Raw genomic sequence first — 57,268 nt, forward strand, 5'->3', positions numbered from 1 at the left:
ATGAAAGGAAAACGATGTATCTGGGGAGGACGAAGTGCGGTGCGTGCAGCGCTGTACATGGCGGCAATGTCAGCGGTGCGTTATAACCCAACCATACAGGCTTTTTTTGAGAAACTGAGAAGCAAGGGAAAAGCCTTTAAAGTGGCGATGACAGCCTGCGTCAGAAAGCTGGTAACAATCCTGAATGCGATGGTGCGGGACAATAAAAAATGGGCGGCAGCTTAGTCGTCAGCTGTTGACTTTAAACACAGCTGCTCACCCCGGCCCTCTCCCACGGGGAGAGGGAGAAAACATTAAAAACGGCAACCCTCGGGTTGCCGTTTTGCTTTGACCTAACTATGTTTGTTCTTCAACTCAAACCGCGGTGACACCAGACCGTACAGCGTCCAGCCCATAAAGGTCACCATCGCGCCGTAGAGCATCGCTTCCTCGCCGGACGAGTAGAGCGCGTAGAAGCTGTAGATTGCCCCAACCAGCGCCACGATATTCGCCACTCTCGCTTTGCCCGGATCCACCTTCGCGACCTTCTGAATAATCACCAGCGCGGCCATCGACAGAATGTACGGAATGATGTTCGTCACCACCGCCAGGTTGACCAGCACGTTGAACTGGCTGTTCAGCGACGGGCTGATGGTCATCAGCGACAATCCGCTCTGGAAAATCACGATCGCCAGCATGCCCTGCACCGGCGCATCCGCTTTGGTCACGCGGGAGAAGATTTTCGGGAAGTAGCCTTCGTCAGCCGAGGATTTAAACACATGCGCGATGGTGAACTGCCAGCCGAGAAGCGAACCGCAGCAGGACATCACCATCAGACCCATGATCACTTTCCCCACTTCCGGGGTGAACATCTGGGCGAAGGCCAGCCCGAACGGCGCCGTGGAGTTAGCCAGATCCATATTCGGCACGATGCCCGCAATCACGTTCGTCGAGACGATATAGATCGCCGCCGCGCCGAGCGTCCCGCCGAGGACCGCAATCGGCACGTTCTTCTCAGGGTTTTCTACCACTTCCGCGTTCGCGCAGGCCGATTCCAGACCCAGGAAGGCCCAGAGCGTCATGGCAATAGAAGAGCCGACCGCGGTAAAGAACGGCACATGGTGCGGGTTCCAGGAGTTGGCGTACAGGGTCGGGCTGAACCAGAACCAGCCGATGATGCACAGGCCGACAACCGGAATAATCACGCCCCAGACGGTGATGCTGCTGAGCTGTCCGGTGATACGCGCGCCGCCAAAGTTAGCCACGGTGCAGATCCACAGCACCCCGATGGTTGCCAGCCCAATCTGAACCGGGCTGAGCGTCGCGCCAAACAGCTCCGTCCCGTAGCCCACGGCGGAGATGGCAATCGCCACGTTGGCGATCAGCAGCGACACGCCGTAGGTATAGTTGGCCATAAAGTTGCCCGACTTGCCAAAGGCGTATTCGGCATAGCCACCCATCCCGCCGGACTTGCGGCTGAACATGCCGCACTTGGCAAACGCCCACGCCAGCGCCATTGACCCCACAGCCGTCACCAGCCAGGAGATAATCGAAATGGTGCCCACTTCGGCCAGCTTGGTGGGCAGCATGATGATCCCGGACCCCATCATGTTGACCATGGTGAGGATGGTCAGCTGCACCACGCCCATCTTGTTGGACTTACTCATACTGTCTCTCCTTTCAGCAGCGCGGGCCGAGCGGCGGGTTGTTTAATGACGTTGCAGCGAACCTGTTTGCGCCCCTCACACTCTTCGACGTACACGCCCTGCAGCTCTGGCGCAAAGCCCGGCAGCAGGTTGATGCCTTCTTCCAGCGCGGTAAAGTAGCGCAGCACGGAGCCGCCCCAGACTTCGCCCGGGACCACGCACAGCACCCCCGGCGGATAAGGCAGGGCGCCTTCGGCGGCAATGCGGCCTTCCGCGTCGCGCAGGGAGACGAGCTCAACCTCACCGCGCAGGTAGGCGTAGTTCGCGTCCTGCGGGTTCATCATCACGCGCGGGAAGTGAGACTTGCGGAACATCTCTTTCTGCAGCTGCTTCACGTTGTGGCGGGCGTACAGGTCATGCATCTCCTGGCAGATCTGGCGCAGGGTATAGTCCGCGTAACGGTCCGGATGCTGTTTGTAGAGAGAGGGCAGGACCTCTTTCAGCGGTGCGTCGCTCTCAAGCAGTTTTTCGAAGCGCACCAGCTGCGCCACCAGCTGCTGCAGTTTGCCCATATCTTCGGCAGGGGTGAGCAGGAACAGGATCGAGTTGAGATCGCATTTTTCCGGCACGATGCCGTTTTCACGCAGGAAGTTGGCGAGGATGGTGGCGGGCACGCCGAAGTCGTCATACTCCCCGGTGCGAGCGTTAATGCCCGGCGTGGTCAGCAGGAGCTTGCACGGGTCGATAAAGTACTGATGCTCGGCGTAGCCTTCGAAAGCGTGCCAGTTTTCACCCGGCACGAAGTGGAAGAAGCGCAGATCGGTCGCAATTTCCGCCGTGTCCCAGCTTTCCCACGGACGGCCATCTACCGTTTCCGGCACGAAGGGGCGCAGATACCGGCAGTTCTCCAGGATAAGCTTGCGCGCTTCGATACCGTTAACCACGCAGTCCATCCACATGTTGCGGCCGCTCTGGCCTTCGTGCATGCGGGCGTTGATGTCCAGCGCGGCGAACAGCGGATAAAACGGGCTGGTGGAGGCGTGCATCATAAAGGCGTTGTTCAGCCGCTTGTGCGGGACATAGCGCGGCTGCCCTTTGATGTGGCTGTCTTTCTTATGGATTTGCGAGGTCTGCGAGAAGCCGGCCTGCTGTTTGTGAACGGACTGGGTCACCAGGATCCCCGGGTCGTTTTCGTTCAGCTCCAGCAGCAGCGGCGAGCAGTCGGCCATCATCGGAATAAACTGCTCGTAACCCACCCAGGCGGAGTCGAACAGGATGTAATCGCACAGATGCCCAATCTTATCCACCACCTGACGGGCGTTATAGATGGTGCCATCGTAGGTGCCCAGCTGGATCACCGCCAGGCGGAACGGGCGCGCGTCGCGTGCACGACCAGGCGCCACCTCTGCCACCCGCTCGCGCAGATAATTTTCTTCAAAGCAGTGGGCATCAATGCCGCCAATAAAGCCGTACGGGTTGCGCGCGGTTTCCAGATAGACCGGCGTTGCGCCTGCCTGGAGGAGGGCACCGTGATGGTTAGATTTGTGGTTGTTACGGTCGAACAGCACCAGGTCGCCCGGTGTGAGCAGGGCGTTTAATACCACTTTGTTGGACGACGAGGTGCCGTTCAGCACGAAGTAGGTCTTATCGGCGTTAAAAACCTTAGCCGCATGCTGCTGCGCAATGCACGGCGCGCCCTCGTGGATCAGCAGATCCCCCATCGCCACGTCGGCGTTGCACAGATCGGAGCGGAAAAGCGTCTCCCCAAAGAAATCGACAAACTGATTGCCGGCAGGATGACGGCGGAAGAACTGGCCGCCCTGATGCCCCGGGCAGTCAAACGCGCTGTTGCCCTGTTTAACGTAGTCGACCAGGGCGCGGAAAAACGGCGGGCGCAGCTGGGTTTCATACTTCTGGGCTGCCGCTTCCAGCTGGCGTCCATAAAAGTCGCTGCCGGTGTCTGAATACTCAAATACGCCATGAATGCGCGATAAATAGTCTGCCGGGATGAACTCTTCTTTATGCGTCGCGACAAAAACAGGAATGCCAAAACCGGTGGCTTCTATTTCGTCCAGGATACCGCTGGTAATATCCGTGACCGCCAGAACAATGGCGGCAACATCGATATAATCTGAAGCGCGGACATCGACCAGTTCACGCTGGGTTGTGAAGCAGTCCGGACACGCGCGGCTGGCTGCGATTTTTAAATTTTTCATCTTTCTCTCTTTATTTTAGGTAATAAGCGTCCCTCGATTTCTTACGAGAAAGAAATCGATAATTTTCCGGAAAAAAAGCAAAGGGTGGCCGCTGATTAAAATCAGTGAATTGCTTTTTTGATGATTGAAATTCAGTCCGCCCGGTGCGGATAAGTCTGAATCAAAGTGAATGAGCGCACGAGCTCACAGGCAATGGCCTGTAAAATAAGGTGTTTCTGGATAACCTGTAAGCGAGTGCGCCAGAAGTCGAAGGACTACCGGGCATTAAAGAGATGAAAGTCAAAGCAGTTACGGTGGGCAAACATCATGATATGCGTTGTCCGCCTTATATGGGGCATTAAGCGATTGTTGTTTTCCATGTTTCATTTTCCTTTCAGTAATTGAAAGCACGGTCATTTTATCCAGGAAAACGCGATTAACTGTGAAGGAGATCACCGTTAATCGATCATTCCAGAAATAATTAGTCGTTTTTGATGAATAACGCAGATCAAAATGCTGATTTGTTGAGATTGGGTTAACAGGATGTGTTGCCAATGTTTTATGTGGGCATAAATAACCCGAAAAATAACGAGAGAGATATTTATGAGATATTCCCCGGGATAATTTGGTGTTATTTAAAAATAAATTGAATAGTTATTCAAAGCATAAACCGATAACCGATACCGGTTTCAGTTAATAAATGGCGAGGGCGCGCGGGGTCGATTTCGAGCTTCTGGCGGAGATGCCCCATATATATGCGTAAATAATGACTATGTTCCACTGCGTTTGGCCCCCACACCTGACTTAACAGCTGGCGTTGGGTGAGAACCTTGCCGTGGTTATTGAGCAGCACGGCGAGCAGGCGAAACTCGATTGGCGTGAGATGAATCTCCTCATCGCCGCGCACAATGCGTCGCGCGGCCAGGTCAACCCGGATATCCCCAAACGTGTAGGTTGGGTCGGCTGGCGTGGTGGCGCTGTGGCGACGCAGCGCCACGCGAAGGCGAGCCTGCAATTCGCCGATACCAAAAGGCTTGATCAGATAATCATCCGCACCGGCATCCAGCGCGGCGATTTTATCCGTCTCTTCCGTACGGGCGGAGAGCACCAGAATTGGCATCTGGCTCCACTGACGAACCTCCCGAATAAAATCGATGCCGTCCCCGTCAGGCAGACCCAGATCGAGGATCACCAGGTCCGGCTTGCGGGTGGCGGCTTCAATTAAACCCCGTTGAAGCGTACCCGCATCGTGGACGCGCAGACCGTCCCCTTCCAGCGCAGCGCGCAGAAAGCGGCTAATGGCAATCTCATCTTCAACAATCAGAACGTTGATCACAAATCCTCTGGTAATTCATTAAGTTCTGGCGGGGTTTCCAGAGGAAGTGTAACACAAAAACGCGCCCCGCCTTCCGGACGATTCTCTGCGGAAATGGTGCCTCCGTGAACGTCAACGATCGCCTGGCAAATGGCCAGCCCGAGGCCCACGCCCGGAATGGCGGACTCCTTATTGCCGCGCGCGAATTTTTCGAAAATAGCCAGTTCCTGTCCGGCAGGAATGCCCGGGCCGGTATCCCAGACGTCAAGATGAAGCGTGCTATCGTCCACCGTCGCATCCACGCCAATTTGGGCACGGGCGCCCGCATATTTGCCGGCATTTTCCAGCAGGTTGATCAGTACCCGTTCAAAAAGGGGACCATCGACGTGAATTAACGTCAGGGGCTCGGGCATGTTCAGGGCGATATGTCGCCCACCGAGGCCAGGCTCCAGCATTTTCAGGGCGCTGCCTACCACCTCTTCCAGCGTGAGCCACTCTTTTTTGAGGTTAAAACCGCCCGACTGGATACGCGCCATATCGAGCAGGTTATTTACCAGACGGGTGGTATTCAGCACGTGCTGGCGGATCTCGCTGGCCTGAAGGGCGTGTTTAGAGCCTTCCGCCGCCAGGTCCAGCGTCAGGATTTCTGACTGACCAAACAGGACGGTGAGCGGGGTTCGCAGGTCGTGCGACAGCGCCGCCAGCAGCGAGTTACGGATGCTTTCACGTTCGCTTGCCAGCCGGGCCTGTTCTTCGCTGGCGGTGAGGGCCAGCCGCTCCAGCGCGCTGGCAACCAGCAGCGTAAAGGTCTCCAGCAGCCGCTGCTGTTCGGGGATCATCAGCTGGCGCAGGTTGGAAGGCTCAACAATCACCAGCCCCTGATTTTTATCGGCGCTGCGCAGCGGCAGAATTTGATAGGGCACGCCGGGCAGGGTGTCGGTCCCTGCGCCCGCCGGTAGCCCTTTATCAAAGCTCCAGCGCGCGATGGCTTCGTCCCAGGGCGTCATGCCCGAGGCTGAGGTCAGCGGGCGCAGCTTGCCGTGTTCGTCCGGGAGTAAAATCAGGTTGCTGGCATGAAACGTTGAGCGAATAAACTGCTCGCTGGTCTGCACAATATCCAGCGGCGTGCGGCCCACCGCCAGCGATTTTGACATCTCATAGAGATGGCGCGTGCGCTGTTCGCGATAGCGGGCGATGCGGGCCTGATAGCGTACGCCCGCTGTCAGGTTCCCGATCACCAGGCCGACGGTAAGCATCACCGCAAAGGTGAGAATGTACTGCACGTCCGAGACGGCGAGCGTCCCGCGGGGGGCAATAAAGAAGAGATCGAAGCTGATGACGTTAATCACCGTCGCCAGCACCGACGGCCAGCGCCCGTAAAAGAGCGCCACCACCACCACGCCCAGGAGGTAGATCATCACCAGGTTGGCGGCATCAAAGGCAATTAGCCACTGGCTGGCAATCACGGTTATCAGGGCGCAGAGCACGACGGCGACAAGACAGCCGCGAAGCTGAATGCGCCACCTGTCACCAAAAGTACGGCTGTCCGGGGCGCGGCTGGGAAGGGGCGTGGGTTTATCATCCAGCGCCACGATCACCAGGTCCAGATCCGGCGCGCGGCGGGCCAGCTTGTCGGCAAAGGATTCGCGGCTAAACCAGCGGCGATGCTGGCGGCGGCCAATCACGATTTTCCCCAGATTGTGCTCGCGGGCGTAGCGCAGAATGGCTTTATCTTCCTGCGGATCGGAAAGGGTGGCGGTTTCGGCACCCAGCTCCTGCGCCAGGCGCAGCGAACTCAGGATCGCACGACGCTGGTTTTCGGGCAGGGCGTGGAGCTGCGGCGTTTCGACATACACCGCATGCCAGACGCTGCCAAATTTTGCCGCCAGGCGCGCGGCGGTGCGAACAAGCTTTTCGTTGCCGCTGCCGTGACCCACGCACAGCAGGATGGCATCTCGCGTATGCCAGACGCGTTCCTGGCCCTGCAGGTCACGCCAGGCGCGCATCTGATCGTCAACGCGATCGGCAGTACGGCGCAGGGCCAGTTCGCGCAGGGCAATCAGGTTGCCTTTGCGGAAAAAATGTTCGATGGCGCGTTCGGCCTGGCCTGCGATGTAGACTTTGCCTTCGTGCAGGCGCTGGCGTAAATCATCCGGGGGCAGGTCGACCAGCACCACCTCGTCTGCGGAATCAAAGAAGGGATCGGGCACCGTCTCGCGCACCTGAATGCCGGTCACGCCGCTCACCACGTCGTTCAGGCTCTCAAGATGCTGAACGTTCACCGTGGTGAACACATCAATACCGGCTTCGAGTAACTCTTCAACATCCTGCCAGCGCTTGGGATGGCGCGACCCTGGCGCATTGCTGTGCGCCAGCTCGTCCATCAGGATAAGCGCGGGACGGCGGGCGAGGGCGGCATCGAGATCGAATTCAGTGACTAACCGACCGCGATGGCTGATGCGGCGGGGCGGCTGGGTCGCCAGCCCCTTCAGCAGCGATGCCGTCTCTTTGCGGCCGTGGGTTTCAACCACGCCAATCAGAATATCGAGCCCCTGCGCCCGAAGCCGCTGGGCTTCCGTCAGCATGGCGAAGGTTTTCCCGACGCCCGCGCAGGCGCCGAAGAAAATTTTCAGTTTGCCGCGATGGGCTTCAGCCGTTTGTTCAAGCAGCCTGTCCGGATCCGGGCGCATGGGCTCGTCGGTCATTTAGTTTTTCCTTAGCGCGTCCAGCGCCAGATTCAGCTCAACAATATTTACCACGGGCATGCCGATGAAGCTGACCAGCGGCTTTTGCGTGTGCTCTGCCACAAGCCTGCTCACCTGCTCGACGGTCAGCTGACGGGCGGCAGCGACGCGCGGGATCTGCCAGGCCACGGCTGCAGGCGTCAGGCTGTAGTCCAGCCCGCTGGCCGAGGCGGTCACCAGCTCTACGGGAACCTCACGGCTGGCCTGCGGATTGGCGGCGCGCAGGGCCGCTACGCGCTCGGCGACGGCTTTATCCAGCTCAGGGTTGCTGCCCGCCAGGTTGCTGCCGCCGGATGCCATCGGATTATACGGGCTTTCGGCAGTGGCGGAAGGGCGTCCCTGGAAGTAGCGGGCATCCGTAAAGTTCTGACCAATCAGGCGAGAGCCGCGGTTTTCACCGTTTTGCAGTATCAGCGAGCCGTTGGCCCGATCCTTAAACCACCACTGGCCCAGGGCGGTGGTGACCAGCGGGTACAGCCCGCCGGTAATGAGGGACAGCAGAATAAACAGAAGTATAGCGGGACGTAACATCGTCATTTGAATCACCTTTTAAACCAGGCCAAACAGCGTCAGCAGCAGGTCGATAACCTTGATACCGATGAACGGCACCACCAGCCCGCCCAGACCGTAAATCCACAGGTTACGGCGCAGCATGGCGGCGGCGGTGAGCGGTTTATAGCTCACGCCCTTCAGCGCCAGCGGGATCAGGAAGACAATAATCAGGGCGTTAAAAATCACCGCGCTGAGAATGGCCGAGGCCGGGGAGTGCAGGTGCATCACGTTCAGCGCATTCAACTGCGGATAGGTCGCAGCAAACGCGGCCGGGATAATGGCGAAATACTTCGCCACGTCGTTGGCGATGCTGAACGTGGTCAGCGAGCCGCGCGTCATCAGCATCTGCTTGCCGATGTGCACTACCTCAATCAGCTTGGTTGGGTTCGAGTCGAGGTCGACCATGTTGCCCGCCTCTTTTGCCGCCTGGGTACCGGAGTTCATCGCCACCGCCACGTCGGCCTGTGCAAGGGCAGGGGCATCGTTGGTCCCGTCACCGGTCATCGCCACCAGGCGGCCTTCCGCCTGATACTGACGAATCAATGCCAGCTTCGCTTCCGGCGTGGCTTCGGAAAGAAAATCATCCACGCCCGCCTCGGCGGCAATCGCGGCGGCGGTCAGACGGTTATCCCCGGTGATCATCACCGTTTTGATCCCCATCTTACGCAGCTGGGCAAAGCGCTCCTTAATGCCGCCTTTGACGATGTCCTTCAGGGCAATCACCCCGAGGACGCGCGCGCCTTCGGCCACCACCAGCGGCGTCGCCCCCTGACGGGCCACGCTTTCGACCAGGCTGTCCACTTCCGCTGGGAAGTGGCCGTTGTTGGCCTCAATGTGGCGGCGGATCGCGTCAACCGAGCCTTTGCGGATCATGCGATCCTGAATGTTAATGCCGCTCATGCGGGTTTGCGCCGTGAAGGGCACGAACGTAGCGTGCAGGCTCTGAACGTCGCGCTGGCGCAGGTTAAAGCGCTGCTTGGCGAGGATCACGATACTGCGGCCTTCCGGGGTTTCATCGGCAAGGGATGAGAGCTGGGCGGCATCCGCCAGCGTTTTTTCATCCACGCCCGGGGCGGGTAAGAAATCCGACGCCTGGCGGTTACCGAGGGTAATGGTGCCGGTTTTATCCAGCAGCAACACATCCACGTCACCGGCGGCTTCTACGGCACGCCCGCTGGTGGCGATGACGTTGGCGCCGAGCATGCGGCTCATGCCGGCCACGCCGATGGCCGACAGCAGGCCGCCGATGGTGGTGGGGATCAGACAAACCAGCAGCGCCACCAGCACCGTGACGGTGACCGCGGTGCCGCCATAGGCGGAGAACGGCCACAGGGTCGCGGTTGCCAGCAGGAAGACAATGGTCAGGGCCACCAGCAGGATGGTCAGGGCAATCTCGTTCGGCGTTTTACGACGCTGCGCGCCTTCCACCATGGCGATCATCCGGTCGAGGAAGGTTTCCCCAGGGTTAACGCTGCACTGGATCACCAGCCAGTCGGAGAGAATGCGCGTCCCGCCGGTCACGGAGGCAAAATCGCCGCCGGACTCACGAATGACCGGCGCGGATTCCCCGGTAATAGCGCTCTCATCCACCGAGGCGCCCCCTTCAATGACTTCGCCATCGCACGGGATGATGTCCCCGGCTTCCACCAGCACCACGTCGCCTTTGCGCAGTTCATCCGCCGGAACGTGGTCCATCTGCGCACCGTATTTCGGTTCACGTAGCTTGCGCGCGAAGGCGGTCTTTTTTACCCCTTTCAGGCTGTTGGCCTGGGCTTTACTCCGGCCTTCCGCCAGCGCTTCCGCAAAGTTGGCGAACAGCACGGTAAACCACAGCCACAGGCTGATGGCGCCGGTAAACATCGCATTCCCCGGCATGTGGCCCGTTCCCATGGCAATCGCCAGGGCGGTGGTCAGGACGCTTCCCGCCCAGACAATAAACATCACCGGGTTGTGCCACTGCACGCGCGGGCTCAGCTTTTTCACCGCATCCATGAGCGCCTGGCGAACTAATGACGGTTCGAACAGGGCCAGTTGTTTACGACTCATGACAATTTCTCCGCAAAATCAGCGTAAAGAGAGGTATTCCGCGACCGGGCCTAACGCGAGGGCGGGGATAAAGGTCAGGGCGCCGACCAGCAATACGGTGCCGGTCAGCAGGCCGATAAACAGCGCGCCGTGGGTCGGCAATGTCCCTGTGGTGGTCGGCTGAATTTTCTTATTCACCAGCGATCCGGCGATCGCCATCACCGGCACAATGATCCCGAAGCGACCCACAAACATGCAGAACGCCAGCAGGCAGTTCCAGAACGGAGAGTTGGCGCTTAAGCCTGCAAAGGCGCTGCCGTTGTTGTTGGCGGCAGAAGAGACGGCGTACAGCACTTCACTAAAGCCGTGAATGCCGGGGTTGAAGATGCCGCTGCGTCCGGCTTCGGTCATCAGCGCCAGCGCGGTGCCGATCAGCACGAGAGCCGGGGTGACCAGAATCGCCAGCGCGGTTAACTTCATCTCGCGAACGTCGATTTTTTTACCCAGATATTCCGGGGTGCGGCCAATCATCAGACCGGCAATAAACACCGCCAGCAGCACGAACAGCAGCATGCCGTACAGACCCGAGCCCACGCCGCCAAACACCACCTCGCCAATCTGCATCAGCCACATCGGGATCATGCCGCCCAGCGCCGTAAAGGAATCATGCATGGCGTTGACCGCCCCGCACGACGCCGCCGTGGTCACTACCGCATACAGGCTGCTGGCGAGAATGCCAAAGCGGCTCTCTTTGCCTTCCATGTTGATATTGCTGTTAGCCCCAAGCTGCATGAAATGGCTGTTGCCGTTCCACTCGGCCCACATCACCAGCGCAACGCAGACCACAAAGATAAGCGACATGGTCCAGAGCAGGGTGCGCCCCTGACGGCGATCGTTCACCACGTCACCAAAGGCAAAGCAGAGCGCGGCGGGGATCAGGAAGATCGCCAGCATCTGCACAAAATTGGTCAGGGCGGTTGGGTTTTCAAACGGGTGCGACGAGTTGGCGTTGAAGAAGCCGCCGCCGTTGGTGCCGAGCATCTTGATGGCTTCCTGCGACGCCACTGGCCCCATCGGCAGGAGCTGTTTCGCCCCTTCCAGCGAGGTATAAGGCGCATAAGGCAGCAGGTTTTGCAGGCTGCCCTGCTGGATAAAGAACAGCGCAATCAGCAGCGCAATCGGCAGCAGGATCCACAGCGTAATGCGCGTCAGGTCCACCCACGCGTTACCCAGCGTGCTCACGTTCTGGCGCGCAAATGCACGCGTCAGCGCGAAGATCACCGCAATACCGCTCGCGGCAGAGAGGAAGTTCTGCACGGTTAAACCGACCATCTGGCTGAAGTAGCTCAGCGTGGTTTCACCGGAATAGGACTGCCAGTTGGTGTTGGTGACAAAGCTGACCGCCGTGTTCAGCGCCAGATGCCAGGACAGGTCCGGTAACTGTTGCGGATTCAGCGGCAGGATACCCTGCAGCATCAGCATGGCAAAAAGCGCAATGAGTCCAACGATATTCAGCAGCAGAATGGCAATCAGATAGTCGCGCCAGTTCATCTCCCGATCGTCGATGCCCAGGACGCGCCAGATCCCTTTTTCAACGCTTCCCGTGCCGGGCAGGGGAACGTTATTGATTAGCCGCGCCAGCCCCGAGCCCAGCGGTCTTGCCAGGACAAACAACACCACTAAGAAACTGGCAATAAGCAAAAACGCCTGAGCAGCCATCAGAATGCCTCCGCATTAATCAGGGCATAAACCAGATAACCCAATAACAGGAACACCAGCACGATGCCGGCAATAAGACCTGCACTCACAATCCACCTCCGGGTGACTTTCGTTGTTGTGTTAACGGTAGGATTTATGGCGCAAAGATTTCGCAAAAATGGGAAGGGCGGGTGTAAAAAAAGTATAAAAATGGCAAAGCCCACAATTTAACTATTGATAAGTAAATTGTTAACTTTTTTGTAACTTAGTTACGGGGTAAATGTAAATTTTCCCTAAACGGATGAAAATAGGTGGTCGGATGAGTAGTAAAATTACAAACAAAGCGATATTATTTTAGCCAGGTCACAGATTTTGAATTTTCCGGATGACGTTTCCGGCCAACTATAGGGGAGAAAAATATGGATCTTTATAAAGAGTTTCCGGCTCATATCGTGTTCATGCGCCGCGCTTTCGCCGTAGTGGCTGGCGTGCTGGCTCTGCCGGTGATGCTGTTCTGGAAAGATCGCGCCCGTTTTTACAGCTATCTGCACCGCGTCTGGGCGAAAACCAGCGAGAAGCCGGTGTGGATGGATCAGGCCGAGAAAGCGACCTGCGATTTTTACTAAAAGAAAGACTACACGCAGCAATAAAAAAACCGCCAACAGCAATGTGGCGGTTTTTTTGTCCCTCGGGATTCGCGGTCCGTTGGGTAGTCTTCAGGCTCTCGTCAGAGGCTTATAAGAATATCTCGGGTCCTTAAGTAATCAAACTGCAACTCCCTAAATATATTCTTAAAAACCTTTTCGGTGGATTACGTTTTACGCCACGGCCAACTACTATGCAGCGTCCCTTTCCGCCATCTCGCACATGGGCACCGGTCTCGGGAAAGGCGTGACCACAGCCGTAAGTCAGGCTCTCGTCAGAGCTTGTGTCCACCGACTTATCACCGGTGGTGAACGGTGGAGCGGTTAGCAGCAGGGACCGCATAATGAAACGCTATTTTTGCATCGCGTTCATTGTCGCCAGCGTACTCGTTGTCAAAAGTGATGAACCGATGGGGTTTGTTGCATTTAACACGATAGCGCAGGACAAGTAGCGTTAAGGCCGCCCTGGGCGGCCTTTTTTATTTCATCCCGTCTACACTTCATGGCAAAGTAGTTCAATGCATGCTTTTTCCTTTGACGGCATGCCCTTACGGACATAATGGATAACTGCCTGGAGTTTTATGCCCACCCATCTGGTTTGGTTTCGCGCGGACCTGCGCGTACATGACAACATCGCACTCGCGGCGGCCTGCCGCGCCAAAGACGCTAACGTACTGGCTCTGTTTGTGGCTACGCCCGGGCAGTGGCGACAGCATGACATGGCGCCCCGCCAGGCGGCCCTGCTGCGTGCGTATCTGACCGATCTGCAGCACTCGCTTGCCGGAAAGGGGATACCGCTTCTCTATAAAGAGGTGAGTGATTTTTCCGCACAGCTGCAGACGGTGCAGGAGATCTGCAAGCAGCACAACGTCACGCGTCTGTTTTACAACTATCAGTACGAATTCAACGAGCAGCAGCGCGACCGTCAGCTGGATAAGCTGCTGCAGGGTGTGGTTTGTGAAGGATTTGATGACAGCGTGATGCTGGCGCCGGGCAGCGTCATGACCGGCAGTCAGGAAATGTACAAAGTGTTTACGCCGTTTAAAAATGCGTTTGTTAAACGCCTGAAAGAGGCGCTGCCCGAGTGCGTGGCCGCGCCCGCCGCTCGCGGCGATGCCATCACCGATCTCCCTGAATTAACGTTTAACTATCCCCAACAGGCGTTCGATGAACTTCTGTTCCCTGCCGATGAGAAATCCGCTATTGCGAAGCTGCGCCAGTTTTGCAAGCAGGGCGCGGGAGAGTACGACGCGCGCAGGGATTTTCCGGGGATTGAAGGCACAAGCCGCTTATCCGCGAGCCTGGCGCTGGGCGCAATCTCCCCGCGTCAGTGTTTACACCGCCTGCTGGCCGAGCAGCCGCAGGCGCTGGAGGGGGGCACCGGTTCTGTCTGGCTGAATGAGCTTATCTGGCGCGAGTTCTACCGCCATCTGATGACGTTTCATCCCGATCTCTGCAAGCATCGTCCGTTCATTCCCTGGACCGATAACGTCAAATGGCAGCACGACGAGGCCCTTTTACAGGCCTGGCAAAAAGGGGAAACGGGTTATCCGATTGTGGATGCCGCGATGCGTCAGCTCAATGAGACGGGGTGGATGCACAACCGTCTGCGAATGATTACCGCCAGCTTCCTGGTGAAAGATCTGCTTATCGACTGGCGTGTCGGGGAGCGCTATTTTATCTCTCAGCTGATCGATGGCGATCTTGCCGCGAATAACGGCGGCTGGCAGTGGGCAGCCTCAACGGGCACCGATGCGGCACCTTATTTCCGGATTTTTAATCCGACCACGCAGGGGCAAAAATTTGATGCGGACGGCGACTTCATTCGCCGCTGGCTGCCCGCGCTCAGGAATGTTCCGGCAAAAGCGATCCATGATCCCTGGGCGTGGGCGGATAAACAGGGCGTAAAGCTGGATTATCCTCGTCCGATTGTTGACCATAAGCAGGCGCGCGTCGCCACGCTGGCGGCGTACGAAGCCGCCCGAAAAGTGTGAGAGAGTAAAGATGAAAAACAGTGAACTGGAACGCCTGATCAACGAAAAACTGAATATCAGCGCCTTTAGCGACTACGGTCCGAATGGCCTGCAGGTGGAAGGCCGTGAGGCGGTGCAAAAAATCGTCACCGGCGTGACGGCAAGTCAGGCATTGCTGGATGAAGCGGTGCGCCAGGAGGCCGATGCGGTGATTGTCCATCACGGCTATTTCTGGAAAAACGAATCGCCGATTATTCGCGGCATGAAGCGCAACCGCCTGAAAACGCTGCTGGCAAATGACATTAACCTGTACGGTTACCACCTGCCGCTGGATGCGCACCCGGAACTCGGTAACAACGTCCAGCTGGCGCAGCTTCTGGGGATTACCGTGATGGGCGAAATCGAGCCGCTGGTGCCGTGGGGCGAGCTGGCGATGCCGGTGCCGGGGCTGGAACTCGCCTCGTGGATTGAAGCGCGCCTGGGGCGTCGCCCGCTGTGGAGCGGCGATACCGGCCCGGATACGGTGAAGCGTGTCGCCTGGTGTACCGGCGGCGGCCAGGGCTTTATCGACAGCGCCGCGCGTTTCGGCGTCGATGCTTTTATCACTGGCGAAGTGTCCGAGCAGACCATTCATTCGGCGCGTGAACAGGGGCTGCATTTTTACGCGGCCGGCCATCATGCCACCGAGCGCGGCGGCATTCGCGCCCTCAGCGAATGGCTGACGGAAAATACCGATCTCGACGTGACCTTTATTGATATCCCTAACCCGGCCTGATGAGAGGTGCCTGAGTGCAGCGAGCGCGTTGTTATCTTCTGGGGGAAACGGCAGTGGTTCTGGAGCTTGAACCGCCGGTAACCCTTGCCACGCAAAAGCGTATCTGGCGGCTCACCCAGCGTCTGGTCGAACTGCCCGAGGTGGTTGAAGCCATTCCGGGGATGAATAACATCACGGTGGTGCTGCGTAGCCCGCATACCGTGGCGCTGGACGCTATCGAACGTTTGCAGCGCTGGTGGGAAGAGAGCGAGGCGCTGGAGCCGGAATCGCGCACCATCGAACTCCCGGTCGTTTACGGCGGGACGGGGGGGCCGGATCTTGGCGTGGTGGCAGACCACTGCGGATTAACGGAAAAGCAGGTTGTTGAATTGCACAGTTCGGTTGATTACGTGGTCTGGTTCCTGGGTTTCCAGCCCGGATTCCCGTATCTGGGGGGATTATCACCCCAGCTGCATACGCCGCGTCGCGCTGAACCGCGGCTGAGCGTACCGGCGGGCACGGTGGCGATTGGCGGCGAGCAGACCGGCGTCTATCCGCTGACGTCGCCTGGCGGCTGGCAGCTGATTGGGCATACCGCTACGCCGTTATTTGAACCCGGGCTGGAGTCGCCAATACTCCTGCGTCCGGGCGATACCCTGCGCTTTATCCCGCAGAAGGAGGGGGTATGTTAACGCTTATTCGCGCCGGGCTTTATACCTCCGTACAGGATGCCGGGCGCTTTGGCATGCGCCAGTCTGGCGTGAGCTATTGCGGCGCGCTGGACAGGCCCGCGCTGGAGATTGCTAACGTGCTGGTGGGTAACCCCGGCAATACGGCCGCGCTCGAAATTACGCTCGGCCAGTGCGTCATTGAGTTTGGTCAGGAAACCTGGTTTGCCTTAACCGGCGCAGGCTGTGATGCCACGCTGGATGGCAAAGCCGTCTGGACCGGCTGGCGGCTGCGGGCGAAAGCCGGACAGCGTCTGACCTTAAAGCGCCCTTTGCACGGCGTGCGTAGCTATCTCGCGGTGGCGGGCGGCATTGACGTGCCGGAGGTGCTGGGCTCATCCAGTACCGATCAGAAAGCCGGGATCGGCGGTCACGAAGGACGCCTGTTGCGCGACGGCGATCGCCTGGCGATTAAGCCTTCATCGCGCCACTTCTCGACGGCTCAGGGGGTGAAACAGCTTCTCTGGGGAAACCAGATCCGCGCCTTACCGGGGCCGGAATACCATGAGTTCGACGAGGCTTCGAAAGAGTCCTTCTGGCGCTCGCCGTGGAAGCTCAGCTCACAGAGTAACCGCATGGGCTACCGCCTGCAGGGGCAGCCGCTGACCCGCACGACGGACCGGGAGCTGCTCTCCCACGGCCTGCTGCCGGGCGTCATTCAGGTGCCGGGCAACGGGCAGCCCATCGTGCTGATGAACGATGCGCAAACTACCGGTGGTTATCCGCGAATTGCCTGCATTATTGAAGCCGATCGTTACCATCTGGCGCAAATTCCCCTCGGCCAGCCGATTCACTTCGTGCAGTGTTCGCTGGAGGAGGCGCTGAAGGCGCGGCAGGATCAGCAGCGTTATCTGGAGCAGCTGGCGTGGAGGCTTGATGGTAAAGATTGATTTAAACGCCGATCTGGGCGAGGGCGGCAGCGCCGACGCAGAGCTGATGACGCTGGTCACCTCGGTCAACATCGCCTGCGGCTTTCACGCGGGCGATGCGCAAACCATGCTGGAGAGCGTGCGTCATGCCATCAAAAATGGCGTCGCGATAGGCGCGCATCCGAGCTTCCCCGACCGGGAAAACTTTGGCCGCACGGCGATGGACCTGCCGCCTGAGACGGTCTACGCTCAGGTGCTTTACCAGATCGGCGCGCTGGAAGCGATGGTGCGCGCTGAGAGCGGTGTGCTGCGCCACGTGAAGCCGCACGGGATGCTTTACAACCAGGCGGCAAAAGATCCCGCGCTGGCGGAGGCGATTGCCCGCGCGGTGAGGGACTGTAATCCGCAGCTGATTCTGGTAGGCCTTGCGGGCAGCGAGCTGATTCGCGCCGGGCAGCGGCTGGGGCTGACGACGCGTCAGGAAGTGTTTGCCGACCGGGGATACCGGCCGGACGGCAGCCTGGTGCCGCGCGCTCAGGCCGGGGCGCTGATTACCGATGAAGATAAAGCGCTGGTGCAAACGCTGGAGATGGTGCGCACCGGGCGGGTGACCGCGGTGGACGGAACCTCAGCGAACGTTCAGGCCGATACGGTGTGTTTACACGGCGACGGCGAGCATGCGCTTCAGTTCGCGCGCCGCTTGCGGGCCGCGTTCTCTGAAGAGGGTATCCTCGTTAGCGCAGAATAATCATGAAAGGACAATAACATGCCAGAAGGTCCGGAGATCCGCCGCGCGGCGGATAGCCTGGAGGCGGCGATAAAGGGCAAACCGTTGACGCGTGTCTGGTTTGCTTTTCCTCAGCTAAAACCGTTTGAATCACAGCTGGTGGGGCAGACGGTGACCCACATTGAAACGCGCGGCAAGGCGTTGCTCACGCACTTTTCCCATAACCTCACGTTATATAGCCATAACCAGCTTTACGGCGTCTGGCGCGTGGTGGAGGCGGATGAACAGCCGCAAACCACCCGCGTGCTGCGCGTCAGGCTGCAAACGGCGGATAAGGCCATCCTGCTCTATAGCGCCTCTGATATCGAAATGTTAACGCCTGAGCAGCTGCTCACTCACCCGTTCTTACAGCGGGTCGGGCCGGACGTGCTGGACATGCGCCTGACGGCGGGCGATGTTAAAGCACGCTTATTATCGCCTAAATTCCGCAACCGACAGTTTTCCGGCCTGTTTCTTGACCAGGCCTTTCTGGCCGGGCTCGGCAACTACCTGCGGGTGGAAATCCTCTGGGAAGTCGGGCTGGCGCCGCAGCATAAAGCCTCGCAGCTCAGCGATGAACGGCTGGAAGCGCTGTCCCATGCGCTGCTGGACGTTCCGCGTTTATCCTACACGACGCGCGGCGTGGTGGATGAGAACAGGCATCACGGGGCGCTGTTCCGGTTCAAGGTGTTTCATCGGGCGGGGAAAAAGTGCGAGCGGTGCGGCGGGATTATCGACAGGATGATGCTCTCTTCGAGACCTTTTTACTGGTGCCCGCACTGCCAGAAATAAAAGTAAAACGGTAACCCAAGGGTTACCGTTTTTAAGGTTTTCACCCTCTCCCTGTGGGAGAGGGCCGGGGTGAGGGCATCAGGCCGCGCCCAACCTCTTTTAACGCTTCAGGTCAGACTTAAAATCGCGCTGCTCGTAGCCGGTGTACAGCTGGCGAGGACGGGCGATTTTCATGCCTTCGCTGTGCATTTCGTTCCAGTGCGCAATCCAGCCTACGGTACGGGCCATCGCGAAGATTACGGTGAACATGGAGGACGGAATACCCATCGCTTTCAGGATGATACCGGAGTAGAAGTCGACGTTCGGGTAGAGCTTCTTCTCGATGAAGTACGGGTCGTTCAGCGCGATGTGTTCCAGCTCCATCGCCACTTCCAGCAGGTCATCTTTGGTACCCAGCTCTTTCAGCACTTCGTGGCAGGTCTCACGCATCACGGTGGCGCGCGGGTCGTAGTTTTTATAAACACGGTGACCGAAGCCCATCAGGCGGAAGGAGTCATTCTTGTCTTTCGCGCGGCGCACGAACTCAGGAATGTGCTCAACGGTGCTGATCTCTTCCAGCATCTTCAGTGCCGCTTCGTTCGCGCCGCCGTGCGCCGGTCCCCACAGGGAGGCGATGCCCGCAGCGATACAGGCGAACGGGTTCGCGCCTGAAGAGCCCGCGGTGCGCACGGTGGAGGTCGATGCGTTCTGCTCGTGGTCAGCGTGGAGGATCAGAATACGGTCCATCGCGCGTTCCAGCACCGGGTTCACTTCGTACTCTTCGCACGGCGTGGAGAACATCATGCGCAGGAAGTTACCCGCGTAGGAGAGGTCGTTGCGCGGATACACAAACGGCTGGCCGATAGAGTATTTGTAGCACATCGCCGCCATGGTCGGCATTTTGGACAGCAGGCGGAACGCCGCGATGTCACGGTGACGCGGGTTATTCACGTCAAGGGAGTCGTGGTAGAACGCCGCCAGCGCGCCGGTAATCCCGCACATCACCGCCATTGGGTGAGAGTCACGACGGAACGCATGGAACAGACGGGTAATCTGCTCATGGATCATGGTGTGACGGGTCACGGTGGTTTTGAATTCATCGTACTGTGCCTGCGTCGGTTTTTCGCCGTTCAGCAGGATGTAGCACACTTCCAGATAGTTGGATTCGGTGGCTAACTGATCGATGGGGAAGCCGCGATGGAGCAGGATACCTTCGTCACCGTCAATGTAGGTGATTTTGGATTCGCAAGATGCGGTAGAGGTGAATCCAGGGTCAAAGGTAAACATACCTTTAGAACCCAGCGTACGGATATCAATAACATCCTGACCGAGCGTGCCTTTTAGCACATCCAGTTCAATAGCATCACCACCGTTGAGGGTGAGTTTTGCCTTTGTATCAGCCATTTACGGTCTCCTTAGCGCCTTATGCTTAAGACTGCGCTTTACCGGATTTGCTTTCAGCTGTTAATCACCGTTACCAGATTGTTATTTGGCTTACCGCTCAGCTCACGAGGACAAACCAGGGTACAGAGCTATGGCGCCTTGCAGGTAAACGAATGAAATATCAGTGAAACAACAGCAAATCAGCGTTTTTGCAGTCCGAATTATTCAAACCTGTATATCACTAATAACTGTCCTGATAACTTCGGTCAATACCATCACACTGTTACATAACTATTTGTCAGGTGAAAGAGAGACCTCATAACTTTTGCGCATTATATGCCTTTTCTGATGACGTTTGTAACAATATTGTTTAACATTTGTCAAATCAGATGATTAAAAATTAAAAAGATGTTGTTATCGTGACCCCGATCACTGTTCCAGAGAAAACCCGACAAACTGTATGTAGGTTAATTGTAATGATTTTGTGAACGGCCTATACTGCCGCCAGGTCTCCGGAACACCCTGCAATCCCGAGCCACCCAGCGTTGTAACGTGTCGTTTTAGCATCTGGAAGCACTGTTTTGCATGACGCGCAGTTATAGAAAAGGAACGCTGCTTGACCCGCATCGCAGTCCGGAGGAAGGAAACAATAAGAACAGCATGTGGGCGTTATTCATGATAAGAAATGTGAAAAAACAAAGACCTGTCAATCTGGATCTCAAAACGATCCGGTTCCCCGTAACAGCAATAGCGTCCATTCTGCACCGCGTTTCTGGTGTGATTACGTTTGTGGCGGTCGGCATTTTGCTGTGGTTACTGGGTACCAGCCTCTCTTCCCCTGAAGGATTCCTCCAGGCCTCCGCCATCATGAACAGCTTCTTCGTGAAATTCATCATGTGGGGCATTCTGACCGCGCTGGCGTATCACGTCGTTGTCGGCGTTCGCCATATGCTGATGGACTTTGGCTACCTGGAAGAGACTTTCGAAGCCGGGAAACGCTCCGCTAACATTTCCTTTGTGATTACAGTCGTGCTTTCACTTCTCGCAGGAGTTCTCGTATGGTAAGCAACGCCTCCGCATTAGGACGCAACGGCGTACATGACTTCATTCTTGTCCGTGCTACCGCTATCGTTCTCACCCTTTACATCATCTATATGATCGGTTTCTTCGCGACCAGCGGCACGCTGACGTGGGAAATCTGGAGTGGGTTCTTCGGATCCGCCTTCACCAAAGTGTTCACCCTGCTGGCGCTGTTCTCCATCCTTATTCATGCCTGGATTGGTATGTGGCAGGTGTTGACCGATTACGTTAAACCGCTGGCGATTCGCCTCCCGCTGCAGCTGGCCATTGTCGTTGCACTGGTGGTTTACGTTATTTATGGATTCGTTGTGGTGTGGGGTGTGTAATGAAACTGCCAGTCAGAGAATTTGATGCTGTTGTAATCGGTGCCGGTGGCGCAGGTATGCGTGCCGCACTGCAAATTTCCCAGAGCGGCCAGACCTGTGCGCTGCTCTCTAAAGTGTTCCCAACCCGTTCCCACACCGTATCCGCGCAGGGCGGTATCACCGTTGCGCTGGGTAACTCCCATGAAGATAACTGGGAATGGCACATGTACGACACGGTGAAAGGTTCCGACTACATCGGCGACCAGGATGCCATCGAATATATGTGTAAGACCGGCCCGGAAGCGATTCTGGAGCTGGACCATATGGGCCTGCCGTTCTCCCGTCTGGAAAACGGCACCATCTACCAGCGTCCGTTTGGCGGCCAGTCGAAAAACTTCGGCGGCGAGCAGGCGGCACGTACCGCGGCGGCGGCTGACCGTACCGGCCACGCGCTGCTGCACACTCTGTATCAGCAGAACCTGAAAAACCACACCACCATCTTCTCCGAGTGGTACGCGCTGGATCTGGTGAAAAACGCCGACGGCGCAATTGTTGGCTGTACCGCGCTGTGCATCGAAACCGGTGAAGTGGTTTACTTCAAAGCCCGCGCGACCGTGCTGGCGACCGGCGGCGCAGGCCGTATTTACCAGTCCACCACCAACGCCCACATCAACACCGGTGACGGTGTCGGTATGGCTATCCGCGCGGGCGTGCCGGTGCAGGATATGGAAATGTGGCAGTTCCACCCAACCGGTATCGCCGGAGCGGGCGTTCTGGTAACGGAAGGCTGCCGCGGTGAAGGCGGTTACCTGCTGAACAAACACGGCGAACGCTTCATGGAGCGTTATGCCCCGAATGCGAAAGACCTGGCGGGTCGTGACGTGGTGGCGCGTTCCATCATGATCGAAATCCGCGAAGGCCGCGGCTGTGACGGCCCGTGGGGTCCACACGCGAAGCTGAAGCTCGACCATCTGGGTAAAGAAGTGCTGGAATCCCGTCTGCCGGGCATTCTGGAGCTGTCCCGCACCTTCGCACACGTCGACCCGGTGAAAGAGCCGATTCCGGTTATCCCAACCTGCCACTACATGATGGGCGGTATTCCGACCAAAGTGACCGGTCAGGCGTTGACCGTGAACGAGCAGGGCGAAGACGTGGTTATTCCTGGTCTGTTCGCGGTAGGCGAAATTGCCTGCGTATCCGTACACGGCGCAAACCGTCTGGGCGGCAACTCCCTGCTGGACCTGGTGGTGTTTGGTCGCGCGGTGGGTCTGCATCTGCAGGAGTCTATTGCCGAGCAGGGCGCGCTGCGTGATGCAACCGACGACGAAATTGATGCCTCTCTTGAGCGCCTCAACCGCTGGAACGGTAACCGTAACGGCGAAGATCCGGTGGAGATCCGTAAAGCGTTGCAGGAATGCATGCAGCACAACTTCTCGGTATTCCGTGAAGGCGATGCGATGGCCAAAGGCCTTGAGCAGCTGAAAGCTATCCGCGAGCGTCTCAAAAATGCCCGTCTGGACGATACCTCCAGCGAGTTCAACACCCAGCGCGTTGAGTGCCTGGAGCTGGATAACCTGATGGAAACCGCGTTCGCGACCGCGATGTCGGCAAACTTCCGTACCGAAAGCCGTGGCGCGCATAGCCGCTTCGACTTCCCGGATCGTGATGACGAAAACTGGCTGTGCCATTCCCTGTACCTGCCAGAGTCGGAAACCATGACGCGTCGTAGCGTCAACATGGAACCGAAACTGCGTCCGGCGTTCCCGCCGAAGATTCGTACTTACTAATGCGGAGACAGGATAATGAAACTCGAATTCTCAGTTTATCGTTATAACCCGGATGTTGATGACGCTCCGCGCATGCAGGACTACACCCTGGAAGCGGAAGAAGGTCGCGACATGATGCTGCTGGATGCCTTAATCCAGCTGAAAGAAAAAGATCCAACGCTGTCGTTCCGCCGCTCCTGCCGTGAAGGGGTGTGTGGCTCTGACGGGGTGAACATGAACGGCAAAAATGGCCTGGCCTGCATCACGCCAATTTCCGCGCTGCAGCGTCCTGGTCAGAAAATTGTTATCCGTCCTCTGCCAGGCCTGCCGGTCGTGCGTGATTTGGTGGTAGACATGGGGCAATTCTATGCACAATATGAGAAGATTAAGCCTTACTTATTGAATAATGGGCAAAATCCACCCGCTCGCGAGCACTTACAGTCTCCCGAGCAGCGTGAAAAACTCGACGGGTTATACGAGTGTATTCTCTGCGCATGCTGTTCTACGTCCTGCCCGTCGTTCTGGTGGAACCCGGACAAGTTTATCGGCCCGGCCGGCCTGCTGGCTGCCTATCGCTTCCTGATCGATAGCCGCGATACCGAAACCGATAGCCGTCTGGAAGGACTGAGTGACGCTTTCAGCGTATTCCGCTGCCATAGCATCATGAACTGCGTCAGTGTGTGTCCGAAGGGGCTGAACCCAACGCGCGCCATCGGCCATATTAAGTCGATGCTGCTGCAGCGCAGTGCGTAAGTCGTGAGAGGGGAGCGCTGTTCCCCTCACCCTAACCCTCTCCCAAAGGGAGAGGGAACAGATTGCAGAAACCTTTAAAAACTGCCAGATAAGTAAATAATCGAGACGTTCAGCGCGAGACAAGGCGCGGTTGAACGAATCCCCAGGAGCATAGTGAACTATGTGACTGGGGTGAGTGAAAGCCGCAACGCAGTCGCAGCCGGAACGACGAAGATTATTTAGACAGTTTCTAAAGGTTCCTTCGCGGGCCACATAGAGCTCGCAGGTGAACCCCGGCACGTACACGCGGTGTGCGTGGTAGTTTCTACGGCGAAAGTAAGCATAAAAATGCTTAAGGGATCACGATGCAGAACGGCGCAATGAAAGCCTGGCTGGACTCTTCTTTCCTTTCTGGTGCAAACCAGAGCTGGATTGAACAGCTCTATGAAGACTTCTTAACCGATCCTGACTCAGTGGACGCAAACTGGCGTTCCATGTTCCAGCAGTTGCCTGGCACAGGGGTCAAACCGGATCAATTCCATTCCAAAACACGTGATTATTTCCGTCGTCTGGCGAAGGATGCCTCACGTTACTCTTCTGCGATTTCCGACCCTGACACCAATGCGAAGCAGGTTAAAGTCCTGCAGCTTATCAACGCTTATCGCTTCCGCGGTCACCAGCATGCGAATCTCGATCCGCTGGGACTGTGGAAACAAGACCGTGTGGCCGATCTCGATCCGGCGTATCACGATCTGACCGAGGCCGATTTCCAGGAAAGCTTTAACGTAGGTTCCTTTGCCATCGGCAAAGACACGATGAAGCTGGGCGATCTGATTGACGCGCTCAAGCAAACCTACTGCGGCTCCATCGGCGCGGAATACATGCACATTACCTCTACCGAAGAGAAACGCTGGATCCAGCAGCGCATCGAATCCGTAGCGGGCCACGCGACCTTCTCGGCTGACGAGAAAAAACGCTTCCTGAACGAACTCACCGCAGCGGAAGGGCTTGAGCGCTACCTGGGCGCGAAATTCCCGGGCGCAAAACGCTTCTCGCTGGAAGGCGGCGACGCGCTGGTGCCGATGCTGAAGGAGCTGATTCGTCACGCAGGCAAGAGCGGCACCCGTGAAGTGGTGCTGGGCATGGCGCACCGCGGTCGTCTGAACGTGTTGGTCAACGTGCTGGGTAAAAAACCGCAGGACCTGTTCGACGAGTTCGCGGGCAAACATAAAGAACACCTCGGCACCGGCGACGTGAAGTACCACATGGGCTTCTCGTCTGATATCGAAACCGAAGGTGGTCTGGTTCACCTGGCGCTGGCGTTTAACCCGTCGCACCTGGAGATCGTTAGCCCGGTGGTTATCGGTTCCGTGCGCGCGCGCCTGGATCGTCTGGACGAGCCGAGCAGCAATAAAGTTCTGCCAATTACCATCCACGGCGATGCGGCGGTCACAGGGCAGGGCGTGGTTCAGGAAACCCTGAACATGTCGAAAGCGCGTGGTTACGAAGTGGGCGGTACCGTTCGCATCGTGATCAACAACCAGGTGGGCTTCACCACCTCTAACCCGCTGGACGCGCGTTCTACCCCGTACTGCACCGACATCGGTAAGATGGTGCAGGCGCCAATCTTCCACGTTAACGCGGATGACCCGGAAGCTGTTGCCTTTGTTACCCGTCTGGCGCTGGACTTCCGTAATACCTTCAAACGCGATGTGTTCATTGACCTCTTCTGCTACCGCCGTCACGGCCACAACGAAGCGGATGAGCCAAGTGCAACCCAGCCGCTGATGTACCAGAAAATCAAAAAGCATCCGACCCCGCGCAAAATCTATGCTGACAAGCTGGAGAGCGACAAAGTGACGACGCTGGAAGATGCGACCGAAATGGTCAACCTCTACCGCGACGCGCTGGATGCGGGTGAATGCGTGGTGAAAGAGCTGCGTCCGATGAACATGCACTCCTTTACCTGGTCGCCGTACCTCAACCACGAGTGGGATGAGAGCTACCCGAATAAGGTTGAGATGAAGCGCCTGCAGGAGCTGGCTAAACGCATCAGCACCGTGCCGGACGCCATCGAGATGCAGTCTCGCGTGCAGAAAATCTACGCTGACCGTCAGTCCATGGCGGCAGGCGAGAAGCTGTTCGACTGGGGCGGCGCGGAAACGCTGGCTTACGCGACGCTGGTTGACGAAGGCATTCCCGTACGTCTGTCCGGTGAAGATGCGGGCCGCGGCACCTTCTTCCACCGTCACGCGGTGGTTCACAACCAGTCCAACGGTTCAACCTATACTCCGCTGCAGCACGTGCACAACGGCCAGGGCCAGTTCAAGGTCTGGGACTCCGTGCTGTCTGAAGAAGCGGTACTGGCCTTCGAATATGGTTACGCCACGGCGGAACCGCGCACCCTGACCATCTGGGAAGCGCAGTTCGGTGACTTCGCCAACGGTGCGCAGGTGGTTATCGACCAGTTCATCTCCTCCGGCGAGCAGAAGTGGGGCCGCATGTGTGGTCTGGTGATGCTGCTGCCGCACGGCTATGAAGGCCAGGGTCCGGAGCACTCCTCCGCGCGTCTGGAGCGTTATCTGCAGCTTTGCGCCGAGCAGAACATGCAGGTCTGCGTGCCGTCTACCCCGGCGCAGGTGTACCACATGCTGCGTCGTCAGGCGCTGCGCGGTATGCGCCGTCCGCTGGTGGTCATGTCGCCGAAATCCCTGCTGCGTCACCCGCTGGCGGTGTCGAGCCTGGACGAGCTGGCGAACGGCACCTTCCTGCCAGCCATCGGTGAAATTGACGAGCTGGATCCGCAGGGCGTGAAGCGCGTGGTGATGTGTTCTGGTAAGGTTTATTACGACCTGCTTGAACAGCGCCGCAAGAACGATCAGAAAGATGTCGCCATCGTGCGTATCGAACAGCTTTATCCGTTCCCGCATCAGGCGATGCAGGAAGTGCTGAAACAATATGCTCACGTACATGATTTTGTCTGGTGCCAGGAAGAGCCGCTCAACCAGGGCGCATGGTACTGCAGCCAGCATCATTTCCGTGAAGTGATTCCATTTGGGTCCGCTCTGCGTTACGCAGGTCGCCCGGCCTCCGCCTCTCCGGCGGTAGGGTATATGTCCGTTCACCAGAAGCAGCAACAAGATCTGGTCAATGACGCGCTGAACGTCGATTAATTAAAGGATACAAAATGAGTAGCGTAGATATTCTTGTTCCCGACCTGCCTGAATCCGTAGCAGATGCGACCGTCGCTACCTGGCATAAAAAACCAGGCGATGCCGTTAAGCGCGATGAAGTGCTGGTAGAAATCGAAACTGACAAAGTGGTACTGGAAGTACCGGCTTCGGCGGATGGCGTACTGGACGCGGTGCTGGAAGATGAAGGCACCACCGTCACCTCTCGCCAGATCCTGGGTCGCCTGCGTGAAGGCAACAGCGCGGGCAAAGAGTCCAGCGCGAAATCTGAAGAGAAAGCGTCTACGCCAGCGCAGCGCCAGCAGGCCTCCCTGGAAGAACAGACGAACGACGCGCTCAGCCCGGCGATCCGTCGCCTGCTGGCTGAACACAGCCTCGACCCGGCCGCTATCAAAGGCACCGGTGTGGGCGGCCGTCTGACGCGCGAAGACATCGACAAGCACCTGGCGAAAGCGCCTGCTCAGGCAGAAGCGAAAGCCCCTGCGGCAGCGCCAGCAGCAGCTCAGCCTGCTCTGGGTGCCCGCAGCGAAAAACGCGTGCCGATGACCCGCCTGCGCAAGCGCGTGGCCGAGCGTCTGCTGGAAGCGAAAAACTCCACCGCGATGCTGACCACCTTCAACGAAGTGAACATGAAGCCGATTATGGACCTGCGCAAGCAGTACGGCGACGCGTTTGAAAAACGTCACGGTATCCGTCTTGGCTTTATGTCCTTCTACGTGAAGGCGGTGGTTGAAGCGCTGAAACGCTACCCGGAAGTGAACGCGTCCATCGATGGCGATGACGTGGTTTACCACAACTATTTCGACGTCAGCATGGCGGTGTCTACTCCACGCGGCCTGGTCACCCCGGTTCTGCGTGACGTGGATACCCTGGGTATGGCTGACATCGAGAAAAACATTAAAGAGCTGGCCGTGAAAGGCCGTGACGGCAAGCTGACCGTAGACGACCTGACCGGCGGTAACTTCACCATTACCAACGGCGGCGTATTCGGCTCGCTGATGTCTACCCCGATCATCAACCCGCCGCAGAGCGCGATCCTGGGTATGCATGCCATTAAAGATCGTCCAATGGCGGTCGACGGTAAAGTTGAGATCCTGCCGATGATGTACCTGGCGCTCTCTTACGACCACCGCCTGATCGACGGCCGCGAGTCCGTGGGCTTCCTGGTTGCCATTAAAGAGCTGCTGGAAGATCCAACGCGTCTGCTGCTGGACGTCTAGTCACTTATAGCATCACCTGCCCCGTAGGCCGGCACACGCTGCGCCGGTCTACAGGTTTGAAGATAACGATTACCCTGAAGGATGGATAGAACACATGAACTTACATGAATATCAGGCCAAACAGCTGTTTGCCCGGTATGGCTTACCGGCTCCGGTGGGTTATGCCTGTACTACCCCGCGTGAAGCAGAAGAAGCCGCATCTAAAATCGGTTCCGGCCCGTGGGTAGTTAAATGTCAGGTTCACGCTGGTGGCCGTGGTAAAGCGGGCGGTGTGAAGGTTGTTAAGAGCAAAGAAGAGATTCGCGCGTTTGCGGAACATTGGCTCGGCAAGCGTCTGGTGACCTACCAGACGGATGCGAACGGCCAGCCGGTTAACCAGATCCTGGTTGAAGCCGCGACCGACATCGCAAAAGAGCTGTACCTGGGCGCGGTTGTTGACCGTAGCTCTCGTCGCGTGGTGTTCATGGCGTCTACCGAAGGCGGCGTGGAAATCGAAAAAGTGGCGGAAGAGACCCCGCACCTGATCCACAAAGTGGCTATCGATCCGCTGGCGGGCCCAATGCCTTATCAGGGTCGCGAGCTGGCGTTCAAGCTGGGCCTGGAAGGCAAGCTGGTTCAGCAGTTCACCAAGATCTTCATGGGTCTGGCGACCATCTTCCTGGAGCGCGATCTGGCGCTGATCGAGATCAACCCGCTGGTGATCACCACCCAGGGCGACCTGATCTGCCTCGACGGCAAGCTGGGCGCTGACGGCAACGCGCTGTTCCGCCAGCCGGATCTGCGCGAAATGCGCGACCAGTCTCAGGAAGACCCGCGTGAAGCACAGGCTGCACAGTGGGAGCTGAACTACGTGGCGCTGGACGGCAACATTGGCTGCATGGTTAACGGTGCGGGCCTGGCAATGGGCACCATGGACATCGTTAAGCTGCACGGCGGTGAGCCAGCGAACTTCCTCGACGTGGGCGGTGGCGCAACCAAAGAGCGCGTAACCGAAGCGTTCAAAATCATTCTCTCTGACGACAACGTGAAGGCCGTTCTGGTGAACATCTTCGGCGGTATCGTCCGTTGCGACCTGATTGCCGACGGTATCATCGGTGCGGTAGAAGAAGTGGGCGTTAACGTTCCGGTAGTTGTGCGTCTGGAAGGTAACAACGCTGAACTCGGCGCGAAAAAACTGGCTGACAGCGGCCTGAATATTATTGCAGCGAAAAGTCTGACGGATGCAGCTCAGCAGGTTGTTGCCGCAGTGGAGGGGAAATAATGTCAGTTTTAATTAATAAAGATACCAAGGTTATCTGCCAGGGCTTCACCGGTAGCCAGGGGACTTTCCACTCCGAACAGGCGATTGCCTACGGCACGCAGATGGTTGGCGGCGTAACGCCAGGTAAAGGCGGCACCACGCACCTGGGCCTGCCGGTGTTCAACACCGTGCGTGAAGCCGTAGAAGCGACGGGCGCAACCGCGACCGTGATCTACGTTCCGGCACCGTTCTGCAAAGACTCCATTCTGGAAGCGATCGACGCGGGCATCAAGCTGATCATCACCATCACCGAAGGCATCCCGACGCTGGATATGCTGACCGTGAAGGTGAAGCTGGATGAAGCCGGCGTGCGCATGATCGGCCCGAACTGCCCGGGCGTTATCACCCCGGGCGAATGCAAAATCGGCATCATGCCGGGCCACATTCACAAGCCGGGCAAAGTGGGCATCGTCTCCCGTTCCGGTACCCTGACTTATGAAGCGGTTAAGCAGACCACCGACTACGGCTTCGGCCAGTCCACCTGCGTGGGCATCGGCGGTGACCCGATCCCGGGCTCTAACTTCATCGACATCCTGAAGATGTTCCAGGAAGATCCACAGACCGAAGCGATCGTGATGATCGGTGAGATCGGTGGTAGCGCGGAAGAAGAAGCGGCTGCTTACATCAAAGAACACGTGACCAAGCCGGTTGTCGGTTACATCGCCGGTGTGACCGCGCCGAAAGGCAAGCGCATGGGTCACGCAGGCGCGATCATCGCCGGGGGTAAAGGTACGGCTGATGAGAAATTCGCAGCGCTGGAAGCCGCAGGCGTGAAGACCGTTCGCAGCCTGGCGGATATCGGCGAAGCACTGAAATCCATCATTAAGTAAGTCCTCTCTGCTCCCCGAAAGGGGGGCGTTGCAGTATAAAAATGTCCGTTTCGACATGGTTGGCCGCTGTAAAGCGGCCTTTTTTATTGCCTGCCGGGCGTCATGTAATAGTCACACAGTGGTGTTAATTAGAGAGGGTGTGAAAGTAAAATAATTGTTATTCATTTACCTTGCAGCGAGCAGATGGAAAAAAATGAAAAATACACTAAAATTTATGTCCTGAATAAATCGGGCGTTCAGGATTGCTGAGTTAATAAAAATCACTTCTGTTTATATTTATCTGTCGATTCGATAACCTTAATTGTATTTCATATACATATCTTTAACATGGTTTTTACCATGTTCACCACATCAAAACACAATTAACATAACGGATTGTTTTTGATTTAAATCAATGTTTAATCCTTGGAAAAACCCATCAAAAGGCGCTAAATTGTCCCCGATCAAAATGGCCGAAAAGTGGTAATTTTGCTATAAATTGATCGCCGTCGAAAAACGTAAATGTGATTCAATAAAAACCTGTTTATTGTAAGGGTTTTGCAGCGTATTATATTTGCGGGATCAATTTGAGTTTTTTATTAACGTATTTGTAACCTCACGTCATCGTTTTTATCTTCCTTTAGGGTAATAACGACGACAAGGATGCGAATAATTTGTATTGGGGCATGCGTGTGGATCTCTCTCTGACGGGGTTCACTCTCGGAGTCTTCATGCGATGAGCAAGGAGTCATGATGTTAGATATAGTCGAACTGTCGCGCTTACAGTTTGCCTTGACCGCGATGTACCACTTCCTTTTTGTGCCGCTGACGCTCGGTATGGCGTTCCTGCTGGCCATCATGGAAACGGTATACGTTCTCTCCGGCAAACAGATTTATAAAGATATGACCAAGTTCTGGGGCAAGTTGTTTGGTATCAACTTCGCACTGGGCGTGGCAACCGGTTTGACCATGGAGTTCCAGTTCGGGACTAACTGGTCTTACTATTCCCACTATGTAGGGGATATCTTCGGTGCGCCGCTGGCCATTGAAGGTCTGATGGCATTCTTCCTCGAATCCACCTTTGTAGGTCTGTTCTTCTTCGGCTGGGACCGTCTGGGTAAAGTCCAGCATATGGCGGTGACCTGGCTGGTGGCATTAGGTTCGAACCTGTCCGCGCTGTGGATCCTGGTGGCGAACGGCTGGATGCAGAACCCTATCGCGTCTGATTTCAACTTCGAAACCATGCGCATGGAGATGGTCAGCTTTGCCGAGCTGGTCCTGAACCCGGTTGCGCAGGTTAAATTCGTTCACACCGTTGCCTCTGGCTACGTGTGCGGCGCGATGTTTATCCTGGGTATCAGCTCCTACTACATGCTGCGCGGTCGCGACTTCGCGTTTGCCAAGCGCTCCTTTGCTATCGCTGCAAGCTTCGGTATGGCTGCCATCCTCTCTGTTATCGTTCTGGGTGATGAATCCGGTTACGAAATGGGTGACGTGCAGAAAACCAAACTGGCTGCGATCGAAGCCGAATGGGAAACCCAGCCGGCGCCTGCCGCCTTTACGCTGTTCGGTATTCCCGATCAGGACGCGCAGGAAAACCGCTTCGCGATTCAGATCCCTTACGCGCTGGGCATCATCGCCACCCGTTCTGTTGATAAGCAGGTAACCGGTCTGAAAGAGCTGATGGTTCAGCACGAAGAGCGTATTCGTAACGGTATGAAAGCCTACTCGCTGCTGGAACAGCTGCGTGCCGGTTCTACCGATCAGACGGTGCGCGACCAGTTCAACGACGTGAAGAAAGATCTGGGTTACGGTCTGCTGCTGAAACGCTATACCCCGAACGTTTCTGATGCGACGGAAGCGCAGATCCAGATGGCAACCAAAGACTCCATTCCGCGCGTTGCGCCGCTGTACTTTGCATTCCGTATCATGGTGGGCTGCGGCATCATCATGCTGCTGATCATTGCGGCCTCCTTCTGGTCCGTGATTCGCAACCGTATCGGCGAGAAAAAATGGCTGCTGCGCACCGCGCTGTACGGTATTCCACTGCCGTGGATCGCGATTGAATCCGGCTGGTTTGTTGCCGAGTATGGCCGTCAGCCATGGGCGATTGGTGAGGTACTGCCAACCGCGGTAGCGAACTCGTCCCTGACAGCGGGCGATCTGATCTTCTCCATGCTGCTGATTTGTGGTCTGTACACCCTGTTCCTGGTGGCTGAACTGTTCCTGATGTTCAAGTTCGCGCGCCTTGGCCCAAGCAGCCTGAAAACCGGTCGCTATCACTACGAGCAGTCCACTGCGACTACTCAGCCGGCACGCTAAGACAGGAGTCATCAAATGATCGATTATGAAGTATTGCGTTTTATCTGGTGGCTGTTGATTGGCGTTCTGCTGATCGGTTTCGCCGTCACCGATGGTTTCGACATGGGGGTGGGGATGCTCACCCGTTTCCTCGGTCGTAATGACACCGAGCGTCGAATCATGATCAACTCCATCGCCCCGCACTGGGACGGTAACCAGGTGTGGCTGATCACCGCAGGCGGCGCGCTGTTTGCTGCCTGGCCGATGGTCTACGCGGCTGCGTTCTCCGGCTTCTATGTGGCGATGATTCTGGTGCTGGCCTCTTTGTTCTTCCGTCCGGTCGGTTTCGACTACCGTTCCAAGATTGAAGACACCCGCTGGCGCAACATGTGGGACTGGGGCATCTTCATCGGTAGCTTCGTTCCACCGCTGGTGATCGGCGTGGCGTTCGGTAACCTGCTGCAGGGCGTACCGTTCCATCTGGACGAATACATGCGTCTCTACTACACCGGTAACTTCTTCCAGCTGCTGAACCCGTTTGGTCTGCTGGCGGGTGTGGTGAGCGTGGCGATGATCATCACCCAGGGCGCTACCTACCTGCAGATGCGTACGGTGGGTGAGCTGCACCTGCGTTCCCGCGCGACGGCTCAGGTTGCTGCGCTGGTCACGCTGGTCTGCTTCGCGCTGGCCGGTGTGTGGGTGGTGTACGGTATTGATGGCTACGTGGTGACCTCTGCGATCAACCATACCGCGCCGTCTAATCCGCTGACCAAAGAAGTGGCGCGTCAGGCAGGGGCATGGCTGGTGAACTTCAACAACACCCCTGCGCTGTGGGCGATTCCGGCGCTGGGCGTGCTGCTGCCGCTGCTGACCGTGCTGACGTCTCGTCTGGAGAAAGGCGCGCTGGCGTTCGTGTTCTCTTCACTGACTCTGGCATGCATCATCCTGACGGCGGGTATTGCCATGTTCCCATTCGTCATGCCATCCAGCACCATGCTGAATGCTAGCCTGACCATGTGGGATGCAACGTCCAGCCACATGACGCTGAACCTGATGACTTACGTTGCTTGCGTGTTTGTTCCGATCGTTCTGGCCTACACCATCTGGTGTTACTGGAAAATGTTCGGCCGCATCACCAAAGAACATATCGAAAGCAACACCCACTCTATGTACTAAGTAAGGAGCTGAATATGTGGTATTTCGCATGGATTTTAGGGACGCTTCTTGCCTGTGCATTTGGTGTCATCACTGCTCTGGCGCTTGAGCACGTCGAAGCGACCAAAGCGGGTGAAGAAAAACACTGATGAATATTATCGCAACGTTATATGCGGTAATGGATAAGCGCCCGTTACGGGCGCTTTCTTTAGTGATGGCATTACTGCTGGCAGGTTGTATCTTCTGGGACCCGTCGCGCTTTGCAGCGAAAACCAGCGAGCTTGAAATCTGGCACGGCTTCCTCATTATGTGGGCGGTCTGCGCAGGCGTGATCCACGGCGTGGGCTTTCGTCCGAAAGCCGTTCACTGGCAGGGAATTTTTTGCCCGCTGATTGCCGACCTGGTGCTTCTCGCCGGTTTGATTTTCTTCTTCTTCTGAATAAGAAATGTCCGTTAACGTTATGGGCTTACCCAAGCCCATAAAAATTTACTCTCCGTTTACTTTCTCCCATTCCCAACCCTCATTCCCGCGCGTATAGTAGCGAAGTTTAAAAGCATTAACTTTTGTTGCATTACTGGGATGTAAAGTGAATACAACGCTGTTTCGATGGCCGGTTCGCGTCTATTACGAAGACACCGATGCCGGTGGTGTGGTTTACCACGCCAGCTACGTTGCTTTTTATGAACGGGCACGCACAGAGATGCTGCGCCATCATCACTTTAGTCAACAGGTGCTGTTGGCTGAGCGAGTTGCCTTCGTGGTACGCAAGATGACGCTTGAGTACTTTGCGCCTGCCAGACTCGACGATATGCTCGAAGTCCAAACTGAAATTACATCAATGCGCGGGACCTCACTGGTCTTCACGCAGCGGATAGTCAACGCAGAGAATACCGTACTGAACTCAGCTGAAGTGCTGATTGTTTGTGTTGATCCAACCATAATGAAGCCTCGTGCGCTTCCTAAGTCTATTGTCGCGGAGTTTAAGCAGTGACTGACATGAATATCCTTGATTTGTTCCTGAAGGCAAGCCTTCTGGTTAAACTTATCATGTTGATTTTGATTGGTTTTTCAATCGCATCCTGGGCCATCATTATCCAGAGAACGCGTATCCTCAATGCCGCTGGCCGTGAAGCTGAAGCGTTTGAAGATAAGTTCTGGTCGGGTATTGAGCTTTCTCGTCTGTATCAGGAAAGCCAGGGACGCCGTGAAAACCTTACAGGCTCCGAGCAAATTTTTTATAGCGGTTTCAAAGAGTTTGCTCGTCTGCATCGTGCAAACAATCATGCGCCGGAAGCGGTGGTGGAAGGTGCCTCGCGTGCGATGCGTATCTCGATGAACCGTGAGCTGGAAAATCTCGAAACGCACATTCCTTTCCTCGGCACTGTCGGTTCCATCAGCCCGTATATCGGCCTGTTTGGTACCGTGTGGGGGATCATGCACGCCTTTATCGCGCTGGGCGCGGTGAAGCAGGCGACGTTGCAGATGGTTGCACCGGGTATCGCTGAAGCACTGATTGCGACCGCTATCGGTCTGTTTGCGGCCATTCCGGCGGTTATGGCGTATAACCGTCTGAACCAGCGCGTGAACAAACTGGAACTGAACTACGACAACTTTATGGAAGAGTTCACTGCGATTCTGCACCGTCAGGCGTTTACCAGCACCGAGAGCAACAAGGGGTAAACCATGGCCAGATCGCGTGGACGAGGTCGTCGCGAGCTCAAGTCCGAAATCAATATCGTTCCACTGCTGGACGTCCTGCTGGTACTGCTGCTGATCTTCATGGCAACAGCGCCCATCATTACCCAGAGCGTGGAAGTGGATCTGCCGGATGCGACAGAATCACAGGCGGTGAGCACCAATGACGATCCTCCTGTTATTATTGAGGTTTCCGGCGTAGGGCAATACAGCGTGGTTGTCGAGAAAGATCGTATGGATCAGCTGCCGCCTGAGCAGGTTATTGCTGAAGCGCAGCGTCGCCTGGCGTCAAATCCGAAAACGGTCTTCTTAATCGGTGGCGCGAAGGACGTACCCTACGATGAAATTATTAAAGCGCTGAACTTGCTACATAGTGCGGGTGTTAAGTCAGTTGGCTTAATGACCCAACCTATTTGATCATCCGCGTAGTTTTTGGGAACCGATAGTGTCAAAGGCAACCGAACAGAACGACAAGCTTAAGCGAGCGATAATCGTCTCCGCAGTGCTGCACGTTATTCTTTTTGCAGCGCTGATCTGGAGTTCGTTCGACGAGCATATTGATGCATCAGCCGGCGGCGGTGGAGGGTCTTCCATTGACGCCGTGATGGTGGATCCCGGTGCGGTAGTACAGAACTATAATCGCGAACAACAGCAGAAGGCGAGTGCCAAACGGGCTGAAGAGCAGCGTGAAAAACAGGCGCAACAGCAGGCGGAAGAGCTGCGTGAAAAGCAGGCCGCAGAGCAGGAGCGTTTGAAGCAGCTTGAGAAAGAACGTTTGCAGGCGCAGGAAGCCGCGAAAGCGCAGGCGGAACAGCAGAAACAAGCCGAAGAGGCCGCGAAGAAAGCCCAGGAGCAGCAAAAGCAGGCGGAAGAGGCGGCAGCAAAAGCCGCAGCGGACGCGAAAGCGCAGGCTGATGCCCAGGCAAAATTAGCGGCAGAAGCGGCGAAGAAAGCCGCTGCTGATGCCCAGAAGAAAGCCGAAGCGGAAGCCGCGAAGAAAGCCGCTGCTGATGCTCAGAAGAAAGCTGAAGCGGAAGCCGCGAAGAAAGCCGCTGCCGATGCTCAGAAGAAAGCCGAAGCGGAAGCCGCGAAAAAAGCCGCTCAGGAAGCAGAGAAGAAAGCTGCTGCCGAGGCCGCGAAGAAAGCGGCTGCTGCTGAAAAAGCAGCAGCAGAAAAAGCCGCAGCAGAAAAAGCGGCAGCCGCCGAAAAAGCCGCTGCTGATAAAAAAGCTGCAGCTGAGAAGGCCGCTGCCGATAAGAAAGCGGCAGCTGAAAAAGCCGCTGCGAAGAAGGCCGCCGCCGCTGAGAAAGCTGCTGCCGCCGCAGGGGTTGACGATCTGCTGGGCGATTTGAGCTCCGGTAAGAATGCGCCGAAAACGGGCGGTGGTGCGAAAGGAAACAACGCAGCGCCGACGGGAAGCGGTAACACTAAGAGTAACGGTGCGACAGGGGCTGAAATCAACGGTTATGCCGCGCAGATTAAATCCGCTATTGAAAGCCGATTCTATGATGCGTCTTCCTATGCCGGTAAAACGTGTACGTTGCGTATAAAACTGGCTCCGGACGGCATGCTGCTGGATATTAAGTCTGAAGGTGGCGACCCGGCTTTATGCACTGCGGCCCTGGCTGCAGCGCGTCAGGCGAAGATGCCTAAACCGCCTTCGCAGGCAGTCTACGAAGTCTTCAAAAATGCGCCGCTGGACTTCAAACCTTAAGTTACATTTTCCCCGTGCAAACGGGGAAAAATAGACCAGGTTTAGTCACAGGGTTCGGTAGTTTTGTCTATTTGAGTTTGTTAACATTCTGCTAAATTATCGTGGGTAAGGTTACCCGGATAAGGGAGATATGATGAAGCAGGCATTACGTGTAGCGTTTGGTTTTTTAATGCTGTGGGCAGCAGTCCTGCACGCAGAAGTACGTATCGAGATCACCCAGGGGGTGGACTCGGCACGCCCAATCGGCGTTGTTCCGTTCCAGTGGGCCGGTCCTGGCGCTGCACCTGAAGATGCCGGTGGCATCGTGGCGGCTGACCTGCGTAACAGCGGTAAATTCAACCCGTTAGATCGTTCTCGTCTGCCTCAGCAGCCGGGCAGCGCGCAGGAAGTACAGCCTGCTGCATGGTCTGCGCTGGGTATTGATGCGGTCGTTGTGGGTCAGGTTACCCCTAACCCGGACGGCTCTTACAACGTGGCCTGGCAGCTGGTGGATACCGGTGGTGCACCGGGTACCGTTCTGGCTCAGAACTCTTACAAGGTCACTAAACAGTACCTGCGCTACGCGGCTCACGCTGCCAGCGATGCGGTATTTGAAAAACTGACCGGCATTAAAGGTGCGTTCCGTACCCGTATTGCTTATGTAGTGCAGACCAACGGTGGTCAGTTCCCGTATGAGCTGCGCGTCTCTGACTACGACGGCTACAACCAGTTCCTGGTGAAGCGTTCCTCACAGCCGCTGATGTCTCCAGCCTGGTCTCCGGACGGTTCTAAGCTCGCCTATGTGACCTTCGAAAGCGGCCGTTCAGCGCTGGTTATTCAGACGCTGGCAAACGGTGCCGTTCGTCAGGTAGCGTCCTTCCCACGTCACAACGGCGCGCCTTCGTTCTCTCCGGACGGGTCTAAACTGGCGTTTGCGCTGTCAAAAACCGGTAGCCTGAACCTGTACGTGATGGACATTGGCTCTGGCCAGATCCGTCAGGTGACGGATGGTCGCAGCAACAACACCGAACCATCATGGTTCCCGGACAGTCAAAACCTGGCGTTTACCTCTGACCAGGCTGGCCGTCCACAAATCTATAAAGTCAACATCAACGGCGGTGCTCCGCAGCGTATTACCTGGGAAGGTTCACAGAACCAGAACGCAGACGTGAGCACCGACGGTAAATTTATGGTAATGGTCAGCTCCAACGGTGGGCAGCAGCACATTGCCAAACAAGATCTGGTAGCGGGTGGCGTTCAAGTTCTGTCGTCAACGTTCCTGGATGAAACGCCAAGTCTGGCACCTAACGGCACGATGGTAATCTACAGCTCTTCTCAGGGGATGGGATCTGTGCTGAATCTGGTTTCTACAGATGGGCGTTTCAAAGCGCGTATTCCGGCCACTGATGGACAGGTAAAATCACCTGCCTGGTCGCCGTATCTGTAAATAATAATTAATTGATTACTAAAGGAATCATAGAAATGCAACTGAACAAAGTGCTGAAGGGGCTGATGATCGCTCTGCCTGTAATGGCAATCGCAGCGTGTTCTTCTAACAAGAACGCCAGCAATGACCAGAGCGGCGAAGGCATGATGGGTGCCGGCACCGGTATGGACGCGAACGGCAATGGCAACATGTCTTCTGAAGAGCAGGCGCGTCTTCAGATGCAGCAACTGCAGCAGAACAACATCGTTTACTTCGATCTGGATAAATACGACATCCGTTCTGACTTCGCTGCGATGCTGGATGCTCACGCTAACTTCCTGCGTAGCAACCCATCTTACAAAGTCACCGTAGAAGGTCACGCGGACGAACGTGGTACCCCAGAGTACAACATCTCCCTGGGTGAACGTCGTGCTAACGCTGTTAAAATGTACCTGCAGGGTAAAGGCGTTTCTGCTGACCAGATCTCCATCGTTTCTTACGGTAAAGAAAAACCTGCAGTACTGGGTCACGACGAAGCGGCTTACTCCAAAAACCGTCGTGCCGTACTGGTTTACTAAGAGAATGGCATGAGCAGTAACTTCAGACATCATCTGTTGAGTCTGTCGTTACTGGTTGGAATAGCGGCCCCCTGGGCCGCTTTTGCTCAGGCACCAATCAGTAGTGTCGGCTCAGGCTCGGTAGAAGACCGGGTCACTCAACTCGAGCGTATTTCTAACGCTCACAGCCAGCTTTTAACCCAGCTCCAGCAACAACTTTCCGACAACCAGAATGATATTGACTCTCTCCGCGGTCAGATTCAGGAAAGCCAGTATCAGTTGAACCAGGTAGTGGAGCGCCAGAAGCAGATTTTGCTGCAAATTGATAGCCTGAGCAGCGGTGGTGCAGCACAAGCACAGCCAGCCGCGGGCGATCAGAGCGGTGCAGCAACATCAGCTCCGGCTGCGGATGCGTCTGCTTCAACAGGTGCGCCTGTACAGAGCGGTGACGCGAATACGGACTACAATGCGGCCATTGCCCTGGTACAGGATCAATCTCGTCAGGATGACGCGATTGCTGCGTTTCAGAGCTTTGTTAAGAAATACCCTGATTCCACTTACCAGCCGAATGCGAATTACTGGCTCGGTCAGCTGAATTACAACAAGGGTAAAAAGGACGATGCGGCGTTTTATTTTGCCTCCGTGGTGAAAAATTACCCGAAATCGCCGAAAGCGCCTGATGCGATGTACAAAGTGGGCGTCATCATGCAGGACAAAGGCGATACGGCGAAAGCCAAAGCGGTTTATCAGCAGGTGGTCGCAAAATTCCCAGGTACCGAAGGTGCTAAGCAGGCGCAAAAACGTCTGAATTCGATGGGATGATTATCGCATGACCAGAAATCGCGTTATTTCTGGTCGTGCAGCATGATTACTAAGCAGTTAAGTGATCTTCATCGAAATTTTTGTTGCGCTGAATTCTTAAATCAGTAATATATGCCGCCGTTGCCACGGGATATCAAACAACGTGAAAACAGCGTAAAAGTGGGTCGTTAGCTCAGTTGGTAGAGCAGTTGACTTTTAATCAATTGGTCGCAGGTTCGAATCCTGCACGACCCACCACTTAAAGCAGTTCCGGCAGTACAGAGTGGGTGATTAGCTCAGTTGGTAGAGCATCTCCTTTACACGGAGGGGGTCGGCGGTTCGAGCCCGTCATCACCCACCACTCGGGTCGTTAGCTCAGTTGGTAGAGCAGTTGACTTTTAATCAATTGGTCGCAGGTTCGAATCCTGCACGACCCACCACTTAAAAGTGGTACCGAGTAAAAATCTTCGAAGTCAGCACCCGAATGGGTCGTTAGCTCAGTTGGTAGAGCAGTTGACTTTTAATCAATTGGTCGCAGGTTCGAATCCTGCACGACCCACCACTTCGAAGAAAAAATCCCGCAAGGGGTCGTTAGCTCAGTTGGTAGAGCAGTTGACTTTTAATCAATTGGTCGCAGGTTCGAATCCTGCACGACCCACCAGTGTAGAAAGGCGCCCTAAAGGCGCCTTTTTGCTATCTGGAGCTTTTGTAGGTCGGGTAAGGCGAAGCCGCCACCCGACAAATGCTATCCGCACCTATTTCCGGTGACTTTTTCTCTCATATTCGCTATCTTGTTTAGTATACAAAACACAATTGCCATGCGTTTTGCTATGTCAGGCAAAAGAAAGGCAATATTGTTAAGCCAGTAAAACGAGAAGCCATAATGAGCGTGATGTTTGATCCCGAAGCCGCAATCTACCCCTTTCCGCCAAAGCCTGCCCCGCTGAGCCTTGATGAAAAGCAATTCTACCGCGAGAAGATCAAACGTCTTCTCAAAGAGCGCGATGCGGTGATGGTAGCCCATTACTACACCGACCCGGAAATCCAGCAGCTGGCGGAAGAGACGGGGGGCTGTATTTCTGACTCGCTGGAGATGGCGCGCTTCGGTGCAAAACATCCCGCTTCCACTCTGCTCGTCGCCGGCGTGCGTTTTATGGGCGAAACGGCAAAGATCCTCAGCCCTGAAAAAACCATTCTGATGCCCACGCTTAATGCGGAGTGTTCGCTGGATCTCGGCTGTCCGATTGATGAATTCACGGCTTTCTGCGACGCGCATCCTGACCGGACCGTGGTGGTTTACGCCAACACTTCCGCGGCGGTAAAAGCGCGGGCAGACTGGGTCGTGACCTCCAGCATCGCCGTTGAGCTGATTGAGCATCTGGACAGCCTGGGCGAGAAAATTATCTGGGCACCTGACCGCCATCTCGGCAATTATGTTCAGAAGCAGACGGGCGCTGACGTCCTCTGCTGGCAGGGTGCCTGCATTGTGCACGATGAGTTCAAAACCCAGGCGCTGGCACGCATGAAGGCGCTGTACCCTGACGCCGCCATTCTTGTTCACCCTGAGTCACCGCAGTCGATTGTCGACATGGCGGATGCCGTGGGATCAACCAGCCAGCTTATCAACGCAGCCAGAACGCTGCCAAACAGGCAGCTCATCGTGGCGACCGATCGCGGTATTTTCTACAAGATGCAGCAGGCCGTGCCGGAGAAAGAGCTCCTTGAGGCGCCAACGGCGGGCGAGGGCGCGACGTGCCGCAGCTGTGCGCATTGTCCGTGGATGGCGATGAACGGCCTGAAGGCCATTGCCGAAGGGCTGGAGACAGGCGGCGCAGCGCATGAAATCCACGTGGATGCCGCTCTGCGTGAAGGCGCGTTAATTCCGCTTAACCTCATGCTGGATTTTGCGGCTACACTACGTACTTAATTCAACACGTCCCGGGGAAAAGATGGATTTTTTTAGCACGCAGAACATTCTGGTACATATACCGATTGGTGCAGGTGGCTATGACCTGTCATGGATTGAGGCCGTCGGCACGCTGGCGGGATTACTCTGCATCTGGCTGGCAAGCCTGGAGAAGATTAGCAATTATGCATTCGGGCTGATTAACGTCACGCTCTTTGCGATTATCTTCTTTCAGATCCAGCTTTACGCCAGCCTGCTTTTGCAGCTGTTTTTCTTCGCCGCCAATATTTACGGCTGGTACGCGTGGTCGCGTCAGAACGGCCAGCAGGAAGCTGAGCTGCAGATCCGCTGGCTCCCCCTGCCGAAAGCCATCGCCTGGTTTGTTGCCTGCGTGGTCGCCATTGGCTTAATGACCGTCTACATCAACCCGGTGTTTGCGTTCCTGACCCGCGTTGCGGTGTCGGTCATGTCCGGTTTAGGCCTGAACGTGACGATGCCTGTGCTCCAGCCGGATGCCTTCCCGTTCTGGGATTCCTGCATGATGGTGCTGTCGATTGCGGCGATGATCCTGATGACCCGCAAATACGTTGAGAATTGGCTGCTGTGGGTCGTTATCAACGTCATCAGCGTAGCGATCTTCGCGCTACAGGGCGTCTATGCCATGTCGCTGGAGTACCTGCTGCTGACCTTCATCGCGCTCAACGGTAGCCGGATGTGGATTAACAGCGCGCGCGAGCGAGGTTCCCACGCGCTTTCCAGCTAGTGGTGATGGTGATGTGAATGTCCGGGCTGCACCTCGTTAAGGCCGCAGTCCGGACCGTTACAGGGCTGATACTCCATCTGGATGGTGGCGTGGCCGATGTCGTAGTGATGCTCAAGAAAGTGCTGGATGCGTTCAAGCAGCGCATCGTGGTCGTGGGGCGGTATCACCTGGACATGCAGCGTCATCACCGGTTTTTCACCCACCAGCCAGACGTGCACATGATGAACATTGCGCACTTCCGGAACTGAACGGCGCAGGTTACGCTTCAGCTCGTCGATGTCCATGGAGGCAGGCGCCCCTTCAAGCAGTTCATTGACGCTCTCCTTCAGCAGCCGCCAGGCGCTGCGCAAGACCAGACACGATACCAGCACGGACAGAATCGGATCGACAGGCGTCCAGCCGGTGTAGAGGATCACCAGCGCTGCGACAATCGCCCCAACTGAACCGAGCAAATCACCCAGCACATGCAGGGCCGCCGCACGCACGTTGAGGTTCTTTTCCCCGCTACCGCGATGCAAAATCCAGAACGCCAGAATATTGGCCAGCAGTCCCGCCACCGCAATGACCATCATTGTTACCCCGGCGATAGGCTGAGGGTGTCTGAAGCGCTGTACGGCCTCCCAGACGATGAGGATCGTAATGACCACCAGCGCGATGGCGTTAACAAACGCGGCAAGGGTGGTCAGCCTCAGCCAGCCGAAGGTATGGCGCGCGTTCGCTGGCCGACGCGCGAACTGCACGGCCAGCAGGGCGAAGAGCAGCGCGGCGGCATCGGTCAGCATATGCCCGGCATCTGCCAGAAGCGCCAGAGAGCCGGACACAAGGCCGCCAATGACCTCGATAATCATAAACGTTGCCGTGACGCCAAAGGCCAGCAGCAGTCGTTTTGCGTTGTCGTTGCCGGGAGCGTGCGAGTGGGAATGGGAGTGCGCCATGTCTGCTTTCCTGATGTGTTATTGTTTTTAGTGTAGCGTTTTTAATAGGTTACTCCAAAAAAGAAAGGAGAGCCTGAGCTCTCCTTTTTGTTTCCCGATCGGAACCCGTTACTGGGTCGTACCATCGGTTTTGGTATTGGCGTCGCTACCCACTTTGTCGTTAGGGTCCGGGCATTTGCCGTCCTTGCACATGGAGTTCTTATGAACCTCATCTGAACTCATGTTGTCATGGTTCATGGTACCGGAACTGCCGCCGTTGGGATGCATCATGGTGCCGCCAGTGTTGGTGTTCCCGGTATTGATTTGGCTGTTGTCGACGTTATTTGGGGCGATATTCTGTTTCGCATCAGGGGCAACCTGGCCTGCTGCCGCAGCTGCGTTAGCATCACCGTTGCTGTCTGAGGTACCCGTTTCCGCGGCCAGGACGCTGCCGCTGGCTAAAGTGAGTGTGGCGGTCAGAAAGAGGGTTGCCAGTTTTGTCATTTTCATCATGGTGCTCCTGTTCTTGTCGTTACGCTGGATAACATTCTCCAAAAGTGCATCTTTTCAGAGGCGAAAGATTCCGCCATACGGACTTACGTCAGTAGGGAATCGCGTTTAAGCATGTAAAAGTGGTTGTTACAGTTAAAAAGCTTAGGTTAGATCTCGTTTTTCGCTATTTTGTGGCGATTTTTAGGTGAATTCCAGGAATTATCTGCGTGAAGTGTAAAACCGTGTTTACACTTACTGGTCGACAAGATAGATTGAAAGGATTGCTTTCATTACTAAAGATATGGCAGAGCTGGAAAGAAAATGAATTATCAGAACGACGATTTACGCATTAAAGAGATCAACGAGTTATTACCTCCCGTAGCGCTCCTTGAGAAATTCCCCGCCACTGAACATGCCGCAAACACGGTTTCTCATGCTCGTAAAGCGATCCATAAGATCCTGAAAGGTAATGACGATCGTCTTCTGGTGGTGATTGGCCCATGCTCGATCCACGATCCCGCCGCCGCGAAAGAGTACGCCGCCCGTCTGCTCACCCTGCGTGAAGAGCTGAAGGACGAGCTGGAAATCGTCATGCGCGTCTACTTTGAAAAACCGCGCACCACCGTGGGCTGGAAAGGGCTGATTAACGATCCGCACATGGATAACAGCTTCCAGATCAACGACGGCCTGCGCATTGCGCGCAAGCTGCTGCTGGAGATCAACGACAGCGGCCTGCCTGCGGCCGGTGAGTTCCTGGACATGATTACGCCGCAGTATCTGGCAGACCTGATGAGCTGGGGGGCAATTGGTGCCCGCACCACTGAATCTCAGGTTCACCGCGAGCTGGCGTCCGGCCTCTCTTGCCCGGTAGGGTTCAAGAACGGCACTGACGGTACCATTAAGGTGGCTATCGACGCCATCAACGCAGCGGGTGCGCCGCACTGCTTCCTCTCCGTGACCAAATGGGGTCATTCCGCCATCGTGAATACCAGCGGTAACGGTGACTGCCATATCATTCTGCGCGGCGGTAAAGAGCCAAACTACAGTGCAAAACATGTGGCAGAAGTGAAGGTCGGGCTGGAGAAAGCCGGGCTGTCGCCGCAGATGATGATCGATTTCAGCCACGCCAACTCCAGCAAGCAGTTCAAAAAGCAGATGGAAGTGGGCGCAGACGTCTGCCAGCAGATTGCCGGCGGCGAGAAGGCGGTGATTGGGGTGATGATCGAAAGCCACCTGGTTGAAGGTAACCAGAACCTGGAAGGCAGCGAGACGCTGGTGTACGGCAAAAGCGTCACCGATGCCTGCATCGGCTGGGACGATACCGACGCCCTCCTGCGCCAGCTGGCGAATGCGGTTAAAGCGCGTCGCGGCTGAATGCTCAGGCACAAATAAAAAAGCGCGGAAGGCTCCGCGCTTTTTTTATGGTCAGCGAAAATTACTTCGCTTTACCCTGGTTCGCAACGGCCGCTGCTTTCGCCGCGATTTCGTCCGCGTTACCCAGGTAGTAGTGTTTGATTGGCTTGAAGTTCTCGTCGAACTCATACACCAGCGGTACGCCGGTTGGGATGTTCAGCTCGAGAATTTCGTCTTCACCCATGTTGTCCAGGTATTTCACCAGCGCACGCAGGGAGTTGCCGTGAGCGGCGATAATCACGCGCTCGCCGCTTTTCAGGCGCGGCAGAATGGTTTCGTTCCAGTAAGGCACAACGCGATCGATGGTCAGCGCCAGGCTTTCGGTGGTTGGCAGCTCGGCGTCGGTCAGCTTCGCGTAACGCGGATCGTGGCCCGGGTAGCGCTCGTCATCTTTGGTCAGCTCTGGCGGGGTGATTGCGAAGCCGCGACGCCACTGTTTAACCTGCTCGTCGCCGTATTTCTCAGCGGTTTCCGCTTTGTTCAGGCCCTGCAGCGCACCGTAGTGACGTTCGTTCAGCTTCCAGGATTTCTCAACCGGCAGCCAGGCCTGATCCAGTTCGTCCAGCACGTTCCACAGGGTGTGGATGGCACGTTTCAGCACAGAGGTGTAAGCAAAATCAAAGCTGAAGCCTTCTTCCTTAAGCAGTTTACCTGCTGCTTTTGCTTCGCTTACGCCTTTCTCGGACAGATCAACATCGTACCAACCGGTAAAGCGGTTTTCGTTGTTCCACTGGCTTTCGCCGTGACGCACCAGGACCAGCTTAGTAATAGCCATCTCTTACTCCTCAAGCATTTTTAGAATGATAACAATTCTCATTATATTGCTGTGGCCACGCCACCAGCAACGCTTAACCCTAACCATAGCGAAAATAGTCTCTGAGTGTAAGATGCTTGTGAATCCCCGGTTATGATTTTGTCTGCGATCGGCGCTATTTTCAGCAAGGGGCGCAGAAAAAAGCCCTCGTGGTGAGGGCTGGCGTTTTTTCCGGAGGGTGCTGCGCTTATCCGGCCTGCATTCTTAGGCCCGTGCAAGCGCGGCGCCGCCGGGCGTTAAGCGTGCGGAATGAAATGGTACTCGGTGACGCTCACGTACTCTTCACCCGGGCGCAGCACGCAGTCCGGCTGCGGCCATTCCGGGTGGTTCGGGCTGTCCGGCAGGAACTCGCTCTCCAGCGCCAGGCCCTGCCAGTCGCTGTATTCATCGTGTTCGCGCGCCGTCGTGCCGCCGAGGTAGTTGCCGGAGTAAAACTGCAGGGCAGGGGCGGTGGTATATACCGTCATCTGCAGCTTCTCGTCCGCGGACCAGACCTGCGCGGCAGGCTGTTTCACATCGCCTTTGGCCTGCAGCAGGAAAGCGTGGTCGTAGCCTTTCACCCTGCGCTGATCGTCATCGCTCAGGAAATCCCTGGCGATAGCTTTTGCATTGCGGAAGTCGAAGCTGGTGCCGCTTACGTCTTTAAGGCCCTGATAAGGAATGCCCATCTCGTCAACCGGCAGATACGCATCCGCCAGGATCTGCAGCTTGTGCTCACGCACGTCGCACTGGCTACCGTCCAGATTAAAGTACGCGTGATTGGTCAGGTTGACCGGACACGGTTTGTCGACCGTCGCACGGTATTCAATGGCGATACGGTTATCGTCCGTCAGCGTAAAGCGCGCGGTGGCGATAAGATTACCCGGGAACCCCTGATCGCCATCGAGCGAATCCAGCGAGAACACCGCTTCGCTGTCGTTTTGGCGGACAATTTTCCAGCGGCGTTTATCAAACCCTTCCGGTCCGCCGTGCAGCTGGTTTTCCCCCTGGCTTGAAAGCAGGCTGTACTGCACGCCGTCGAGTTCAAAACGGCTCTTCGCGATGCGGTTAGCATAGCGTCCAACGGACGCGCCCAGATAGGCGGACTGATTGACATACTGCTCGGGCGAGGCGCAGCCGAGCAGGGTCTCGCGCACGCTGCCGTCCGGCATCGGTACGCGGGCTGAAAGAAGGGTTGCACCCCAGTCCATCACCGTAACGACCATCCCCGCGCTGTTGCGCAGGGTTAACAGGCGATACGGTAGACCATCCGGTGCGAGGGTAGGCGTTTCGTTTAGCACTGTCCGGCTCCTTGTGATGCTTTACACACGTAGAAGGTTTCTTTGATGCCCGTTTTATCTTCGTACTGTTTCGCCACGGCATCCTGTACGGCAGGGACCAGCTCTTCAGGCACCAGCGCAACGATGCAGCCGCCAAAACCGCCGCCCGTCATGCGCACGCCGCCTTTGTCGCCGATGGTGGCTTTAACGATGTCCACCAGGGTATCGATCTGCGGAACGGTGATTTCAAAATCATCGCGCATGGAGGCGTGGGATTCCGCCATCAGCTCACCCATGCGTTTCAGGTCACCTTTCGCCAGAGCGGATGCGGCTTCAACGGTACGGGCGTTTTCCGTCAGCACGTGACGAACGCGTTTGGCGACGACCGGATCCAGCTCGTGCGCCACTTTGTTAAATTCATTGAGCGATACGTCGCGCAGGGCAGGCTGCTGGAAGAAGCGGGCACCGGTTTCGCACTGCTCGCGGCGGGTGTTGTATTCGCTGCCCACCAGCGTGCGCTTAAAGTTGCTGTTGATAATCACCACAGCCGCGCCTTTTGGCAGGGGAACGGCTTTGGTGCCAAGAGAGCGGCAATCAATTAACAGGGCATGCTCTTTTTTGCCCAACGCGGAGATCAGCTGGTCCATAATGCCGCAGTTACACCCCACGAACTGGTTTTCTGCTTCCTGACCATTCAGGGCGATTTGCGCGCCGTCCAGCGGCAGATGATAAAGCTGCTGGAACACGGTGCCAACGGCGACTTCCAGCGACGCAGAGGAGCTTAAGCCCGCCCCCTGCGGCACGTTGCCGCTGATCGCTAAATCCGCACCGCCAAAGTTCTTGTTACGCTTCTGCAGATGCTTCACCACGCCGCGCACGTAGTTAGACCACTGCTGGCTGTCGTGCGTCACGATTGGCGCATCGAGGGAAAACTCGTCGGTTTCGTTACCATAATCCACCGCAATCACGCGGACCTTACGGTCGTCGCGCTTTGCACAGCTGATGACGGTCTGGTAATCAATAGCGCACGGCAGCACGAAACCGTCGTTATAGTCGGTGTGTTCACCAATCAGGTTAACGCGGCCGGGCGCCTGGATAACGTGGGTGGCAGGGTAGCCAAATTTCTCAGCAAACAGGGATTGTGTTTTATCTTTCAGACTCATTTTTTAGACTCCTGATTCGCGATAGTGGACGTCGCTAACGGCACGCAGACGTTCTGCCGCCTGTTCCGCCGTCAGGTCACGCTGGGTTTCCGCCAGCATTTCATAGCCCACCATAAATTTACGTACCGTCGCAGAGCGCAGCAGCGGCGGATAGAAATGGGCGTGCAGCTGCCAGTGTGGATTCTCTTCACCGTTAAACGGTGCGCCGTGCCAGCCCATGGAATACGGGAAGGAGCACTGGAACAGGTTATCGTAACGGCTGGTCAGCTTTTTCAGCGCCAGGGCAAGGTCGTCGCGCTGCGCGTCGCTGAGATCGGTGATGCGCTGCACGTGCGCTTTAGGCAGCAGCAGCGTTTCAAACGGCCAGGCAGCCCAGTAGGGGACGACGGCCAGCCAGTGTTCGGTTTCCACCACGGTGCGGCTGCCGTCGGCCAGCTCGCGCTGGGTGTAGTCCACCAGCATCGGCGAACCGTTTTCCGCGTAATACGCTCTCTGCAGACGGTCTTCACGCTCGGCTTCGTTGGGCAGGAAGCTGTTCGCCCAGATCTGGCCGTGCGGGTGTGGGTTAGAACAGCCCATGGCCGCACCTTTATTTTCGAACACCTGAACCCATGGATAGGTCTGCCCCAGCTCGGCGGTTTGCGTCTGCCAGGTGTTGACCACCTCTTTCAGCGCCTCAACGCTCAGCTCTGGCAGCGTTTTGCTGTGATCGGGCGAGAAGCAGATCACGCGGCTGGTACCGCGCGCGCTTTCGCAGCGCATCAGCGGATCGTGGTTTTCCGGCGCGTCCGGCGTGTCGGTCATCAGGGCGGCAAAATCGTTGGTGAAAACGAAGGTGCCTTTGTAGTCCGGGTTTTTATCTCCGGTGACGCGCGTGTTGCCCGGACACAGGAAGCAGTCCGGGTCGTGCTGTGGCAGCGTCTGTTTTGCAGGCGTCTCCTGCGCCCCCTGCCAGGGACGCTTGGCGCGATGCGGAGAAACCAAAATCCATTGCCCGCTTAGCGGGTTAAAACGACGATGCGGGTGATCGACGGGATTAAATTGCGTCATGACGGATCCTTAGTCCGGATAGCCTTGCGGATGGCGTGACTGCCAGTGCCAGGTATCTTGTGCCATTTCATCAAGCGTGCGCGTGACACGCCAGTTAAGCTCTTTGTCGGCTTTGGTGGCGTCGGCCCAGTAAGCGGGCAGGTCGCCATCACGACGCGGGGCGAAGTGGTAGCTCACCGGCTTACCGCAGGCTTTGCTGAAGGCATTGACCACGTCCAGCACGCTGCTGCCTACCCCGGCGCCGAGGTTGTAAATATGCACGCCGGGTTTATCCGCCAGCTGCTGCATGGCCGCCACGTGACCGTCGGCCAGATCCATCACGTGGATGTAGTCGCGCACGCCGGTGCCGTCTTCGGTCGGGTAGTCATTGCCAAAAATCGCCAGCGACTCGCGACGGCCTACCGCCACCTGGGCGATATACGGCATAAGGTTGTTCGGAATGCCCTGCGGATCTTCACCCATGTCGCCAGACGGATGGGCGCCGACCGGGTTGAAGTAGCGCAGCAGGGCGATGCTCCACTCCGGCTGCGCTTTTTGCAGGTCGGTCAGGATCTGCTCCACCATCAGCTTGCTTTTGCCGTACGGGCTTTGCGGCGTCCCGGTCGGGAAGCTCTCAACGTAAGGGATTTTGGGCTGATCGCCGTAGACGGTGGCGGAGGAGCTAAAGATGAAGTTTTTGACGTTCGCCGCACGCATGGCGGAGATGAGACGCAGGGTACCGTTGACGTTGTTATCGTAATACTCAAGCGGCTTCGCAACGGATTCACCGACCGCTTTCAGACCCGCGAAGTGGATCACCGCTTCGATGGCGTGGTCGTGAAGGATCTCGGTCATCAGCGCTTCGTTGCGGATGTCGCCTTCCACGAAGGTGGGCTGTTTACCGCCAAGACGTTCAATCACCGGCAGCACGCTGCGCTTGCTGTTGCACAGGTTGTCGAGAATGATGACGTCATGACCGTTTTGCAGCAGCTGCACGCAGGTATGACTTCCGATGTAACCGCTACCACCTGTTACCAGAACTCGCATAATTCGCTCCATTGGGCTTATGGTATGTAATAACCATAGCATAACAGAGACGTGAAAAGTGTGACACGGGATAAAATAGTGGAATCGTTTACACTGTTTTTAAAATCCGATTTTCAGCGGCCATGAGGCATTGTAGATCAACGGGATAGCAATGTCTTAGTGCAGGTTATCTGAAAAACGGAGGGCAGTGCCCTCCCGGGATTAATCGATTTTGCTTTGCCGATAGTGATAGCGTTCACCGTCCGCAACAAACTCAAGTCGATGGGTGATACAGGAGGGAGCATCTTCGGCATGGTGTGAAACAAACAGCAGCTGCGTTTCGCCTTCGCTAATCAGCACGTCCACAAAGCGGCGGATGAGCTGTCGGTTCAGCGGATCGAGTCCCTGCAGCGGTTCGTCGAGGATCAGCAGCGTAGGGTGTTTCACCAGCGCGCGAACGATCAGGGCCAGGCGCTGCTGCCCCCACGACAGGCTATGAAACGGCGCGTCAGCGACCCGGCTGTCCATGCCCAGGATATCCAGCCACTGCTGGGCCAGCTTGTGCTGTTTGTCCGATACCGCCTGATAAATACCGATGGAATCAAAATATCCGGAGAGGATCGCGTTGCGTACCGTGGTGCTGACCCGGTAATCCAGATGCAGGCTGCTGCTGACGTAGCCGATATGCTTTTTGATATCCCAGATGGTTTCGCCGCTGCCGCGACGGCGGCCAAACAGCGTGAGATCGTTGCTATAGCCCTGCGGGTGATCGCCGGTTACCAGGCTCAGCAGCGTGGATTTTCCCGCGCCGTTGGGGCCAACAATCTGCCAGTGCTCGCCGGGATTGACCGTCCAGCTGAGGCGATTGAGGATCGGACGATCGTCATAAGAGACAATCCCATCCCGCAGCACGATGCGCGGCTGGTGGGGAGCGAGCGCATGGCGCGCCGACGGAGCGTCAGGTTCCGGAAGGGCAATTCCGTCGAGCCGTTCGCTGTGCGCAAGCTGGGCAATGAGCGCCTGCTGAAGGAGCGCGGTTTTTTCACCGGTCTCGGTCAGGCTACAGTCGGCCAGTACGCCTGCGTGCTGAATAAAGTCCGGAATTTCATCGAAGCGGTTAAGCACCAAAACCAGGGTATATCCCTGCTGATTAAGCGACGCCAGCAGGGCCGCCAGCTGCGCACGGGACTGCACGTCAAGGCCGTCAAACGGTTCGTCGAGGATAAGCAGTTCGGGCTCGCTCATCAGCGCCTGACAGAGCAGCGTTTTTCGCGTTTCGCCGGTAGAGAGGTATTTAAAGCGCCGGTTCAGCAGTGTGGTGATGCCGAACCGTTCCGCCAGGCGCTGACAGCGGGCAGGATCTTTCACCTCATCCTGAATAATTTCCGCCGTCGTGCGGCCGGTATCGTCTTCGCCAGGGCTGAGTAAATCGGTGTTATTGCGCTGCCACTCGTCGCTTACCAGCTTTTGCAGCTGTTCAAAGGACAGGCGCGTCAGGCGCGTAAAGTCGCTCTGGTATTCGCCCTTGAGGAGGGGGAGCTCTCCGGCCAGCGCGCGGGCCAGCGCGGATTTACCGCTGCCGTTAGTGCCGACAAACGCCCAGCTTTCACCCGCGCGTATCGTCAAATCGGCAATCGTCAGCGTTTTTGTATCGCTAAGACGAAACGTGCCTTGCGAAATATGCAATGATGACATGATTTATCCCTGTTTTTGCAGCAATAGATATCAGGGATACGCACTGTCGGCGCGATTGTCAATGCGCTCAGCACAATGTGGCGATAATCACCCGGTCCGCGTTGAACCAGGCGGTAACAATCATACCTTCTTCCAGGCCCTCCGCTTCGCTAAGCGGGATCGTCGCGCAAAGCCGTTGTCCGTCTGCCAGGGTCATCAGCACTTCGCACTGTGCCTGGCCGCGTTCGATATGGCCGATTGCGGCCCGTAGCTGGTTATCGGCTGCCTTTGCGCTGTCGGGATCGCGCGTGATGTTCACCCACGGCGCTTTCACGAGCGCCAGTACCTCTTTACCTTCATCCAGACCAAGACGTTCTGCGCTCTGCGCCGTGATGGCGGCTTTCAGACGGGTGGTGCCATCGGCGAGCAGGATCTCAATATGCTGCTGGACCTGCAGATTATCGCGCGCCGTCACCGTCCCAAACCACTGGTTACGGGCGCTGGTTTGCAGCGAGAAGCGGGAAATGGCCGCCAGCAAACTGTCCAGCGGCACGCTATCGTCGTCGCTCAACGCGTCAAACGCTTTTTGCTGGATCTGGGCCAGCAGATCGTAAAGCTGAATGAGACGCTGGCCGTAACGCGTGACGATCGCACCGCCGCCGCCCTTGCCGCCCGTGGCTCTGTCCACCAGCGGCTGTTCGCTGAGGGTGTTCATCTCGTTGATGGCATCCCAGGCGCTTTTGTAGCTGATGCCTGCATTCTTTGCCCCCTGGCTAATCGAGCCCGTTTGTTCTATTTGTTTAAGCAGGGCGATACGTCGCGGGTCGGCGAAAAGCTTTTGCTGGAGTCGGAGTGTGAGGAGAATTTCGGCCTGCATAACGGTATCCTGGCAAAAAGAGTATTGTGACCCAAATGGCGCAGGGCGCAAAGGGTACCGCACAAAAGGGGATGTTTTTCTCACCTGAAAGGGTAGAATAAGCTATTCACAATATCTGGAGAAAACCATGTTAGAGTTGTTGAAAAGTCTGGTATTCGCCGTGATCATGGTACCAGTAGTGATGGCCATCATCCTCGGTGCCATCTACGGCCTGGGTGAAGTGTTCAACCTCTTTTCGAACATTGGTCACAAAGACCAGCCTAAAAAGCAGCATTGATTCCCTCCAGAACGCCCGGACAGCCCGGGCGTTTTGCTCTCAAGTTTCCCGCATTTTCGCCGATAATATTTTAGGCATCACGCCGGTTTACCTCTTCAGCGGTACGATTTAACGCTGGGATCTCCCTGACGTTATCGTTATATTAATATGTATATAACGCTACTCACAGGAGTTACAGATGGCACGTTCATGGGTACGCCTTTTCGCAGGGGCAACGCTGACGCTTTCACTTACCGGACACGCGCTGGCGGACGACGGTAAAATCACGGTCTTTGCGGCGGCGTCGCTGACCAACGCGCTGCAGGATATCGCGGCGGCGTATAAAAAAGAGAAAAACGTCGAGGTGGTCTCCTCGTTTGCCTCTTCCTCAACGCTGGCGCGCCAGATAGAAGCGGGTGCACCGGCGGATCTGTTCATTTCGGCTGACCAGAAGTGGATGGATTACGCGGTGGAGAAGAAATCGATTGATGCGGCAACCCGCGAAACGCTGCTGGGGAATAGCCTGGTTGTCGTGGCGCCGAAGGCCAGCCCGCAGGCCGACTTCACCATCAACAAAGAGACTCACTGGACGAGCCTGCTCAACGGTGGCCGTCTGGCGGTGGGCGATCCGGAGCATGTTCCGGCCGGTATTTATGCCAAAGAAGCGCTGCAAAAGCTGGGGGCATGGGAGACATTGTCACCGAAGCTGGCCCCGGCGGAAGATGTCCGCGGCGCGCTAGCGCTGGTGGAACGCAACGAAGCCCCGCTGGGCATTGTGTATGGCTCTGATGCCGTTGCCAGCAAGGGCGTGAAAGTGGTGGCAACGTTCCCGGAAGACTCCCATAAGAAAGTGGAATATCCTGTTGCGATTGTTGATGGACATAAAAATGCGACCGTGACGGCCTTCCGCGATTACCTGAAGGGGCCGGAAGCGTCCGCAATCTTTAAACGTTACGGATTTACGACTCACTGATGATATTGACCGATCCTGAATGGCAGGCAGTTCTGCTGAGCCTTAAAGTCTCTTCCCTGGCGGTTGCGCTGAGTTTGCCCTTTGGGATCGTCTTTGCCTGGTTACTGGTTCGCTGCCGGTTTCCCGGCAAAGCGCTGCTCGACAGCGTGCTTCATCTTCCGCTCGTTCTGCCGCCCGTGGTGGTCGGTTACCTGCTGCTGATTTCGATGGGGCGACGCGGCTTTATCGGCGAGAAGCTTTACGACTGGTTTGGGCTGACGTTCGCCTTTAGCTGGCGCGGTGCGGTACTGGCGGCAGCGGTGATGTCATTCCCGCTGATGGTGAGGGCGATCCGCCTCGCGCTGGAAGGGGTGGACATGAAGCTCGAACAGGCGGCCCGCACGCTCGGTGCCGGGCGCTGGCGCGTCTTTTTCACCATCACGCTACCCCTGACGTTACCCGGTATTATTGTTGGTACGGTGCTGGCCTTCGCCCGTTCGCTGGGCGAGTTCGGCGCGACCATCACGTTTGTATCGAACATTCCCGGCGAGACGCGGACGATTCCGTCAGCCATGTATACGCTGATACAAACGCCCGGCGGAGAAGGCGCGGCGGCGCGGCTGTGCATTATCTCGATCGTCTTAGCCCTGGCCTCGCTGCTGGTGTCTGAATGGCTGGCGCGGCTGAGCCGCGAGCGGATGGGGAAATAAGCATGCTGGAACTGAACTTCACCCAGACGCTGGGAAACCATACCCTGACGCTTAACGAGACGCTGCCTGCGAGCGGTATTACCGCCATCTTCGGCGTGTCGGGGGCGGGCAAAACGTCGCTGATCAATGCCATCAGCGGCCTGACGCGCCCGCAGTCAGGACGCATCGTATTGAATAACCGCGTTTTGAATGACGTGGAAAATAAGGTGTATCTGTCGCCGGATAAGCGCCGAATCGGCTATGTTTTCCAGGACGCGCGCCTGTTCCCGCACTACAGCGTGCGCGGCAACCTGCGTTACGGCATGGCGAAAAGCATGGCCGGGGAGTTCGATAAGCTGGTGACCCTTTTAGGCATTGAGCCATTGCTCGACAGGCTGCCATCGTCGCTCTCCGGCGGAGAAAAACAGCGCGTGGCCATTGGCCGCGCCTTGCTGACGGCGCCCGAGCTGCTGCTGCTCGACGAACCGCTGGCCTCGCTGGATATTCCGCGTAAGCGCGAGCTTCTGCCCTATCTACAGCGCCTGACGCGCGAGATTAATATTCCGATGCTCTACGTCAGCCACTCGCTGGATGAGATCCTCCATCTGGCCGACAAGGTGCTGGTGCTGGAAGAGGGCAGCGTGAAGGCCTTCGGCAACCTCGAAGAGGTGTGGGGCAGCAGCGTGATGCACCCCTGGCTACCCCGGGAGCAGCAGAGCAGCATCCTGAAGGTGAGCGTGCTGGAACATCACCCGCACTACGCGATGACCGCGCTGGCGCTGGGCGACCAGCACCTGTGGGTCAATAAGATCGACAAACCGCTACAGTCGGCGCTGCGAATTCGCATCCAGGCGTCGGACGTCTCGCTGGTGCTGCAGCCGCCGCTGCAAACCAGCATTCGTAATATTCTGCGCGCTAAGGTCGCGGAATGTTTTGACGATAACGGCCAGGTTGAAGTGAAGCTTGAAGTCGGCAGCAGGACGCTCTGGGCGCGCATCAGCCCGTGGGCCAGGGATGAGTTAGGGATCAAGCCCGGCCTGTGGCTTTACGCGCAAATTAAGAGCGTCTCGATCACCGCCTGATTACAGCAGGTGGGTATAAATGTACTGCGCGATGCTGTCGGTGGTGTTGTCGCCAATCACCACGTTGGCGCGCGCTTTTACCGCGTCGTCGGCATTGCCCATCGCCACGCCCGTACCGGCGGCTTCCAGCATGCTGATGTCGTTGTAGTTGTCGCCAAAGGCGATGACGTCCTGCATTGACCCGCCCAGCGATTCCACGTACTGCGTCAAGCGCTTGCCTTTGCTGTTGCCTTTGCGGGCAATATCCACCTGATCGTGCCAGGACCATTCGCACTCCAGACCCAGCGTCTGCTCCACGTGCTTCGCGAAGGCATTCAGTTTGGTGGTGTCTTCATCCGTCAGGGCGAATTTCCAGATAGCCTCAACGTCCTGAGCCGCCTGGCGCAGGGAGGAGACCTGAGTAAAGACCGGACGCTGCGCTTCAGGCAGGGACAACGCCCAGTTGCTGGTGCGCACCACGTGGCCGGTAGGGCGCTCGTAGACCATCGCGTTGTCCACGTACATCAGGCCGTGAACGTCATGCTCATCCAGCAGATCAATCAGCTGCAGCGCCTGTGGAACCGGCAGCGGGTCGGAGGCTAAAACCTTTTTTGCCTGATAATCATACAAATAAGTGCCATTACAACAAATTGCAGGTGTATCTAACGCCAGTGCCTGATAAAAAGGATGAATGGCAACGTGATGTCGACCCGTAACGATAAGAAGTTGATATCCTGCTTCCTGAGCGCGCTTAAGCGCTTCAAGGGAGGAGGGGAGCAGGGTTTTCTGAGGGGTAAGTAATGTTCCGTCTAAATCCAGTGCAATCACACGCGAGGTCATTTGTTCTTCCGGGTTAATGTTGAATTTTGGGTCTCAGGCGATGTTACACCGAGAGTAAATCGCTGC

The 57,268-nt window shown here is 56.6% G+C and carries 54 protein-coding genes and 5 tRNA genes; 39 read left to right on the forward strand and 20 right to left on the reverse strand.

Annotation, left to right across the window (positions count from 1 at the left end; all coding sequences use genetic code 11):
- Positions 1 to 225: transposase (locus tag L6R44_RS16045; protein WP_237424760.1), on the forward strand; the 225-nt coding region annotated here is incomplete at its 5' end.
- A gap of 107 nt (positions 226 to 332) precedes the next feature.
- Here the strand turns inward: L6R44_RS16045 and potE are convergent.
- The 9 genes from potE to kdpF form a co-directional block, all read right to left on the reverse strand.
- Positions 333 to 1,646: a putrescine-ornithine antiporter gene (gene potE / locus L6R44_RS16050; RefSeq protein ID WP_237424761.1), complete on the reverse strand. Its 1,314-nt coding sequence runs from the start codon at positions 1,644 to 1,646 to the stop codon at positions 333 to 335.
- Positions 1,643 to 3,841, reverse strand: a complete 2,199-nt coding sequence (gene speF / locus L6R44_RS16055) for an ornithine decarboxylase SpeF (protein ID WP_237424762.1) — start codon at positions 3,839 to 3,841, stop codon at positions 1,643 to 1,645. The genes potE and speF overlap by 4 nt, the downstream gene beginning before the upstream one ends.
- A gap of 254 nt (positions 3,842 to 4,095) precedes the next feature.
- Entirely contained in the window at positions 4,096 to 4,200 is a 105-nt protein-coding gene (gene speFL / locus L6R44_RS16060; protein WP_003858645.1) for a leader peptide SpeFL, read from the reverse strand.
- A gap of 278 nt (positions 4,201 to 4,478) precedes the next feature.
- Positions 4,479 to 5,156 (reverse strand): two-component system response regulator KdpE, encoded by a 678-nt coding sequence (kdpE, locus tag L6R44_RS16065; protein ID WP_032638892.1) that lies wholly within the window; start codon positions 5,154 to 5,156, stop codon positions 4,479 to 4,481.
- Positions 5,153 to 7,840 (reverse strand): two-component system sensor histidine kinase KdpD, encoded by a 2,688-nt coding sequence (kdpD, locus tag L6R44_RS16070; RefSeq protein ID WP_032638894.1) that lies wholly within the window; start codon positions 7,838 to 7,840, stop codon positions 5,153 to 5,155. Before kdpD ends, kdpE begins: the two co-directional genes overlap by 4 nt.
- On the reverse strand, positions 7,841 to 8,416 hold the full coding sequence (gene kdpC / locus L6R44_RS16075; protein ID WP_032638895.1) for a potassium-transporting ATPase subunit KdpC: 576 nt from the start codon (positions 8,414 to 8,416) through the stop codon (positions 7,841 to 7,843).
- 12 nt (positions 8,417 to 8,428) lie between these two features.
- Positions 8,429 to 10,477 carry a potassium-transporting ATPase subunit KdpB gene (gene kdpB, locus L6R44_RS16080; RefSeq protein ID WP_032638897.1) on the reverse strand — a complete coding sequence of 683 codons (2,049 nt, stop codon included), beginning with the start codon at positions 10,475 to 10,477 and terminating at the stop codon, positions 8,429 to 8,431.
- Positions 10,478 to 10,495: 18 nt separating this feature from the next.
- Entirely contained in the window at positions 10,496 to 12,175 is a 1,680-nt protein-coding gene (kdpA, locus tag L6R44_RS16085) for a potassium-transporting ATPase subunit KdpA (protein WP_237424763.1), read from the reverse strand.
- Positions 12,175 to 12,264, reverse strand: coding sequence for a K(+)-transporting ATPase subunit F (gene kdpF, locus L6R44_RS16090; RefSeq protein WP_014069365.1), 90 nt, complete (start codon positions 12,262 to 12,264; stop codon positions 12,175 to 12,177). The genes kdpA and kdpF overlap by 1 nt, the downstream gene beginning before the upstream one ends.
- 309 nt (positions 12,265 to 12,573) lie before the next feature.
- Here kdpF and L6R44_RS16095 point away from each other — a divergent pair, with 309 nt between their 5' ends.
- The 7 genes from L6R44_RS16095 to nei all read left to right on the forward strand — a co-directional run bounded on the left by L6R44_RS16095 (position 12,574) and on the right by nei (position 18,680).
- Complete coding sequence (locus tag L6R44_RS16095; protein ID WP_008501079.1) at positions 12,574 to 12,780, forward strand: YbfA family protein; 207 nt, start codon at positions 12,574 to 12,576, stop codon at positions 12,778 to 12,780.
- Positions 12,781 to 13,379: 599 nt separating this feature from the next.
- On the forward strand, positions 13,380 to 14,792 hold the full coding sequence (gene phrB / locus L6R44_RS16100; RefSeq protein ID WP_237424764.1) for a deoxyribodipyrimidine photo-lyase: 1,413 nt from the start codon (positions 13,380 to 13,382) through the stop codon (positions 14,790 to 14,792).
- Positions 14,793 to 14,802: 10 nt separating this feature from the next.
- Positions 14,803 to 15,546: a type 2 GTP cyclohydrolase I gene (locus tag L6R44_RS16105; RefSeq protein ID WP_237424765.1), complete on the forward strand. Its 744-nt coding sequence runs from the start codon at positions 14,803 to 14,805 to the stop codon at positions 15,544 to 15,546.
- Positions 15,547 to 15,560: 14 nt separating this feature from the next.
- Positions 15,561 to 16,217, forward strand: coding sequence for a 5-oxoprolinase subunit PxpB (gene pxpB / locus L6R44_RS16110; RefSeq protein WP_032638908.1), 657 nt, complete (start codon positions 15,561 to 15,563; stop codon positions 16,215 to 16,217).
- Complete coding sequence (gene pxpC / locus L6R44_RS16115) at positions 16,211 to 17,143, forward strand: 5-oxoprolinase subunit PxpC (protein WP_237424766.1); 933 nt, start codon at positions 16,211 to 16,213, stop codon at positions 17,141 to 17,143. The genes pxpB and pxpC overlap by 7 nt, the downstream gene beginning before the upstream one ends.
- Positions 17,130 to 17,870, forward strand: coding sequence for a 5-oxoprolinase subunit PxpA (gene pxpA / locus L6R44_RS16120; RefSeq protein ID WP_237424767.1), 741 nt, complete (start codon positions 17,130 to 17,132; stop codon positions 17,868 to 17,870). The genes pxpC and pxpA overlap by 14 nt, the downstream gene beginning before the upstream one ends.
- A gap of 18 nt (positions 17,871 to 17,888) precedes the next feature.
- Entirely contained in the window at positions 17,889 to 18,680 is a 792-nt protein-coding gene (gene nei / locus L6R44_RS16125) for an endonuclease VIII (RefSeq protein WP_237424768.1), read from the forward strand.
- Between the two features lie 99 nt (positions 18,681 to 18,779).
- Here nei and L6R44_RS16130 read toward each other — a convergent pair whose 3' ends face one another.
- The gene (locus L6R44_RS16130; RefSeq protein WP_020684964.1) at positions 18,780 to 20,063 is read right to left on the reverse strand and encodes a citrate synthase; all 1,284 of its coding nucleotides are present in this window, start codon (positions 20,061 to 20,063) and stop codon (positions 18,780 to 18,782) included.
- 639 nt (positions 20,064 to 20,702) lie between these two features.
- On the opposite strand from L6R44_RS16130, the gene sdhC reads away from it, so the two are divergent.
- The 26 genes from sdhC (at position 20,703) to pnuC (ending at position 42,743) form a co-directional block, all read left to right on the forward strand.
- Positions 20,703 to 21,107 (forward strand): succinate dehydrogenase cytochrome b556 subunit, encoded by a 405-nt coding sequence (sdhC, locus tag L6R44_RS16135; protein ID WP_020684965.1) that lies wholly within the window; start codon positions 20,703 to 20,705, stop codon positions 21,105 to 21,107.
- Positions 21,101 to 21,448, forward strand: coding sequence for a succinate dehydrogenase membrane anchor subunit (gene sdhD / locus L6R44_RS16140; protein WP_008501088.1), 348 nt, complete (start codon positions 21,101 to 21,103; stop codon positions 21,446 to 21,448). Before sdhC ends, sdhD begins: the two co-directional genes overlap by 7 nt.
- Positions 21,448 to 23,214 carry a succinate dehydrogenase flavoprotein subunit gene (sdhA, locus tag L6R44_RS16145; protein WP_032638917.1) on the forward strand — a complete coding sequence of 589 codons (1,767 nt, stop codon included), beginning with the start codon at positions 21,448 to 21,450 and terminating at the stop codon, positions 23,212 to 23,214. Before sdhD ends, sdhA begins: the two co-directional genes overlap by 1 nt.
- 15 nt (positions 23,215 to 23,229) lie before the next feature.
- Positions 23,230 to 23,946 (forward strand): succinate dehydrogenase iron-sulfur subunit SdhB, encoded by a 717-nt coding sequence (gene sdhB, locus L6R44_RS16150; protein ID WP_008501090.1) that lies wholly within the window; start codon positions 23,230 to 23,232, stop codon positions 23,944 to 23,946.
- Between the two features lie 344 nt (positions 23,947 to 24,290).
- Positions 24,291 to 27,098, forward strand: a complete 2,808-nt coding sequence (gene sucA, locus L6R44_RS16155; protein ID WP_237424769.1) for a 2-oxoglutarate dehydrogenase E1 component — start codon at positions 24,291 to 24,293, stop codon at positions 27,096 to 27,098.
- Positions 27,099 to 27,112: 14 nt separating this feature from the next.
- Entirely contained in the window at positions 27,113 to 28,336 is a 1,224-nt protein-coding gene (odhB, locus tag L6R44_RS16160) for a 2-oxoglutarate dehydrogenase complex dihydrolipoyllysine-residue succinyltransferase (RefSeq protein ID WP_237424770.1), read from the forward strand.
- Between the two features lie 94 nt (positions 28,337 to 28,430).
- On the forward strand, positions 28,431 to 29,597 hold the full coding sequence (gene sucC, locus L6R44_RS16165; RefSeq protein WP_006809579.1) for an ADP-forming succinate--CoA ligase subunit beta: 1,167 nt from the start codon (positions 28,431 to 28,433) through the stop codon (positions 29,595 to 29,597).
- Positions 29,597 to 30,466 carry a succinate--CoA ligase subunit alpha gene (gene sucD, locus L6R44_RS16170; RefSeq protein WP_014169173.1) on the forward strand — a complete coding sequence of 290 codons (870 nt, stop codon included), beginning with the start codon at positions 29,597 to 29,599 and terminating at the stop codon, positions 30,464 to 30,466. The genes sucC and sucD overlap by 1 nt, the downstream gene beginning before the upstream one ends.
- A 732-nt stretch (positions 30,467 to 31,198) precedes the next feature.
- Positions 31,199 to 32,767 (forward strand): cytochrome ubiquinol oxidase subunit I, encoded by a 1,569-nt coding sequence (gene cydA / locus L6R44_RS16175; protein WP_213330573.1) that lies wholly within the window; start codon positions 31,199 to 31,201, stop codon positions 32,765 to 32,767.
- Positions 32,768 to 32,782: 15 nt separating this feature from the next.
- On the forward strand, positions 32,783 to 33,922 hold the full coding sequence (cydB, locus tag L6R44_RS16180; protein ID WP_032638926.1) for a cytochrome d ubiquinol oxidase subunit II: 1,140 nt from the start codon (positions 32,783 to 32,785) through the stop codon (positions 33,920 to 33,922).
- A gap of 14 nt (positions 33,923 to 33,936) precedes the next feature.
- Positions 33,937 to 34,050, forward strand: a complete 114-nt coding sequence (gene cydX / locus L6R44_RS16185) for a cytochrome bd-I oxidase subunit CydX (protein WP_003858598.1) — start codon at positions 33,937 to 33,939, stop codon at positions 34,048 to 34,050.
- Positions 34,050 to 34,340, forward strand: a complete 291-nt coding sequence (ybgE, locus tag L6R44_RS16190) for a cyd operon protein YbgE (protein WP_010428735.1) — start codon at positions 34,050 to 34,052, stop codon at positions 34,338 to 34,340. Before cydX ends, ybgE begins: the two co-directional genes overlap by 1 nt.
- 148 nt (positions 34,341 to 34,488) lie before the next feature.
- Entirely contained in the window at positions 34,489 to 34,893 is a 405-nt protein-coding gene (gene ybgC, locus L6R44_RS16195; protein WP_003858593.1) for a tol-pal system-associated acyl-CoA thioesterase, read from the forward strand.
- Positions 34,890 to 35,582 carry a Tol-Pal system protein TolQ gene (gene tolQ, locus L6R44_RS16200; RefSeq protein WP_008501101.1) on the forward strand — a complete coding sequence of 231 codons (693 nt, stop codon included), beginning with the start codon at positions 34,890 to 34,892 and terminating at the stop codon, positions 35,580 to 35,582. Before ybgC ends, tolQ begins: the two co-directional genes overlap by 4 nt.
- Positions 35,583 to 35,585: 3 nt before the next feature.
- On the forward strand, positions 35,586 to 36,014 hold the full coding sequence (tolR, locus tag L6R44_RS16205; RefSeq protein ID WP_032638928.1) for a colicin uptake protein TolR: 429 nt from the start codon (positions 35,586 to 35,588) through the stop codon (positions 36,012 to 36,014).
- Between the two features lie 28 nt (positions 36,015 to 36,042).
- Entirely contained in the window at positions 36,043 to 37,311 is a 1,269-nt protein-coding gene (tolA, locus tag L6R44_RS16210; RefSeq protein ID WP_237424771.1) for a cell envelope integrity protein TolA, read from the forward strand.
- Positions 37,312 to 37,444: 133 nt separating this feature from the next.
- Complete coding sequence (gene tolB / locus L6R44_RS16215; protein ID WP_032638931.1) at positions 37,445 to 38,737, forward strand: Tol-Pal system beta propeller repeat protein TolB; 1,293 nt, start codon at positions 37,445 to 37,447, stop codon at positions 38,735 to 38,737.
- Positions 38,738 to 38,772: 35 nt separating this feature from the next.
- The gene (gene pal / locus L6R44_RS16220) at positions 38,773 to 39,294 is read left to right on the forward strand and encodes a peptidoglycan-associated lipoprotein Pal (protein ID WP_003858578.1); all 522 of its coding nucleotides are present in this window, start codon (positions 38,773 to 38,775) and stop codon (positions 39,292 to 39,294) included.
- A gap of 9 nt (positions 39,295 to 39,303) precedes the next feature.
- Positions 39,304 to 40,095, forward strand: a complete 792-nt coding sequence (cpoB, locus tag L6R44_RS16225; RefSeq protein WP_237424772.1) for a cell division protein CpoB — start codon at positions 39,304 to 39,306, stop codon at positions 40,093 to 40,095.
- Positions 40,096 to 40,256: 161 nt separating this feature from the next.
- Positions 40,257 to 40,332 (forward strand) — tRNA-Lys (locus L6R44_RS16230).
- A 27-nt stretch (positions 40,333 to 40,359) separates the two neighbouring features.
- Positions 40,360 to 40,435 (forward strand) — tRNA-Val (locus tag L6R44_RS16235).
- 3 nt (positions 40,436 to 40,438) lie between these two features.
- A tRNA-Lys gene (locus tag L6R44_RS16240) sits at positions 40,439 to 40,514 on the forward strand.
- A 46-nt stretch (positions 40,515 to 40,560) separates the two neighbouring features.
- Positions 40,561 to 40,636 (forward strand) — tRNA-Lys (locus L6R44_RS16245).
- 23 nt (positions 40,637 to 40,659) lie between these two features.
- A tRNA-Lys gene (locus L6R44_RS16250) sits at positions 40,660 to 40,735 on the forward strand.
- Between the two features lie 222 nt (positions 40,736 to 40,957).
- The gene (nadA, locus tag L6R44_RS16255) at positions 40,958 to 42,001 is read left to right on the forward strand and encodes a quinolinate synthase NadA (protein ID WP_237424773.1); all 1,044 of its coding nucleotides are present in this window, start codon (positions 40,958 to 40,960) and stop codon (positions 41,999 to 42,001) included.
- Between the two features lie 22 nt (positions 42,002 to 42,023).
- Positions 42,024 to 42,743 (forward strand): nicotinamide riboside transporter PnuC, encoded by a 720-nt coding sequence (gene pnuC / locus L6R44_RS16260; protein ID WP_032638937.1) that lies wholly within the window; start codon positions 42,024 to 42,026, stop codon positions 42,741 to 42,743.
- On the opposite strand, the gene zitB is transcribed toward pnuC, so the two are convergent.
- Complete coding sequence (zitB, locus tag L6R44_RS16265; RefSeq protein ID WP_237424774.1) at positions 42,740 to 43,678, reverse strand: CDF family zinc transporter ZitB; 939 nt, start codon at positions 43,676 to 43,678, stop codon at positions 42,740 to 42,742. The two genes, pnuC and zitB, sit on opposite strands and share 4 nt — an antisense overlap.
- 108 nt (positions 43,679 to 43,786) lie before the next feature.
- A complete protein-coding gene (locus tag L6R44_RS16270; protein WP_237424844.1) occupies positions 43,787 to 44,167 on the reverse strand; it encodes a YbgS-like family protein in 381 nt (126 codons plus the stop codon).
- Positions 44,168 to 44,470: 303 nt separating this feature from the next.
- Here L6R44_RS16270 and aroG point away from each other — a divergent pair, with 303 nt between their 5' ends.
- Complete coding sequence (aroG, locus tag L6R44_RS16275) at positions 44,471 to 45,523, forward strand: 3-deoxy-7-phosphoheptulonate synthase AroG (RefSeq protein WP_237424775.1); 1,053 nt, start codon at positions 44,471 to 44,473, stop codon at positions 45,521 to 45,523.
- Between the two features lie 61 nt (positions 45,524 to 45,584).
- On the opposite strand, the gene gpmA is transcribed toward aroG, so the two are convergent.
- The 7 genes from gpmA to modE all read right to left on the reverse strand — a co-directional run bounded on the left by gpmA (position 45,585) and on the right by modE (position 53,404).
- Complete coding sequence (gpmA, locus tag L6R44_RS16280; protein WP_237424776.1) at positions 45,585 to 46,337, reverse strand: 2,3-diphosphoglycerate-dependent phosphoglycerate mutase; 753 nt, start codon at positions 46,335 to 46,337, stop codon at positions 45,585 to 45,587.
- Positions 46,338 to 46,612: 275 nt separating this feature from the next.
- The gene (gene galM / locus L6R44_RS16285; RefSeq protein WP_237424777.1) at positions 46,613 to 47,656 is read right to left on the reverse strand and encodes a galactose-1-epimerase; all 1,044 of its coding nucleotides are present in this window, start codon (positions 47,654 to 47,656) and stop codon (positions 46,613 to 46,615) included.
- Complete coding sequence (gene galK, locus L6R44_RS16290; RefSeq protein ID WP_237424778.1) at positions 47,650 to 48,798, reverse strand: galactokinase; 1,149 nt, start codon at positions 48,796 to 48,798, stop codon at positions 47,650 to 47,652. Before galK ends, galM begins: the two co-directional genes overlap by 7 nt.
- 3 nt (positions 48,799 to 48,801) lie before the next feature.
- A complete protein-coding gene (galT, locus tag L6R44_RS16295) occupies positions 48,802 to 49,848 on the reverse strand; it encodes a galactose-1-phosphate uridylyltransferase (RefSeq protein WP_237424779.1) in 1,047 nt (348 codons plus the stop codon).
- A 9-nt stretch (positions 49,849 to 49,857) separates the two neighbouring features.
- The gene (galE, locus tag L6R44_RS16300; protein WP_032638951.1) at positions 49,858 to 50,874 is read right to left on the reverse strand and encodes a UDP-glucose 4-epimerase GalE; all 1,017 of its coding nucleotides are present in this window, start codon (positions 50,872 to 50,874) and stop codon (positions 49,858 to 49,860) included.
- Between the two features lie 201 nt (positions 50,875 to 51,075).
- Complete coding sequence (modF, locus tag L6R44_RS16305; protein ID WP_237424780.1) at positions 51,076 to 52,548, reverse strand: molybdate ABC transporter ATP-binding protein ModF; 1,473 nt, start codon at positions 52,546 to 52,548, stop codon at positions 51,076 to 51,078.
- Positions 52,549 to 52,615: 67 nt separating this feature from the next.
- Positions 52,616 to 53,404, reverse strand: coding sequence for a molybdenum-dependent transcriptional regulator (gene modE, locus L6R44_RS16310; protein WP_032638955.1), 789 nt, complete (start codon positions 53,402 to 53,404; stop codon positions 52,616 to 52,618).
- 127 nt (positions 53,405 to 53,531) lie between these two features.
- On the opposite strand from modE, the gene L6R44_RS16315 reads away from it, so the two are divergent.
- The 4 genes from L6R44_RS16315 to modC all read left to right on the forward strand — a co-directional run bounded on the left by L6R44_RS16315 (position 53,532) and on the right by modC (position 56,383).
- Positions 53,532 to 53,681 carry an AcrZ family multidrug efflux pump-associated protein gene (locus L6R44_RS16315; RefSeq protein WP_032638956.1) on the forward strand — a complete coding sequence of 50 codons (150 nt, stop codon included), beginning with the start codon at positions 53,532 to 53,534 and terminating at the stop codon, positions 53,679 to 53,681.
- A 178-nt stretch (positions 53,682 to 53,859) separates the two neighbouring features.
- Positions 53,860 to 54,633 (forward strand): molybdate ABC transporter substrate-binding protein, encoded by a 774-nt coding sequence (gene modA / locus L6R44_RS16320; protein ID WP_032638958.1) that lies wholly within the window; start codon positions 53,860 to 53,862, stop codon positions 54,631 to 54,633.
- Entirely contained in the window at positions 54,633 to 55,322 is a 690-nt protein-coding gene (modB, locus tag L6R44_RS16325; RefSeq protein ID WP_237424781.1) for a molybdate ABC transporter permease subunit, read from the forward strand. The genes modA and modB overlap by 1 nt, the downstream gene beginning before the upstream one ends.
- A gap of 2 nt (positions 55,323 to 55,324) precedes the next feature.
- Entirely contained in the window at positions 55,325 to 56,383 is a 1,059-nt protein-coding gene (modC, locus tag L6R44_RS16330; protein ID WP_237424782.1) for a molybdenum ABC transporter ATP-binding protein ModC, read from the forward strand.
- Here the strand turns inward: modC and L6R44_RS16335 are convergent, their stop codons facing one another.
- Complete coding sequence (locus L6R44_RS16335; protein ID WP_237424783.1) at positions 56,384 to 57,202, reverse strand: pyridoxal phosphatase; 819 nt, start codon at positions 57,200 to 57,202, stop codon at positions 56,384 to 56,386. It lies immediately after the preceding gene.
- Positions 57,203 to 57,268 lie beyond the last annotated feature (66 nt).

It is taken from the genome of Enterobacter cloacae complex sp. ECC445 (assembly GCF_021892025.1).
Lineage (GTDB): Bacteria > Pseudomonadota > Gammaproteobacteria > Enterobacterales > Enterobacteriaceae > Enterobacter > Enterobacter chengduensis.

Bases quoted from the DNA above. Each gene is read 5' to 3' on its own strand.
- nadA (WP_237424773.1), top strand. From the start codon at position 40,958: ATGAGCGTGATGTTTGATCCCGAAGCCGCAATCTACCCCTTTCCGCCA.
- L6R44_RS16270 (WP_237424844.1), bottom strand. From the start codon at position 44,167: ATGAAAATGACAAAACTGGCAACCCTCTTTCTGACCGCCACACTCACT.
- tolB (WP_032638931.1), top strand. From the start codon at position 37,445: ATGAAGCAGGCATTACGTGTAGCGTTTGGTTTTTTAATGCTGTGGGCA.
- L6R44_RS16315 (WP_032638956.1), top strand. From the start codon at position 53,532: ATGTTAGAGTTGTTGAAAAGTCTGGTATTCGCCGTGATCATGGTACCA.
- sucD (WP_014169173.1), top strand. From the start codon at position 29,597: ATGTCAGTTTTAATTAATAAAGATACCAAGGTTATCTGCCAGGGCTTC.
- cydB (WP_032638926.1), top strand. From the start codon at position 32,783: ATGATCGATTATGAAGTATTGCGTTTTATCTGGTGGCTGTTGATTGGC.
- L6R44_RS16335 (WP_237424783.1), bottom strand. From the start codon at position 57,202: ATGACCTCGCGTGTGATTGCACTGGATTTAGACGGAACATTACTTACC.
- speF (WP_237424762.1), bottom strand. From the start codon at position 3,841: ATGAAAAATTTAAAAATCGCAGCCAGCCGCGCGTGTCCGGACTGCTTC.
- ybgE (WP_010428735.1), top strand. From the start codon at position 34,050: ATGAATATTATCGCAACGTTATATGCGGTAATGGATAAGCGCCCGTTA.
- kdpA (WP_237424763.1), bottom strand. From the start codon at position 12,175: ATGGCTGCTCAGGCGTTTTTGCTTATTGCCAGTTTCTTAGTGGTGTTG.
- aroG (WP_237424775.1), top strand. From the start codon at position 44,471: ATGAATTATCAGAACGACGATTTACGCATTAAAGAGATCAACGAGTTA.
- modA (WP_032638958.1), top strand. From the start codon at position 53,860: ATGGCACGTTCATGGGTACGCCTTTTCGCAGGGGCAACGCTGACGCTT.
- potE (WP_237424761.1), bottom strand. From the start codon at position 1,646: ATGAGTAAGTCCAACAAGATGGGCGTGGTGCAGCTGACCATCCTCACC.
- modB (WP_237424781.1), top strand. From the start codon at position 54,633: ATGATATTGACCGATCCTGAATGGCAGGCAGTTCTGCTGAGCCTTAAA.
- odhB (WP_237424770.1), top strand. From the start codon at position 27,113: ATGAGTAGCGTAGATATTCTTGTTCCCGACCTGCCTGAATCCGTAGCA.
- tolR (WP_032638928.1), top strand. From the start codon at position 35,586: ATGGCCAGATCGCGTGGACGAGGTCGTCGCGAGCTCAAGTCCGAAATC.
- zitB (WP_237424774.1), bottom strand. From the start codon at position 43,678: ATGGCGCACTCCCATTCCCACTCGCACGCTCCCGGCAACGACAACGCA.
- sdhD (WP_008501088.1), top strand. From the start codon at position 21,101: ATGGTAAGCAACGCCTCCGCATTAGGACGCAACGGCGTACATGACTTC.
- cydX (WP_003858598.1), top strand. From the start codon at position 33,937: ATGTGGTATTTCGCATGGATTTTAGGGACGCTTCTTGCCTGTGCATTT.
- sdhA (WP_032638917.1), top strand. From the start codon at position 21,448: ATGAAACTGCCAGTCAGAGAATTTGATGCTGTTGTAATCGGTGCCGGT.
- gpmA (WP_237424776.1), bottom strand. From the start codon at position 46,337: ATGGCTATTACTAAGCTGGTCCTGGTGCGTCACGGCGAAAGCCAGTGG.
- galE (WP_032638951.1), bottom strand. From the start codon at position 50,874: ATGCGAGTTCTGGTAACAGGTGGTAGCGGTTACATCGGAAGTCATACC.
- galT (WP_237424779.1), bottom strand. From the start codon at position 49,848: ATGACGCAATTTAATCCCGTCGATCACCCGCATCGTCGTTTTAACCCG.
- kdpD (WP_032638894.1), bottom strand. From the start codon at position 7,840: ATGACCGACGAGCCCATGCGCCCGGATCCGGACAGGCTGCTTGAACAA.
- galK (WP_237424778.1), bottom strand. From the start codon at position 48,798: ATGAGTCTGAAAGATAAAACACAATCCCTGTTTGCTGAGAAATTTGGC.
- L6R44_RS16130 (WP_020684964.1), bottom strand. From the start codon at position 20,063: ATGGCTGATACAAAGGCAAAACTCACCCTCAACGGTGGTGATGCTATT.
- cpoB (WP_237424772.1), top strand. From the start codon at position 39,304: ATGAGCAGTAACTTCAGACATCATCTGTTGAGTCTGTCGTTACTGGTT.
- pxpA (WP_237424767.1), top strand. From the start codon at position 17,130: ATGGTAAAGATTGATTTAAACGCCGATCTGGGCGAGGGCGGCAGCGCC.
- modC (WP_237424782.1), top strand. From the start codon at position 55,325: ATGCTGGAACTGAACTTCACCCAGACGCTGGGAAACCATACCCTGACG.
- pal (WP_003858578.1), top strand. From the start codon at position 38,773: ATGCAACTGAACAAAGTGCTGAAGGGGCTGATGATCGCTCTGCCTGTA.
- sucA (WP_237424769.1), top strand. From the start codon at position 24,291: ATGCAGAACGGCGCAATGAAAGCCTGGCTGGACTCTTCTTTCCTTTCT.
- L6R44_RS16105 (WP_237424765.1), top strand. From the start codon at position 14,803: ATGAAAAACAGTGAACTGGAACGCCTGATCAACGAAAAACTGAATATC.
- modE (WP_032638955.1), bottom strand. From the start codon at position 53,404: ATGCAGGCCGAAATTCTCCTCACACTCCGACTCCAGCAAAAGCTTTTC.
- pxpC (WP_237424766.1), top strand. From the start codon at position 16,211: ATGTTAACGCTTATTCGCGCCGGGCTTTATACCTCCGTACAGGATGCC.
- nei (WP_237424768.1), top strand. From the start codon at position 17,889: ATGCCAGAAGGTCCGGAGATCCGCCGCGCGGCGGATAGCCTGGAGGCG.
- sdhB (WP_008501090.1), top strand. From the start codon at position 23,230: ATGAAACTCGAATTCTCAGTTTATCGTTATAACCCGGATGTTGATGAC.
- speFL (WP_003858645.1), bottom strand. From the start codon at position 4,200: ATGGAAAACAACAATCGCTTAATGCCCCATATAAGGCGGACAACGCAT.
- kdpC (WP_032638895.1), bottom strand. From the start codon at position 8,416: ATGACGATGTTACGTCCCGCTATACTTCTGTTTATTCTGCTGTCCCTC.
- sdhC (WP_020684965.1), top strand. From the start codon at position 20,703: ATGTGGGCGTTATTCATGATAAGAAATGTGAAAAAACAAAGACCTGTC.
- sucC (WP_006809579.1), top strand. From the start codon at position 28,431: ATGAACTTACATGAATATCAGGCCAAACAGCTGTTTGCCCGGTATGGC.
- modF (WP_237424780.1), bottom strand. From the start codon at position 52,548: ATGTCATCATTGCATATTTCGCAAGGCACGTTTCGTCTTAGCGATACA.
- cydA (WP_213330573.1), top strand. From the start codon at position 31,199: ATGTTAGATATAGTCGAACTGTCGCGCTTACAGTTTGCCTTGACCGCG.
- pnuC (WP_032638937.1), top strand. From the start codon at position 42,024: ATGGATTTTTTTAGCACGCAGAACATTCTGGTACATATACCGATTGGT.
- phrB (WP_237424764.1), top strand. From the start codon at position 13,380: ATGCCCACCCATCTGGTTTGGTTTCGCGCGGACCTGCGCGTACATGAC.
- kdpB (WP_032638897.1), bottom strand. From the start codon at position 10,477: ATGAGTCGTAAACAACTGGCCCTGTTCGAACCGTCATTAGTTCGCCAG.
- L6R44_RS16095 (WP_008501079.1), top strand. From the start codon at position 12,574: ATGGATCTTTATAAAGAGTTTCCGGCTCATATCGTGTTCATGCGCCGC.